Below are 57671 nucleotides of genomic sequence, written 5' to 3' on the forward strand. Positions count from 1 at the left end.
ATGATCTCGCCGTCGGGAATGACCTTCATGTCACGGAACTGCCGAACGTAGAAGTTCATGGTCCCCACTGCCGTCCATCCCACGAACATGTCGGTCGCGCTCTGCAGCATTCGCTGCCCGTTGACCACGCGGGCACCGTGATTGTCGTACCGGCTCGGTTCGAGAAACTGCTCGAACACCGACGGCCCTGCCTGCTTGATCTGCAGGAAGAACGGATCCTTCGTTCGACGTTCTTCGAGCAGCGCCAGATACACCCGCATTCCGACGCTCCCGACGCCGACCACCTGCCGCACGACGTCGAGAACCCGGAACCTGGTCAGCAGACTCCAGATGTGGTCGTCGACCGACTCGCTGTAACCGGCGATCACCGCCTGCACCAGCTCGATCTGGGAATCACCGACGTGAGTGCGAAAAGGTGCGTCCTCGCGAATCCTTCGACGACCGTCCCTCGTCTCGGTGAACTTGCGGGACGCTCCACGGCTGGTACGACGCTCGGCTTTCGTTTCGATGAGCTTCTCTGCATGTCGAGCGATGCCCGACGAGAAGTGACCGAGCAGACCGGCGACGTCGATGCGGTCGTACCAGATGTCGATCTCCGGCGTGCTCGCGTATGTCCTCATCTTTCGGCAGTACGCGGCCGTCATCGCCGACACCGCCCGATCGGAGCGTCGCGTATCGACCCCGTTCTCCCGACCGAGAACCACGAGAGAGGTCGCCAGCCGTTTGAGGTCCCACTCGAACGGGCCGGGCAGCGTTTCGTCGAAGTCGCGGAGGTCGAAGTACAGGTTCCGTTCGGGAGTGGCCCACAATCCGAAATTCAACACGTGGGCATCGCCACACAGCTGGACCTCGACGCCGGTGTGCGGAGTCGACGCGAGGTCGGCTGCCATCACGGCCGCGGCACCGCGGAAGTAGGTCCACGGCGATGCGGACATTCTCGCGTAGCGGATCGGCAGCAGCTCCGGCACCCGAATGATGTTCTGCGCGAGCACCGTGTCGAGCGCATCGTGACCACGCGAGACCGGATCCCATTCGGCCAACCCGCTGCGGGGTACGCGCCGACGGGCGTGTCGACCACGCAGACATTGCTCGGAAAGACGTGCATCCTTCCGAGCAATTCTCACATCGATATCGGATTCGACCTCGTCGTCCGCCTCGGTGTCCATGCCTGATTATGCTCCGCAACGCGCCGCGAGATCGCGGTATCGGCCACAGCTCGACCGACCTGGTCGGCTACAGCATGCAGGACACGCAACCCTCCACCTCGGTGCCCTCGAGGGCCAACTGGCGCAGACGAATGTAGTACAGCGTCTTGATGCCCTTGCGCCATGCGTAGATCTGCGCACGGTTGATGTCGCGAGTGGTGGCGGTGTCCTTGAAGAACAGCGTCAACGACAGACCCTGATCGACGTGTTGCGTTGCGGCAGCGTAGGTGTCGATGATCTTCTCGTATCCGATCTCGTAGGCATCCTGATAGAAATCCAGGTTGTCGTTGTCGAGATACGGAGCCGGGTAGTAGACGCGACCGATCTTGCCTTCCTTGCGAATCTCGATCTTCGACGCCACCGGGTGAATCGACGAGGTGGAGTTGTTGATGTACGAGATCGAGCCGGTCGGCGGGACGGCCTGCAGGTTCTGGTTGTAGATGCCGTGCTCCTGCACGGACGCCTTCAACGTCGTCCAATCCGCCTGGGTGGGAACCGATACGCCCGAGTCGGCGAACAACTTCGCGACCTTGGGCGTGGCCGGCTCCCAGACCTGGTCGGTGTACTTGTCGAAGAATTCACCCGACGCGTACTTGGACTCGGGGAAACCCTTGAAGTACTGACCGCGATCCTTCGCCAGCTGATTCGACGCCTGAAGCGCATGGAACAGCACGGTGTAGAAGTAGATGTTCGTGAAATCGATTCCCTCGGTCGAGCCGTAGTGAATCCGCTCGCGCGCCAGGTAGCCGTGCAGATTCATCTGCCCGAGGCCGATCGCGTGGGAATCGTTGTTGCCCTGCTCGATCGACGGCACGGAGAAGATGTGCGTCTGATCGGACACCGCGGTGAGGCCACGAATGGCCACGGCGATGGTCTTACCGAAGTCGGGCGAGTCCATCGTCTTGGCGATGTTCAGCGAACCCAGGTTGCACGAGATGTCCTTGCCCACATGGCTGTACGAGAGATCGTCGTTGAACGTCGACGGCGTCGAGACCTGCAGGATCTCCGAGCACAGGTTGGAGTGAGTGATCTTGCCCTTGACCGGGTTCGCACGATTGACGGTGTCCTCGTACATGATGTACGGGTAGCCGGACTCGAACTGCAGCTCGGCCAGAGTCTGAAAGAACTCGCGAGACTTGATCTTGGTCTTGCGGATCCGCTTGTCGTCGACCATCTCGTAGTACTTCTCCGACACGTTGATGTCGGCGAAGGGCACACCGTAGATGCGCTCGACGTCGTACGGCGAGAACAGGTACATGTCCTCGTTCTTCTTCGCCAGCTCGAACGTGATGTCCGGGATGACGATTCCGAGCGAGAGCGTCTTGATGCGGATCTTCTCGTCCGCATTCTCACGCTTGGTGTCCAGGAACTTGTAGACGTCGGGATGGTGTGCGTGCAGGTACACCGCGCCTGCGCCCTGACGTGCACCGAGCTGGTTGGCGTACGAGAACGAGTCCTCGAGCAGCTTCATGATCGGAATGACACCCGAGGACTGGTTCTCGATGCGCTTGATGGGCGCGCCGGCCTCGCGAATATTGCTCAGCAGCAACGCAACTCCGCCGCCGCGCTTGGACAGCTGCAGGGCGGAATTGATGGAGCGGCCGATGGACTCCATGTTGTCCTCGATGCGCAGCAGGAAGCAGGACACGGGCTCGCCGCGCTGCTTCTTGCCGGAGTTGAGGAAGGTCGGCGTCGCGGGCTGGAAGCGACCGGCGATGATTTCGTCGACCAGATCGGTGGCCAGAGCCTCGTCGCCGGCGGCCAGCGTCAACGCCACCATGCACACCCGGTCCTCGAAACGCTCGAGGTAACGCTTGCCGTCGAACGTCTTGAGCGTGTACGAGGTGTAGTACTTGAACGCCCCGAGGAACGTGGGGAACCGAAACTTCTTCGAGTACGCGTGGTTGATCAGGAACTTGACGAACTCGCGAGAGTACTGATCCAGAACCTCGGGCTCGTAGTAGTTCTCCTCGACGAGGTAGTCCAGCTTCTCGTCCAGATCGTGGAAGAACACGGTGTTCTGATTGACGTGCTGCAGGAAGTACTGATTGGCAGCCTCGCGATCCTTCTCGAACTGGATCTCACCGTTGGGGCCGTACAGATTGAGCATCGCGTTGAGCGCGTGGTAATCCATGTCGCCGTCGCCGCGGACGGTGGTGGGTACGGGTGCTGCGTCGGTGATGGTCGGTGCCACGGCGATGCTCCTACTGGGTATGTGGGGTGTGGTGCTCTAGTGCGTGTGGGCGGCGCGTCGGACTTCACGTTCCCAGAAGTCCTCCAGCCCCTCGCGGACCCGCACTACGTCCTCGGGGGTGCCCATCAATTCGAATCGGTACAGATACGGAACTGCGCACTTCTGCGAAATGACATCTCCCGCAAAGCAGAACGAGTCACCGAAGTTCGTGTTTCCGGCAGCGATGACAGCTCGGATCAACGAACGGTTGTGCTCGTCGTTGAGAAACTTGATCACTCGCTTGGGGACGTAGTTGGTGTCGCGGCCGGCGTACGTGGTCCCTCCCCCGTACGTCGGCACGATGAGTACGTAGGGAGAGTCGACACGAAAGGTGCCGTTCGGATCACGCAGAGGGATTCGTGTCGCGGGAATGTCCAGCTTCGAGACGAAGCGATGGGTGTTCTCGGACGCGCTGGAGAAGTAGACCAGTGAGTGGGAGGACTGCGGCTGCGAACTCACCGCTCACTCACTCTCTCGTACTGTTCAAGCAGCGTTCGCTGCGAGGGTCTTGATGCGATCCGGACGGAAGCCGGACCAGTGATCGTCGCCCGCTACGACAACCGGAGCCTGCAGGTAACCGAGTGCCATGACGTAGTCACGTGCTTCGGGATCCTGCGAGATGTCGATCACGGAGTACTCGATACCGGCTTTGTCGAGGGCGCGGTAGGTGGCATTGCACTGAACGCAGGCGGGCTTGGTGTAAACGGTGATGCTCATGGTGTCCCTCTTTCCGTTGTCGCCATCGGGTGCACCGACGCGACCGATGTGCTCTGCGTGTGGCACCGAGAACATCTCCCGCTCAGGGCGACTTCGACCTGCTCGAACCCGTTTGTGCACGTTCTTCGAGTTGTGGCCTCTCGGTCGGTCAAACACTACACCTAGTGTCCGACATCTGCCTAGAACACGAGATGTTGCGAACAACATCCGTGGTATTCGCTGGTCACGGCGCTGTCGAGCCATGGAAATCGACCCGCATCGGCGTGTCGCACGTCACACTGGCCACGTGTTGTCCATCACAACGAAACTCGGCTTGAACCGTGACCAGTGCCGACGACCGCCGACACTCCCGGACACGACGAAGGACCCCCGGATGTCTCCGAGGGTCCGTCGCGGTCGATCACGCGATCGTCAACGCTGGCGCGCTTTGAACCGCGGTTCTTTCTTGTTGATCACGAACACCGTGCCACGGCGCCGAACGACCTGTGCACCGGGCTTGTTCTTGAGCGATTTCACCGAGTTTCTCACCTTCATGCAACCAGCCTACATGAAAACGATTATCGAAACCGTGAGATGGTCACGCACTCACGAGATCGTCGGCGGCCTTCACCAGTTCGGCGACGACGTGCCCGATCTCGCCGGAGACCTCGACGTTCTCGCGCGGGTGGGCCGAGCCGAACTTGTCGATGGTTCCACCGATGGAGAGCTGGACGTCCTCGAGGACGGTTCCGCCTGCGATGCGTACGGCCTTGCTGGTGTCCTCGTGCGCCCACTTGGCTCCGTTGCCGCTGGGCGACGCGCTGATCACGACGACCGGCTTGCCCACCATGGCACCCGCACCGTACGGGCGCGAGAGCCAGTCGATGGCGTTCTTCAGCACGGCCGGGATGGTGCCGTTGTATTCGGGCGTGACCAACAACAACGCCGTAGCCTTCTCGGCAGCGGCCCGCAGAGCGAGCGCGGCTGCAGGTGCCGATCCCTCGACATCGATGTCCTCGTTGTAGAACGGGACGTCTCCGAGACCGTCGTACACCACTACTTCGGCACCGGCGGGAGCCACTGTGACAGCGGTCTCGGCGATTCGCTTGTTCACCGACTCGGCGCGCAGGCTTCCGACGAGAACGAGTACATGAGCGTCTGACATGAGGTTATTCCTTCGCAAGTTCGGTTGACGTGATCGTCGGATCAATTCCTACCATGCAAACGGACCGTGGTCCATTTATGTTCCCGGCAAGGTAGGCTTCCACTGTGACCGGCCCGATGCTGCCCATAGCGGGCGAGGAATCCGAACGGTGCGACGCAGCGCGCAACCGTCGCCTGCTCCTCGACGCCGCAACCGATCTGGTGGCGACCGTCGGAGCCGATGCCATCACCATGGACGCCGTGGCGAGCAAGGCCGGAGTGGGCAAGGGCACAGTGTTCCGTCGCTTCGGGAACCGGGCCGGGCTGATGCGCGCGCTGCTCGACCACACCGAGAAGAAACTGCAGCACTCGTTCATGTTCGGCGAACCCCCGCTGGGTCCGGGTGCCGACCCCATCGATCGTCTCGTTGCCTTCGGCCGAGCTCGACTCGAATTCGTCAACGTCCAGGGGGAAGTGCTGCGCGCCGCGGAGAGCGCCGACGACGCGCGGTACTCCGCCCCGGCGCACATGGTCAACTTCACCCACGTCCTGTCGCTGCTCCGCGCAGCCGAGGTGGACGGTGATCTCGAATTGCTCGCGTACTGGCTGCTCACACCGCTCGAAGCCACGCTGGTACTCCACCAGTACCGAGATCTGGGGATGCCGATGGATCGCCTGGCCGACGGCTGGGAAGATCTGGTACGCCGAGCAACTCGCACTCGGTAGATCCTTCGCTCACAGCCCGACGACGGCCGCAGCCGCCGCGTGCAGCGCCGTGCCGTAGGAACGGCCGTGACCGGCAGCATGAACTGCGAGTGGATGCAGCTGATGCACAGCCGTGCGCTCGCGCCACCCGGATCGCAGCGGCCGTACCGTCTCGTAGCCGCCGACGACGGCGTCGAGGTGGGCGCAACCGAACAGCGCCAACATCGCCAGATCGGTCTCGCGGTGCCCACCGTGCGCCGCCGGGTCGATGAGCACCACTCCCGCGTCGGTCCAGAACACGTTGCCGTTCCAGAGATCACCGTGAATACGGCTCGGCGGCTCTGCATCGTCGAAGTCGCCGTCCGCGATACGTCGGCACGCCGACTCGACGATCGCCGCCTCCCCGGGCGTCACAGTGCCCGCGTCCTGCGCGATCGAAAGAAACGGCAACACTCGTTCTGCGGCGTAGAACGCTCCCCATGAGGTGTGCACTGTGCTGGTCATGGGCCGAGCACCGATGAACAGCTGACCCGAGAAGGCGACGCCGTCGGCATCCACCGGTGGCGCACCGAACCCGGCGGCTCCGGCGGAATGCATCGCGGCCAGAGCGCGGCCGAATCGTTCGGCTGCGCCCGGCGTGGGGCGGGCCGCAATCAGCCGCTCGAGTTCGATGTACGTCCGGCCGTGCCCGAGGACCCCGACGACAGGGGCCGCCGCGTCGCCGAGCCACCGAAGCCCGGCGGCCTCGGCCGCGAAGAAATCGGGATGCGCGTGCGGGTTTCGCTTGACGAAGGTGTCGGAGGATCCACTCACGTCCGTCGACACTACGCACGGCGCGAAGCACCACACCGGCACCCGTCATTAGGATGACGTGATGGGACACATCAACTCGGAATTGCGCTCGGGGATCATGCGCGAGCTGGCCGTGCAGTCGACCATCGACCCGATCACGGAGGTCCGCAGGCGCGTGGACTTCCTGAAGGACTACCTGACGTCGACCCCGGCCTCGGGCTTCGTACTCGGCATCAGTGGCGGTCAGGACAGCACGCTCACCGGCAAGCTCGCCCAACAGGCAGCGACGGAGCTCCGAGCCGACGGACACGAGGCCGAGTTCGTCGCCGTTCGACTCCCCTACGGCGTGCAGGCCGACGAGGACGACGCATCGATCGCGCTGAAATTCATCGATCCCGACCGCACGGTGACGGTGAACATCAAAGCCGCTGCCGACGCCGCAGCGGCCGCGACGGCGGAGGCACTCGGTGGTACCGAAATTCGAGATTTCGTCCGCGGCAACATCAAGGCGCGCCAGCGCATGGTCGCGCAGTACGCCCTTGCCGGCGAACTCGGTTACGTCGTCATCGGCACGGACCACGCCGCCGAGGCGATCACCGGGTTCTTCACCAAATTCGGTGACGGCGGGGTCGATCTGACTCCGCTCACCGGGTTGAGCAAACGTCAGGGTGCAGCGCTGCTGCGCGAACTGGGAGCCCCGGAGAGCACCTGGCGCAAGATTCCCACCGCCGATCTCGAAGACGATCGACCCGCGCTACCCGACGAGGAAGCGCTGGGCGTGACGTACGAACAGATCGACGACTACCTCGAGGGCAAGGACGTCACCGAGGAGATCGCCGACAAGCTGGAGACGATGTTCCTCGCAACTCGGCACAAACGCACGGTGCCCGTGACGCCGTTCGACGATTGGTGGAAGAGGAGCAGCTGAATCTTGCGCCGCCACCTGCCGGTGGCGGCGCGGCGAACCGCGTGCGCTCAGCCGCCTGCGAAGGGTGGCAGTACGTCGACCCTGCCGCCGATCACGCGCCCGAGATCGCGGGTGAGATCGTCTCCGACCAGGTAGGCCGACACCCTGAGTATCGGCTCCATCGGCGCGCCGTGCCGGGACAGGATCAGCTCCCGCAGATCTGCGAGAGTGGCTCCGATCGGTACGGTCAGGTACTCGGACTCGCAGTGCGACGCGTCGACCGCTGCAGCGAAGTACCGCACCTCCACCTGGGTCTCACCCACCGATGGCTCCCATGCTGCGGGTGGGAGGTACGAAGCCGTCGGCGTCGATGCCGTGACCCGCCCACTTGTTCCACATCGCCCCACGCCACACGGCTGCCAGTTCGTCGTCGGTGGCACCGCCGCGCAGAGCTGCCCGCAGATCGGTTTCGTCGTCGCTGAACAGACAGGACCGAATCGTTCCCTCTGCAGTCACTCTGGTGCGGTCGCAATCACCGCAGAACGAGCGGGTCACCGACGCGATGATGCCGACGGTGGCGTCGGCACCGTCGACACTCCATTCCTCGGCCGGGGCGGAGGGATCAACGCGCCCCACCTCACGCAGGTCGAACTCGGTGGACAGTTCGTCGAGCAGGGTCTGAGCATCGATCATGTTCGCGCGGGCCCACTCGTGGTCGGCGTCGAGCGGCATCTGCTCGATGAAGCGCAGAGCAACGCCTTCGTCGAGGCACCAGCGCAGCAGATCGACGGCACCCGACAGGGTGTCGCGCATCAGAACGGCGTTGACCTTGACCGGCCCGATCCCGGCACGCTGCGCTGCCCTGATTCCGGCGAGCACCGACGGCAGCCGATCTCGTCGGGTCAAGCGCGCGAAATCCTCGCGGTCGACCGAATCCAACGAGACGTTCACTCGGGTCAACCCGGCGTCCGCCAACGACTGTGCCCGATGTTCGAGACCGACGGCGTTGGTGGTCATCGACAGCGGCACACCGTCCGCGACGTCGGCGCACAGCCGCAGAATCTCGTCGAGATCGCGACGCATCAACGGCTCGCCTCCGGTGAAGCGCACGTCCCGAATACCGAGCAGGCGTACCGACACCGAGACCACTCGGGCAATCTCGGCGGGTGTCAGCAGCGCCGCAGCCGGGATAGCCGGAAGGCCTTCCTCGGGCATGCAGTAGGTGCAGCGCAACGAGCACTTCTCGGTGATCGAGACGCGCAGGTCGCGGGCCACTCGGCCGAAACGATCGATCAGATGCGGCACGTCCGGCCGGTCGGACACGGAGTTCGCACTGCCTGCCGCCGAACCCGTGGTGGTACCGAACCCGGGAATGCCCAGCGAGGTGACACTGTCCACCGTCACCTCGTACCTCGTCTCCGTCGAAAATCACGTCTGTCGTAGATGTGTCTACCCATTATGCCGCAGCCCACACCGAGTCGACGGACCGGCGTGCTTAGGATTGGCACCCATGACGGTTGAGCACACGCACGCGATCACTGGATCCGCACGGTGACCGCTGTATCGGTCCAGGAACACGCCGCCGCGGTCGACACTCTGCTCGCGGCGCTGACCACGAGAACAGCTCAGCGAATTGCTCTCGACAACGCGCTGGGACGCGTCTCGTTCGAGGACGTACGGTCCCCGGTCGATCTGCCCCTGTTCCGCAACTCGCAGATGGACGGCTACGCCGTGGATTCGCGATCCGTGTCCACCACCCCGGTGACGCTTCCGGTCTCGACGATCATCGCCGCAGGCCCGACGGAATCGGCAGTGCTCGCCTCGGGCAGTGCCGCCAAGATCATGACCGGCGCCCCCATTCCGGACGGAGCGGACGCCATCGTCCCCGTCGAAGACACCTCCGTGACGGCGGAAGGTTCGGTGACGATCCACAAGGGCCGCGCAGCAGGTGAATTCGTACGCGAGCAGGGAAGCGACGTGCGGGTCGGAACAGTCCTCGTCGAGTCGGGTCGAGTGCTCGAACCCCGTCACATCTCCGTTCTCGCTGCCGTCGGCTTCGGTGAGCTCGACGTCCGCTCACGTCCTCGTGTGGCCGTCGTGACCACCGGTGCCGAGCTGGTCGACGCCGGCTCGACGCTGACGCCCGGTCAGATCTACGACTCGAACGGGATCACCCTCGCCGCACACCTACGCGCCAGCGGTGCCGAGGTGGTCTCCGTCGCGCGCAGCTCCGACGAGCCGAGCCGCTTCCGCGAGATCCTCGACGCGGCAGCGGAATCGGCGGAGCTGATCATCACGTCCGGCGGAGTGTCGATGGGCGACTTCGAAGTGGTCAAGGACGTACTCCGACCGCTCGGCGGCAATTTCGGATCGGTTCGCATGCAGCCGGGCGGACCACAGGGCATGACGCTGTTCGACGGTGTTCCCGTGCTCAGCTTTCCCGGCAATCCCGTCAGTACCGTCGTCTCGTACATCATGTTCGCGCGCAACATCGTTCGGCGAGCGGCCGGCCTGCCTCCGGTGCTCTCGACCACTGCGGCCCTGCACGAATCGATCGTGTCACCGCCCGGTAGACGACAGTTGCTCCGTGGCCGAATGCGCGAGGACGGTCGGGTGGAGCTCGTCGCCGGCCCCGGCTCGCACCTGGTCGCCGCACTGGCATGGGCCGACGTGTTGATCGACATCGATTCCGAGACAACCGAACTCGCTGCAGGATCCGACGTGGAGGTGTGGCCGCTGTGACCACCGATGCCCAGCTGTCTCATCTCGACGATCAGGGCCGCGCCCGCATGGTCGATGTGGCGCACAAGAAGGAAACCTCGCGCACGGCCGTCGCCGCCGGTGAGTTCGTCACCACTGCCGAGGTCATCGCCCTCGTACGTGCGGACGACATGCCCAAGGCCGACGTCCTCGCCACCGCCCGCATCGCCGGCATCTCGGCAGCGAAGCGGACATCGGACCTGATTCCGCTGTGTCATCAGCTCGCCCTCTCCTCGGTGAAGATCTCGTTCGGGTTCACCGAGTCGTCCATCACGGTCGAGGCCACCGCCCGCACCACCGGACGCACCGGGGTGGAGATGGAAGCACTGACCGCGGTCGCCGTCGCGGGCCTGACCCTGCACGACATGGTCAAGGCCGTCGATCCCGGTGCCACCATGAACGGCGTCCGGTTGCTCACGAAAGACGGCGGCAAACACGGGCATTGGCAACGGGACGGTGCGGAGGGCGCCGACGAGGCTGCGGGTGATCCCGTGTTCGAGTCCGCACGGTCCGCAGTGGTTCTGGTGGCCTCCACCGGCGGCGCGCGAGGAACTCGACCGGACACCACCGGCCCCGCCATCGCCACCTGGTTGACCGATCGAGGCTTCGCCGTGCGAGGCCCACTGGTCTACGCCGATGCCGACATCGCGGCCGGACTGCACGACGCCCTGCGCGGCGAACCGTCGTTGATCGTCAGCACGGGCGGAACCGGGGTGTCCCCCACCGACGCGACCCCGGAGGCGACGGCGGCACTCCTGGACATCGACATGCCGGGGATCGCCGATGCGATCCGCACCCGCGGAACATCCGCGACGCCTCATGCGGTGCTCAGCCGCGGTGTCTCGGGTCTGATCGGACGCACGCTCGTCGTCAACCTGCCGGGCTCACCGGGCGGTGTGAAGGACGGACTCTCCGTCCTCGACCCGCTCCTCGACCATGTACTGGCACAGATCGCCGGAGGAGGCCCCCACGATGAGTGAACTCGTCGCACGAATTTCCAGTGAACCGTTGAGTACCGCCGAAGTCGAAGCAGCGGTACAGGATTCGCGGCACGGAGCGGTCGTGCTGTTCAGCGGAATCGTTCGTGACCACGACGGCGGACATGCCGTGGAGACCCTGGAGTACCGCGCACACCCCGACGCGGAACGCTTCCTGAGCCGATGCTGCTCGGAGGTATCGGCAGAGACCGGATTGGCGGTCGCCGCAGTGCACCGCGTCGGCGATCTCCGGGTCGGCGACCTCGCACTCGTCGCCGCCGTCGGCTCGGCTCATCGCGCCGAGGCATTCGAAGCCTGCGCGCGACTCGTCGAGCGCATCAAGGCCGAGGTCCCGATCTGGAAGCGTCAGGGATTCGAGGGCGGACGCACCGAGTGGGTCGGGCTCTAGCGAGCTAACCGGTCTCGAGGTAGCGATGGACCGGAAGCATGGCAGAGGCGTCGTCGGGGTCGTCCGGTCCTCGCACACACGCGCGCAACCGCTGCTCGACGGCCGAGGCATCGAGATCGCTACCGATCAGCACCAGTGAGGTCTGCACGGGCTCACCCCTCGACCACGACGCGGCCTCGAATCGAATGTGTCGACCCACCGTGTGCACGACGAACTTCTGGGTGTGGCCGGCGATGCCGAAGTGTACGAATCCCTTGATGCGGTAGAGGTTTCCGGAAGGATTCTCCAGGAACTCGATCAGTCGCCGGGGTTCGACGGGATCCGTACTGACGAACTCGGTGTGCGAGTACTGCGCGTGCAGGTGACGATCGTGGTCGTGATCGTGGTTCTCCCGAAGTAGTTCGTCGAACGACAGCTGCACCGCCATTGCCGAATCCACCGACCGATCCTCGCGCCGATCGAACAGCAGCAGCGGGTCGACGCGACCGAAGGCAACGGGTACGACGGGCACATCTGCGACGACGGCCTGCACGGTCGAGCGCACCGCGGAGCGTTCGGACTCGGTCACCGCATCGGACTTGTTCAGCACCACCAGATCGGCCAGTTGCAGGTGCTGGTCGATCTCGGGATGCCGCGCACGCGTCTGCGGGAACTCGACCGCGTCGACGACCCCGACGAGCCCGCCGTAGACGATGAATTCGTTCTCGCTACCGCGGACCATCCTGATGAGGTTTCTGGGTTCGGCCAGACCGCTGGCCTCGACAACGATCACGTCGATGGCGGACCGGCGGTGTGCGAGGACATCGAACATCGCGTCCATATCGCTGATGTCGACGGCGCAACAGATACAGCCGTTGCCGAGGGAAACCATCGAATCGACCTGGCCGGCCACGAGCATCGAATCGATGTTGATCGCCCCGAAGTCGTTGACCACAACACCTATTCGGATGCCGGAATCGTTGCGCAGCAGGTGGTTCAGGAGGGTGGTCTTACCTGCGCCGAGAAAGCCGGCCACTATCACCACCGGAATTCGTCGACGCGCCACGGCGTCCGAGACTACCGATCGGCGAGAATCTGCTTCAGCAGGCCTTGCGCGAACGTGGACACACTGCTCACGTTGCCCGGGGTCGCCAGTCCTTCCAGGCCGTCGACGCCGAACGAGTCGACGTACGGGGACACACTCTCGAGCAACCGGGACAACGCGCTGCGTCCCTCGGCCGTGGGGCCAACGCCGCCAGGTGCCGTTGCGGCGGTGCCGGTCGTCGCAGTCGGGTCAGGGGTAGCGGGCGTCGTGGTGGCGGTAGCCGCCGGCGTGGTGGCGGCAGTTGCTGACGGGGACGGGGTTTCGGCCCCGAGAAGGTAGTCGATGATTCCCGTCGAGATGGCGATCGCATGCTTCAGCTGACCGTCCGAGCTCTCGAGAAGAGCTGCGTCGTCGGGGTTCGATCCGTTGCCCATCTCGACGAACACGAGGGGCACCGTGGTCAGTGCAGGCCCGGCGACATCGGATCGCTCCTGTATCCCGTTCTCGACTCCCGCATAGTTGGCAGGCTCGAATCCGGCCCGCACATAGGAGTCCCGCATCAGCGTCGATGCCGAGCGTCCGCCCTCGGACTGGGCAGCGTCGGCAGCCGCGTTCGGAATCGGCAGCGTGGGCACGATCAGATGGAAACCGTGCTTGTCGGCATCGGTCGTCGTACTCGTGGAGTCCGCGTGGATACTCACGGCCACGTCGGCCCCGGACTCGCCGGCCGCCCGCGCCCTGTCGTCGACGCATCCGCCCCATCCGGTGTCGTCTGCTCGACTCGTCTTCACCGTCGCACCCAGACTCTCCAGGCTCGATCGAACGAGTTCGCTCACTTTCCAGTTGATGGTGTGCTCTGGCACACCGTCCAGGGTGGTCATGCCGGTGGTCTGACAATCCTTGGTGCCGCCGCGCCCGTCGTTCACCTGCCGCTGCAGATTCTCCGAATGTGCGGTGCCCTGGTGGCCCGGATCGAGGAACACCGTCTTTCCGGACAGTTCCGTACTCGCGGCAGGTGCCGTGTCTGCCGGCGTCGCACTGGCCGGTACGGACGCGAGTACCCCGGCACCGAGAATTCCGGCGCACATCAGCGCCGTCAGTGCCGACCTGGTCATCGGTGCAGATTTCATATGGTCTGGCGCAACGGTGGTACTCGCTGCGCAACTCCCCTTTCGGCCCCTCGGACACCGCTGATCCGAACGGGTCACCGCATCACGGGACTCCACACGTCACAACAGACACTTGCGTATCAAGTGAAGCAGATATCGCGATCGACGAGTATCGAGTGATCTTTCGTTAGTAAAACGATTGCGTTTCGTGACCGATTCGTAGCCCGAGGCCATCGAGCCAGAGTGGTACCGGCAGATCGTCGCTCGATCGCACTCGAACCGACCCAATGGATGGCACTACCAATTCGAACCGGACGGTTCGTCTTTCTCTCGGATAACGACGAACACCGATCGCGGAGAGAATGCCACGGACAATCACCTCGTCGGTTTCGGAGAAGAGGCGAGCCGATATCTGTGGGAATTCTGCGAAACGCGTAACAATCCCACGACCCGCATGGATGAACACAATGTTCAGCCGTATAGTCGCATCAGTTCGATCTGGACATCCCCGCATCATCCCCTGCATCATTGGAGAGCTTCAGCATGGCCAGAAAAGTCTATGTGCAACTTGTCGATGACATCGACGAAAAACCGATCGAATCCGGTGGCGAACACATAACCTATTCGGTCAACGGAGTCAGCTACGAAATCGACCTGAGCGACAAGAACGCGAAGGAATTTCACCGCAAACTCGACTATTACATCGAGCACTCCACCAAGGTCGGTGGAAAGCGAACGAAGAAGTCGAGCGCCCCCGCAACCGGTGCCAAGCGCGACGCCAATCAGACCAAGGCCATCAGAGAATGGGCCAAGGCGAACGGCCACAACATCTCGGCCCGCGGCAGAATCCCCGCCGAGGTCGAGCAAGCATTCGACGCCGCGCACTGAGCTGACGACAGCCGAGTCGGCATCCCGGCACGACGCCCGGATGCCGACTCGGCGATCGGTGTCACCGAAACACAAAAAAGCGCCGCCCGAGGGCGACGCTTTTTCGTTGACTTACGCGGTCGAGCTTGTCTCTCGGTGGAGCTAAGGGGACTCGAACCCCTGACCCCCACACTGCCAGTGTGGTGCGCTACCAGCTGCGCCATAGCCCCGAGTTACTGCGTGCTCCCGCTCATGCGGTTGCTCGAACGAAGTTACACCATCGGTCGCAGCAGCAACAAATCACCTGGTGCAGCCGGTACCGAATCCTCGACGACCGGCCGCACGAACGCCCCGAGATCAGTTGATCGACGCCAGCCATTCCGAGTCACCGAGCGCATCGACAACCTGACCGTCGACGAGGACTCCTGGTGTTCCGCGGGCACCCGACGCCGCCAGCGCATCCCGTCCTGTGTTCGCATCCGCCACTGCCGTCTCGCGCTGCGCACCGGCGGAGATGCAGTCCGTCGCCAGATCGCTCGCTCCTGCGGATCGAGCGAGTTCTGCGAGTTCGGCATCGGTCCGGTCGGAGTCGCTGCCTTCTTCGGGGCGAAATTCCGGGTCGAACAGCCCGGCATGAAATGCGGAGTAGACCCGCGCGTTCTCCGTCGCTGCCACGCAGTGCGACGCCGCAACGGCACGCGTCGAATAGTCACCGGACGCCGATTGTGGATCCAGGAAATTGACCAGGTGGTAATTCACCGAGACGACGCCGTCGTCGATTTTCTGAGCCAACTCCTGGCCGTGTTTCACTTCGAGGTCGCCGCAGAACGGGCACATCGGATCCTCGAAGACATCGATGACTCGCTGCGCTTCCGGACGCGACAGCTGAACCACCCCGTCACCCGGCAACGACAATTCGACCGCCGGATTCTTGACCGTTCCGTAGCCGTCGTTGCGTGGAGCGTCGCTTCCGCTCTGCCACATGATCGCCACCCCGATGACGACCACCACTACGACGAATGCGATGCCGCCCAATACGTAGGTCATCGTGTTCGAGGTTGCCTCGGGTGTGTGTTTCGTACTGGATGTCTTCTTCTGGCTCACACAGCGAATACTACGGTTGCGTCGGTCGGGTGCGCTCGCGCCCGAGCGTGTCCGGAACTCGCGACCACCACAGTCCTGCCAGGAGAAGCAGCGCGCCCGTCACGGCGAATGCCGGACCGAACGAGACCTGTTCGACGATCATCCCGGCGACGATCGGGCCGATGACCGCGCCGACATCGGATGCCATCTGAAATGCAGCCAGCACGGGCCCACCGCGCGCCTTCGAGCCGATCACGTCCGCAACCGAGGCCTGCTGGGCGGGGCTCATCAGACCCGATCCGATTCCGGCGATCAGCGACACCACGAGAAACAGCACGGGATCGTGGACGTACCCCATCACGACGGTTCCCAGCCCGCACACCGCCAGCCCACCCACCATGAACGGCTTGCGTCCGCGCACGTCGGACAGGCGGCCTGCACTGGTGAGCACCAGGGCATTTCCCACTGCGAACACGGTCAGCGCGATACCGACGAACACCTCGGATCGCTGCATCGCCTCGACGACGAACAACGGCACCAAGGCCACTCGAACACCGAACACTGCCCACCCGTTGGCGAAATTCGACGCCAACGCAGCCCGATACGACGGGATCCGCAGCGCGGCGAGCAACGACATCGTGGGTGGTGCCGAGCCCTTCTCCGGCTTGACGAGGTCGGAGTTGCCCAGGGTGAAGTACACGACGGCCGCCGCGATCACGAGCGCTACGGCATAGATCACGAACGGCACCCGCAGCCCGAATCCGACGAGAGCGCCGCCGACGAGCGGACCGCCGATGGTTCCCAGCAGGAACGCGGTCGCATAGAGGCCGGAGATGCGGCCCCGACTGGTCGCAGGGCTGATCCTGATCAGCAATCCCAGTGCCGACACCGAGAACATCGTCGAGCCGATGCCGCCGAGTCCTCGAAACACCAACAGCTGCCAGTACGTCTGAGCCAGCGCGCAGGCGCCGGTGGACACCGCAACGATGAGCAGTCCGATCAGGTACACGGGCCGCTCGCCGAGCCGCTGCACCAGAGCACCACTGGCGGGCGCGAACAGCAGCCGCATGAGAGCGAACGCACTGATGACCGCCGACGCCGCCGTGTATCCGACGCCGAATTCCCGGGCGAACTGCGGCAGAGCGGGCGCGACGATACCGAATCCGAGCGCGATGACGAACGCCGCCGATACCAGTACCCAGATCTCCGGTGGGAGCTTGCCTCCGGGTCTGAATGCGGGCTCGGGAGCCGAACTGTCGTGGTCGGATGGAGGTGAGTCGGTCACGAGCTCTCGAGTGCGGAGGACACCAGCTCACGTGCGGCGGCTTGAACCCGGGCCAGATGGTCCTCGCCCTGGAACGACTCCGCGTAGATCTTGTACACGTCCTCGGTTCCGGACGGGCGCGCAGCGAACCAGGCGCTCTCCGTCGTCACTTTCAGGCCACCGAGGGCCGCTCCGTTGCCGGGAGCCTCGGTCAGCGTTGCCGTGATCGGTTCGCCCGCCAGCTCGGTGGCGGTGATCTGATCGGGCGACAGCTCGGCGAGAACGGCCTTCTGCACGCGGGTGGCAGGTGCATCGACGCGGGCATACGTCGGATCGCCGAACTTCGCGGTGAACTCGGCGTAGCGCTGCGACGGCGTGGATCCGGTGACAGCGGTGATCTCGGATGCCAGCAAAGCCAGCACGATTCCGTCCTTGTCGGTGGTCCAGACGCGGCCGTTGTGTCGGAGGAACGACGCTCCGGCGCTCTCCTCACCGCCGAATCCGAGCTCGCCTGCGAGCAGACCGGGGACGAACCATTTGAAACCGACCGGCACCTCGAGCAGACGACGGCCGAGACCCGAGACGACCCGGTCGATCATCGACGAGCTCACCAACGTCTTGCCCACTGCCGCCGTGGGCGACCAATCGGGTCGGTGGGTGAACAGGTAGTCGATGGCGACGGCGAGAAAGTGATTGGGGTTGAGCAGGCCACCGTCGGGAGTGACGATGCCGTGTCGATCGGAGTCGGCATCGTTGCCCGTCGAGATGTCGAACCGATCGCGGGCAGCGATGAGCGAGGCCATCGCGTTCGGCGACGAGCAGTCCATCCTGATCTTGCCGTCGGTATCGAGAGTCATGAAGCGGAATGTGCCGTCCACCAACGGGTTCACCACGGTCAGGTCGAGATTGTGCCGCTCGGCGATGGCATCCCAGTAATCGACACTCGCTCCACCCAACGGATCTGCTCCGATACGCACTCCGGCCGCGCGGATCGCGTCGAGATCGAGCACGTTCGGTAGGTCGTCCACGTAGGTGCCGAGGAAGTCGTAGCGAGAGACGCTCCCCGCGAACGCCTGGGCAAGGGTCACCCGCTTGATGCCCGAAATGCCATCGCGCAGAAGCTCGTTGGCGCGAGCGGCAATGACCGATGTGGCATCGCTGTCGGCCGGACCACCGTGCGGAGGGTTGTACTTGAATCCGCCGTCCCGCGGCGGATTGTGCGAGGGAGTCACCACGATGCCGTCGGCCTTCGCCGACGGTCCGGACTCGTTGTGGCGAAGAATTGCGTGGCTGACGGCGGGGGTGGGCGTGTACCGATCGCCCGAATCGACCAGTACGTCGACACCGTTGGCAGCCAACACTTCCAACGCCGTCGTCCAGGCGGGTTCGGACAGAGCGTGAGTGTCCCGACCGATGAACAGCGGGCCGGTGATGCCCTGTGCGGACCGGTACTCCACGATCGCCTGCGTCGTCGCCACGATGTGCGCCTCGTTGAACGCCGAGTCCAGACTGGACCCTCGATGTCCGGAGGTGCCGAACACCACCTGCTGACTCGGTTCCGACACATCGGGAACCCGCGAGTAGTACGCGGTCACGAGCTGCGAAAGATCCACCAGATCCTCCGGCAGTGCAGTGGTTCCAGCTCTCTCGTGCGCCACGATGCGCCTCCTCGTTGATCGACGAAACCGAACTTCTCGACCAACCCTAGCGCCGCCCCCGCACCCGTGAGCTACTTGCTGTGCTGCTTCGGTGGCCGCGGGAGGAAATAGCTCGTTCGCTGCTGGTATTCGCGATACCCCGGTCGCTTCTCCATGCTGCGCTCGAGCAACCGTGCACCGGTGGCGAACACCAGGAAGTACGTCATCGCGATGGGCGAGAGAAGCGTGAACACCCCGGGCCACGCCGACGCCGAGACGAGGAACAGTCCCCACCAGACCGCCGAGTCGCCGAAGTAGTTGGGGTGCCGCGTCCAGGCCCACAGACACCGGTCCATGATCCGGCCCTTGTTCGAGGAGTCGGCCTTGAAGGCTTTCAACTGCGCATCGCCCACTGCCTCGAACGTCCATCCGAGAATCCAGACCAGTACTCCGAGCACGACGACCGGCAGAACGGATCCGTGTGCGACAGCGGATACCTGCAGCGGCAGGGACACGAACCACAATGCAACCGCCTGCGTCAGGTAGATCTTCCGCAGGGCGTACAGGGTTTCGTTACCGGGGGCCTTGGCGAGCATCTCGGTGTAGCGCGGATCTTCGCCGTGCCCGCGCGAGCGTCGAAAGACGTGCACGGCAAGGCGAAGCCCCCACACACCGACCAGGACGAGCAGTAGTAAGCGACGCCACAGTTCACCTGTTCCGGTCGCGGCCGAGATCAGGGCGATCAGAACGAATCCGCCGCCCCACGTCACGTCCACGACGTTGTGGCGTCCGATACGCGCGCCGATGAGGGCGGTGACGATCATCAGGACAGCGGTACCGCCGAGGCTCGCCAGCGATACGGTCAGGAAGTCGGACCAGTTCACCGCGGGCACACCCACACCGGTCGAACCGGTTCCATCTCGGACGGTCCGCTCCCGGACCGGACCGCCAGAATCTGATCGACGCCCATCCTGTTGTCCCGGAACGCCATTCCACCGCCGATCAGGTACAGCCGCCACACGCGAGCGACCTCCTCCCCGACCATCGCCACCACGTCGTCGAAGCGTGCCTCGAAGCGCTCGGTCCAGACGTCGACGGTCCGCACGTAATGCTCCCGGAGGGCGTGGACGTCGCGAACCTCGAGTCCGGCCTCCTCGATCATCGCGACGGTCCGCCCGACCGGGCGCATGTACATGTCCGGCGCGATGAACGATTCGATGAATGCTCCGCCGCCGGGGTTGTCGCCTTCCCTCCGCGACATCTGTTGGATCAGCACGCGGCCGCCGGGCTTGACGTTGGTATGCAGGGCGGCGGTGTAGGTCGGGTAATTGGCCTCCCCCACATGCTCGCCCATCTCGATCGACGCCACCGCGTCGAAGGGCCCGTCCGGAATCTCTCGATAATCCTGGATTCGGATCTCGACGCGGTCCTGCAGTCCTCGGTCGGCGATGCGCTTGTCGATGAAGGCCTTCTGCTCCCGGGAGATCGTCACTCCGACGACCTTTGCCCCGTACTCCTGTGCCGCGTGCAGGCTCAGGGATCCCCAGCCGCAACCGACGTCGAGAAAGCGTTGCCCTACGCGCTTGTCGAGGCCGATCTTTCGACATACGAGGTCGAGTTTGTCGCGCTGAGCGTCGTCGAGGGTGTAATCCGGCGAATCCGAGGTCCAGTACGCCGACGAGTACGCCATGTGCGAATCGAGGACCAACTCGTAGAAGTCGTTCGACAGGTCGTAGTGGTGACTGATCGCAGCGCGGTCGCGGAGCACCGAGTGCAGCCGCCCCTTCACCGAGGCCTGCGACACGGGCGGCGGCAGCGGACGGCCGAACACCCCGAGATCCTTGGCCAGTTTCGCCAACCGTAGTAGCGAGGCCGGCCCCGGACGGATCGCCGAGAGTCGACGCTCACGCACCACACCCCAGACGTGATCGAGAGCCGCGGCGAGGTCGCCGTCGACGTCCAACTCACCGGTGACGTATGCCTGCGCAGCACCGAGTTCACCGGGGCTCCACAGCAATCGCCGAAGAGCGCTCGGACTGCGCAACAGCACCCTCGGTGCCGAGGCATCGCCTGCAACGGATCCGTCCCACGCCTGCAGCCGAACGGGAAGCGGACCACCCACCAGGGGTTCCACCAACTCGGCAATTCGATGCGCGACGCCGACTCGTCGATCGGTCCGGTCCACGGAGAGTGTCGAGGTGGTCATCGGTTGTCCCTTCGGTCGAGCACGATCTGTTGAACATCGAGGTACCCGGATCTAAATCCGGCCTCCGAGTAGCACAGGTAGAAGTGCCACATCCGTGCGAACACCTCGTCGAAACCGAGCTGCTCTGCCTCGCTGCGGTATTCGCGGAAGCGCCTGTCCCACAGCGCCAGGGTTCGCGCATAGTGATCACCCATGGACAGTCGCTCCCGTACCCGAAGCGAGGTGCTCTGCTCGGTGACCTCTTCGATGGCTCGCACCGACGGCAGGAACCCGCCGGGAAAGATGTACTTGTGTACCCAGGTGTACGTGTTTCGAGTAGCCAGCATTCGGTCGTGCGGCATCGTGATGGCCTGCAGGGCAACTCGCCCACCCGGCGCGAGCAACGAGTCGATCGTCTCGAAATACGTTGCCCAGTACTGATGCCCGACGGCCTCGATCATCTCGACCGACACGATCGCGTCGTACTCGCCGTCGACCAAGCGGTAGTCGAGAAGATCGATCCGGATTCTGTCCGCGTAACCGGCAGCGGCACAGCGCTTACGCGCCAGCTCCTGCTGTTCGGTCGACAGTGTCACCGACCGTACCGTCGCACCACGAGCGGCCGCACGAATGGCCAGCTCGCCCCATCCGGTGCCGATCTCGAGCACTCTGGTTCCCTCTCCGACGCCCGCGCGGTCGAGTAGCCGATCGATCTTGCGGCGCTGAGCGTCGGCCAGCTCCGCACTGTCGTCTCCGCTCCCCGATTCGGCGAACAACGCACTCGAGTAGGTCATCGTCTCGTCGAGGAAGAGCTCGAAGAGATCGTTCGACAAGTCGTAGTGGCGCGAGATGTTCGATCGCGTGTTCTTGGTCGTATTACGCTCGCTCCGTGGGGGTTTCGGGATGTACAGCCCTCGGAGTCGCTGCAGCGACTTGGGAATCAGCGACGCCATTCGCCGGGCGAAGACCTCGAGCACAGCAGTGAGGTCCTCGGCATCCCAGTCACCGGCCATGTATGCCTCACCGAATCCGATGAGCCCGCTGTCCCCGACCCGTGCGGCGAAGTCGTGTGGCCGATGGACGGTCATCAACGGTGCCTCGGCCGAACCGGCACCGATCACCTCGCCGTCGGGCATCGCGACCCGAACCTGCAGGCGTGCCACCGCACGGCGAAAGAGAAAGTCGGCCACGGGTGCGGCCACCGCAACCTTTGCACCACCGGGAACATGGGCGATCTGGGGCCAGACCTGCGGATCGACCAGCGGGCTCGGACCACCGACCGGGTTCGACACCGAATTGGATTTCGACACAGTAGTCATCTGTTGGCCCCTTGCTTCTGGGATTTTCGTGCCCCGGGAGGGGCAGGTTTCTGCACGATCTTCAGCCCCCGCGCCCAGAGCCGAATCCCTTGCCATCGGATCTGTACCACCACTCGTAGCGGCGCAATCGGGATCTCGACTGCAGTGCGAAGAATCGACTGCGTCGTCACTTCTCGTCGACGGCCGTCGACGGTCGCCACGAACGGGGGCTGACCGGCACGTTCGAGGACGATCGAGAGCCGAAGCGCGGCGTCCGGCTCGGGTAGCAGCATGGAGTATTCGCCGTCGACGTCGTTGAACGGAGAGACGTAGAACTCCTTGGTCGTACGGGCCGCGCCGCGATGATCGGTGTGCACCAGGTACCGGTATCGCTCACCGTAGGTGTTGTGCACCTCCGCGACGACGCAGCGGAGCTCTCCGTCGTTGTCGTGACACCAGTACACACTCAGTGGGTTGAAGGTGTGACCGAACACCCGTGCGCTCGCCAACATCGTGATCCGTCCGCCGCCGAGATCGATACCGTTCTCCGCCAGGAACGCATCGACGTTCTGGCGAAGACTGGCGTCGGGGTCTCCGAGGTGGTCACGGGAGTCGAACGAGGCCAGTGGTCGCAGTATCCGGGGCAACTCGGGAAGCGCGTCGAGGTCGACGAACCAGCTGTAGCTCCGGTACGAGAACGTGTTTCGAATCGGCGCGCGCCGAACGTGGTCGATTCGAGTGCGATACAGAGCCGCCCCGTGCGCGCGGGTGGCCGGCAGAAGAGACGTCAGAGCCACGTGGCACCCACCCGTTGCGCGGCCCGCGCACCCGAGAGCGCACCGTCCTCGTGAAATCCCCAGCCGTGGTAGGCACCGGCAAATGCCACGGTGTCGGTGTCCAATTCGGGAAGTCGACGCTGCGCTGCAACCGATTCCGGGGTGTACTGCGGGTGTTCGTAGGTCATCTCGTCCAGCACCCGACCCGGGTCGATACGATCCGCTCCACCGAGGGTGACCAGCATTCTGCGATCGGTCTCCCCCAGGCGTTGCAACCTGGTCAGGTCGTAGCTGACCAGCACCCGGTCGGGTTTGGCCGCGCACGACGGGAGGTGATAGTTCCACGACGCTCGCGCCCTCGTGTTCTTCGGCAGTACCGACGAATCTGTGTGCAGTTGCGTGTGATTGGTCGAGTACGGCATCGCTCCCAGGATGCTGTGCTCGAGCGCAGTCGGTTCTGCGAGCATCTTCAGCGCGGCACCGGGGTGTACCGCGATCACGGCAGCGTCGAACGTACGCAGGTCGTCGCGGGCGTCTCGGATCTGCACGCAGTCCTCGGACCTGTAGACCGCGTGCACGGGGGTATCGAGCAACACCTCGTCGATGTGCCGAGCAACCCGGCGAACGTATTCGATGGATCCACCGGTGACGGTGCGCCAGGTGGGAGAGCCGGTGACGGTGAGCATCCCGTGGTGCCGAAGAAAGGTGAACAGGTAGCGAGCCGGGTACGCGAGAGCAGTGTCCGGATTGCACGACCACACCGCGGACACCAGCGGCGTCATGAAGTGGGATTCGAAGTACGCCGAGAACGAGTGCTCTGCGAGAAACTGCGCGAGAGTCGTCTCGGACTCCACCGGTTCGGAACTGTCCAGCAGTTCGTTGGCCAGGCGATGAAAACGCTTGACGTCGAGCAGCATCGAGACGAATCGCGGCTTGAACACCGCTGTGCGTTGCGCGAGGATTCCGCGCATGCCCTGGCCGCCCGAGTATTCGAGGCCGCACCCGTCGCACCGCACGGACATGCTCATGTCCGAATCCTGAGTAGGCACCTCGAGCTCGTCGAACAGTCGAAGCAGCGTCGGATATGTCCGGTCGTTGTGCACGATGAACCCGGTGTCGACGCCGACGCGGCCATCGGGTCCGTCCACGTAGTGGGTGTCCGCATGGCCGCCGAGGCGGGAGTCCGCCTCGTACAACGTCACCGACGACGTCGACGAGAGCGCGTACGCCGCCGTCAGACCGGCAACACCGCTCCCCACCACCGCGACCCGGCGCCGCGTCACGATTGCCTGCCCATGCAGTCGGCCGGCGCATCGGCAGCGATACCGAGAACGAAGTCCCGCGTTGCCCTGGACCAGACCCGCGGATTGCGCAGCATGAAATGCCCACCCGGCACCGAGAGGTAGCGAGCGTCCACCCCGCGCGCCGCCGCACGTTCGGTCGCCCGGCGGGACGTTAGAGGATCGGTCCACCTGTCGGCAGTTCCGTGCATCACGAGCAGCTTCCTACCCGGTTCGAACGCATCGACCTCCGTGCCCTCCGGCCACCACGGAGCCAGGGCCACGACACCCACGATCTTCTGGGTCGTTCCTGCCGGCTCCACTCCTGGGATGGAAGGATCGTCGACCAGTGCAGCGGCGGTGCGGCCACCCATCGAATGGCCGACGACCACCACGTGAACGTCCGGGTACTCGTCGTGAATTCGGTTCAGGGCCCATCGGGCGTCCTCGACCGGAGACCGTTCGGGCGCGTTCCAGCCCCGGAACCGGTACTGCAGCTGCTGCACCGATACGCCGCGTGTACGGCCGACGCGCCGAAGCATCCAGGTGAACGTCCACATGCGCAGACCGGCCAGGTGCCACGGCCGACTGCGGGCCCGGCTCACGTCTTTCCCGCCGCCGAGGACCAGCACGACCAGTGACGGCGCGCGCACCGGTCTGCCGGTATGCAGAACTGGAGTGGGCTCGTTGCTCATGACCACTATTCGACACCGCGGTCGCTTCGGGTTGGATGAGTTCGACCGAGTCGATTGTGACCTGGCCGACAAAGAAGAAGACCGGACCGAGAGTGTCTCTCGGCCCGGTCTTCGTCGGTGGAGCTGCCGGGAATCGAACCCGGGTCCTCTGCTGCATTGCCAGGGCTTCTCCGTGTGCAGTCCGCTATGCCTCTACTTGGATCTCCCGATCTCGCGAACAAGTCAGGATGACGATCCCAGCCACTGTTTGATGTTCCTCATCATCCCGCGGCCGGATGAATCGGTGAGCCCTCTAGCTGATGCCAGTACCCGGGCCGAGGGCAAGCCCGGACTGACAGACACGCAGTCGCTACTTAGGCAGCGAGTGCGTAGTCGCGCTGATTGGAATCGGCGCTTATAAGGTTGCGATGACGCTTACGGTGGTCTCTCGCCTGCACCGACACGCTTCCCCTGACTCAACATACAAAGTCGAAACCGTTCAGCCCCGTATGTTCCCGAACACCGTGCCCGGGCTATTCAGTGTAACGCCTCCCCCGGACACATTCATTCCATTAACGGCCGACTCGGCGATCCGCAGAATTCGAGGCAGCGTCGGCGTCGACTCGTTGCACCACCGTGCGCAGCATCCGACGGGCCATCACCAGGCGTACGGGCAGCGAGGCGTACCAGACCGCCCGGCCGGCCAGTCCACGAGGGAAGAACACCAACCGCTGCTCGATCGTCGGCTGCTTCGCAGTTCCCCCGACCGTCAGGTCCAGCCAGGCCTCGCCGGGAAGTCGTGTGGAGGACTTGAGCCGCGTGGTGTGCTCGGTGCCCGACGCGGATGCGTCGGGTCCGGTGACGTCGCGATGCCAGCCGGTGAGAACGTCGGCATCGGCCAATCGTTCGAGTGCAGGCCTGATCGCGGTCGACTGCGCTGCACTGCGGGCGACCCGGGTGTCGGTGTAGACGACCTCGCCTGCCCAGGTCGGATCCGAAGGCAACGGATCCGACGGTGCCGCGGTACCGGTGGCATCTGTCCACCGAGTCTCCACCTCGCCGTCGTCGATCTTGCGCAGCGCCAATCTCACGGAATCGCGGTAGCCGGTCAGGCCGTCCTCCGGGCGCGGGACGACGGCATCGATGTCCATCTCGTGACCGATGGCGTCGTATTGCAGTGATTCGATGAGCGGCATCGCCAGCCCGCGCGGAATGGGAGTCACCAGCCCGATCCAGTGGCCGGCCAGCCGCGGAGTCAACACCGGGAGCACGATGATCCGACGCTGCCGCAGACCCGCGACGTCGGCATAGATGTTCATCATCTCGCCGTACTGCATGACATCGGGACCGCCGATGTCGAACGTCCTGGATTCGGTGATGGGCGCACTCGCGGCCCCGATCAGGTAGTGCAACACGTCCCGCACAGCGATGGGCTGGATGCGATTGTGTACCCACCGCGGTGTGGTCATCACCGGAAGCCGATTGGTGAGGTGCCGGATCATCTCGAACGACGCCGAGCCGGATCCGATCACGACACCGGCCTGCAGAACGATCGTCGGGACTCCCGAGTCGATCAGAATGCGTCCCACCTCGGCACGCGACTTCAGGTGCGGCGAGAGTTCACCGGTCGGCGGATGCAACCCGCCGAGGTAGACGATGCGCCCCACACCGCATTCCGCCGCCACGGCCGCGACGTTCTCGGCGCTGTCGCGTTCGGTGTCGGCGAAATCCGAGTGCCCTGCGGTGCCCATCGAGTGCACCAGGTAGTACATGACGTCGACTCCGCTGAGCGCTTCCTTCAACGATTCCCGATCGCTCAGATCGCCCTGCACGATCTCGACATCGGTCGCCCACGGCACGGAGTCGAGCTTGGCGGGCGTGCGTGCCAGCACGCAGACCGTGTACCCCTCGTCGAGCAGTCGCGGGGCCAGCCGACCGCCCAGATATCCCGTGGCACCGGTGACGAGGACGCGCGGCGACTTCTCGGGCGCGGCGGTGTCGGAGGCAGAGTCGAAAGCTGTCATAACCGGAGTCATTACCCCCGGGCGGTGCGGTTCAACCAGAGAGCGCGATCATCGCGATCGCACCGAGCGCCAACGCCATTCCGATCTTCTGCAGCATTCCCACTCGCTCGCCGAGCATCACCATCGCCAGCAGTACCGTCGCCGCCGGATACAGCGACGCGATGACACTGACCAAGGAGAGCAGACCACCCTGATAGGCGTAGATCATCGCCGCGTTGGCGACCACGTCGAGCACGCTGACGAAGGCCGCCAGTTTGAGCACGCTGCCGTGCGGCGGTGCGAAGTGGCCGGAAGCGAGGGCCACGATCCAGACCACCGCGGTCGCAGACGCGCGCGATGCCGCCAGCGGCCACAGCCCGCTGCCGTCGCCGATCCGGTGCAGAAAGATGAATGCGAACGCGAACGTCACCCCCGAACCGACCGTCAACCAGGCGACCGTTCGGGTGAACTTCATCTCGCGTCCGCCGGCCACCTCGCCGGTCACCTCGTCCGGAGATTCTCTGCTCACCAGCACCACGGCCACCAGTGCTACGGCGATACCGACGAACGCGATGATTCCGGGACGCTCCCCCATGGACAGCCCCACCAGGACCGGGATCCCGGCGACCAGCACGGCGGTGACCGGTGAGACCACGGCCATCGGCCCGGCAGCGAGGGCCAGGTAGAACCACCACACCGCAACGCCACCGGCGACACCCGATGCCAGCCCCCAGAGCATCGCCGGGAGCTCGATCGTGCCGCCGACGAACGGTGCGACGAGCAGCACGATCACCAGCGACAGGGGGTACGACACGATGACCACCCGGAGGGCGGCGACTCGGCGGGATGCGACTCCGCCGACGAAATCGCTCACTCCGTAGCCGACGGCGGCTACCAGGGCGAGCAGTACAGCGGTCAGCGCATTCCCTTCACGCGACGACCGAGCTCGCGAGTGACCTCGCGTTCGGCGGTGCGCTTGGCCAGCGACTGTCTCTTGTCGTAGTCCTGCTTGCCCTTGGCCAGTGCCAGCTCGACCTTGACCTTGCCGTCGGAGAAATACATCGACAACGGCACCAGCGTCAGGTTTCCCTCTTTGACCTTGCTTGCCAGGCGATCGATCTCGCGGCGATGAAGGAGCAGTTTGCGGTTTCGCCGCGGCGCGTGGTTGGTCCAGCTCCCGAGCGTGTATTCGGCGATGTGCAGCCCGCGCAGCCAGATTTCACCGTCGTCGACGGTCGCGAAGGCGTCGACCAGTGAGGCCTTACCGTCGCGCAGACTCTTGACCTCGGTACCGACGAGGGCGACTCCGGCCTCGAGGACGTCGAGTATGGAGTAGTTGTGCCGCGCCTTGCGATTGGTCGCGATGGCCTTGCGGCCCTTCTCTCTCACTGCAGGGCCCTTTCTCGAGCATGCGCCGCGTGGATCGGTTCCACGGGCAACCGCTCCAGCATAGAACCGAACGGCAACCGAATTTATTCGCGCACGTACAACCGCAGCGTGATGTACGCCGTCACCGCAGCCATTCCCACTCCCACCAGTGCGAGGAACGGCGAGACGAGCAGAACGTCACTGTTCGATATTCGGGCCAGAATGTTGGCCTGATACACATCCGACAGAACGTCGTCGATGAACATGTTCTTCGCGGTGAACAGGCCGGCGATCGCGAGCGCCGAGCCGATCAACGCCGCCACCACCGCCTCCAGGAGGAAGGGCAACTGCGTGTACCACCGAGTGGCACCGACCAACCGCATGATGCCCACCTCGGTTCGCCTGGTGAACGCAGCGATCTGAACCATGTTGGCGATCAACAGGATTGCCGCGATCGCCTGCACCGTGGCGATGGCGAAAGCCGCGTTGCGCACGCCGTTGAGCACACTGAACAGACGCTCGACGAGATCGCGCTGATTGAGAACGCTCTGTACGCCCGGTCGATTCTCGAAGTTGTCGTTGATGACCCCGAACCGTTCGGGATCGCTCAGACGCACCTTGAACGACGCGGGAAAGCTGTCGGCACTGACCAGTTCGGCCAACTCCGGCTGATCCTTGAACACGCGTTCGGTGGCGTCCTTCACCGCATCCTCACGATTGAGGTACTGCACCGAGACCACCGACGGAGTGTTCTCGAGATCCGATCGCAGGGTGGCACAGGTCTCCTGCGCACAATCGGCGTCGCTCGCCGAGATGTCGTCGGTGAGGAAGATCTGCACCTCCACCCGATCGAGGAAGATCTGCTGAGTCTTCCCCGCCATCTGGACCACGAGCAGGCCACCGCCGAACAGGCCGAGAGAAATTGCGGTTGTCAAGATCATGGCGATCGTCATGGTGATGTTGCGGCGAAGTCCGGTGAGGACCTCGCTGAAGATGAAACTTGCGCGCATCGCGGAATCCGAGCCCTTCGATTCGTTCGGTCGTGACGTCTGTGCGGTCCTGAGTCGGCGGCGGCGTCAGCGACCGACGCCGTAGACCCCGCGAGCCTCGTCACGAACGACTCGTCCGTTGTCGAGTTCGACGACGCGTCGGCGCATCGAGTCGACGATGTGGTTGTCGTGGGTGGCCATCAGCACCGTGGTTCCGGTGCGGTTGATGCGCTCGAGCAGCAGCATGATGTCCTGGCTGGTGTCCGGATCGAGGTTTCCGGTCGGCTCGTCCGCGAGCAGCACGAGTGGACGATTGACGAACGCGCGAGCGATCGCCACCCGCTGCTGTTCTCCACCGGACAACTCGTTGGGCAGACGATCCGACTTACCGCCGAGTCCCACCAGGTCGAGAACTTCGGGAACGGTGCGCTTGATCATCGAGCGCGGCTTGCCGATCACTTCGAGAGCGAACGCCACGTTCTCCACCACCGTCTTCTGCTGCAACAGGCGGAAGTCCTGGAACACGCAGCCCATGCTCTGCCGCAGCCGGGGGACGCGTCGGGCCGCCAGTCGGTTGACGTGGAAATCGGCGACGTGGATGTCGCCGGAGGTGGGCGTCTCCTCCTTGAGGAGCAGCCGCATGAACGTCGATTTGCCCGAACCGGACGGACCGATCAGGAACACGAACTCACCCTTGTCGATGGAGACCGTCACCTTGTCCAGGGCAGGCCTGGTGGAGGTCTTGTAAGACTTGGAGACATTCGAGGTGCTGATCACGGGTCGCCAGTGTAGTCCTTACCGTCCGGTAACCGCCGGAACCGAGGGAGCACCGCGGCGAGTCCCGAGAGACGGTAAAGGATGCCTCAGCGAGACGACGTCGGCGCAGGCTGGCTGGGTATCAGCGACTGAATCACCGGTGGCAGCGGGACACCGAACGGCGCGGTGGTCGTCGACGGCAGGGTCGTCGTGGTCGCCGGCTGCCCTGATTCGTCGACGCTTCCCGATCCGTCCGGATCGGTGGTGGCGGTCGGAGTGGGTGTGACGGTGGTACTCGAATAGGTCGGTTCCACGGTTTGCGGCTGGATGTAGGGGGTGAGTTCGCCCGGGTCCACGGCAACCGGGCCCTGGATACGTTCACTGTCCCTCTCGGCGATCTCTGCACTGACCTGGCCGTACCACAGACCGGTGAGCACGAAGCAGATCCCGAACGCGACTGTGGACGTGCGGACGCGGCCGTTGATCTTGGCCGGAATGCGCCACTGTCGCCAGTTCCGCTGCGGCCGTTCGGTTCCGGTATCGGGCGTATTCATCGATCCTCCGTCCGATCTCGTCCCGACGCTTCCGGCGCGACCCCGGCCGTACTGACGTCGGGAGCAACGCTGATGCCCTCGGGTCGCAGCGCGGCGGCCACTCGGACTCGAAGTTCTCGTCCTACCTGGAACTGCTTACCCGGCAATGTTCGCGCAACGAGGCGAACGTTGACCTGTCCCACCTCGATGCTCTCCACACCCATCACGGTCGGTTCGTCGAGCAACAGCGGACGCAACCGAGCGTCCGCGAACGCGTCGCGGCCGACCGATCGGAGCAGCGCGTTCACCTGGGTGAGATCGGCGGTGCTCGGCACGGGAACGTCGACGACGGCGCGCGCCCAATCCTTCGACAGGTTGATCGCCTTGACGATCTGCCCGTTCGGCACGGTGATGACCTCACCGTCGACGCTGCGGACCCGGGTGACGCGCAGTGTCACGTCCTCGACCGTGCCCTCGGCGTCCTCGGCAGAACCGTTGACGGCGATCTGCACGACGTCACCGAATCCGTACTGACGTTCGGTGATGATGAAGAACCCGGCCAGAATGTCCTGGACCACGCGCTGAGCACCGAAGCCGAGCGCTGCGCCGATGACCGTCGCGGGTGCCACGAGCCCGCCGACGCCGAATCCGAAGCGACGCAGCACTTCGATGGTGACGAGGATGTAGATGAGGGTGACCACGACCCAGGTGATGACCTGGGCCAGCGCGTGCCGATGCTTGGCGGCCTCGGACCGCACGAGCGCATCGCTGTGCTGGTAGTTCTGATCGATTCGGGCAGTGATGCGGGACCCGGTCCAGGTGACGAACCGCGCAGCCAGCATTCCGCCCAGGATGTACAGCACGATCCCGAGGGCGTTCAGCTTCAGGTCGAGCGTCGGGTTCAGCCAGCTGGTCATCGGAACGACGGAGCGGATCCTGCGCAATGACCGGTCATCTACTGCTCCCCTCGCATTCGCCAACGAATTCCCGATTCCAGGAATCCGTCTATGTCCCCGTCGAGAACTGTAGACGGATTGTTGACTTCGTACTCGGTACGCAGATCCTTGACCATCTGGTACGGGTGCAGAACGTACGAGCGCATCTGGTTACCCCAGGAGCTACCGCCGTCACCCTTGAGCGCATCCATCTCGGCACGCTCTTCCTTGCGCTTGACCTCGAGCAGCTTGGCCTGCAGCACCCGCATGGCCGAGACCTTGTTCTGCAGCTGGGACTTCTCGTTCTGGCAGGTCACCACGATCCCCGTCGGGATGTGCGTCAACCGAACGGCGGAGTCGGTGGTGTTGACCGACTGCCCACCCGGACCGGACGAGCGGTACACGTCCACGCGAATGTCGTTCTCCGGGATCTCGATGTGGTCTGTGGTCTCGACGACCGGAAGCACCTCCACCTCCGCGAACGAGGTCTGGCGACGACCCTGGTTGTCGAACGGGCTGATCCGCACCAGCCGATGCGTCCCCTGTTCCACCGACAACGTGCCGTACGTGTACGGAGCCTTGACCGCGAACGTCGCGCTCTTGATACCGGCCTCTTCGGCGTAGGACGTGTCGTAGACCTCGACGCCGTAGCCGTGCTTCTCGGCCCAGCGGATGTACATACGCATGAGCATCTCGGCCCAGTCGGCCGCGTCGATTCCGCCTGCACCGGAACGGATGTTGACCAGTGCGTCGCGTGCGTCGTACTCACCGGAGAGCAGGGTCCGCACTTCCATGGCTGCGATGTCCTCCCGGAGCGCGGCGCGTTCGGCGTCGGCATCGGCGGTGGCGGATTCGGCTGCCTCGCCTTCTTCACCCTCGGCGAGCTCGTACAGAACCGGCATGTCCTCGAGGCGCTGCCTGAGTTCTTCGACGCGGCGAAGCTCGGCCTGCGCATGGGACAGCTGGCTGGTCACCTGCTGCGCGTGTTCCTGGTCGTTCCACAGGTCCGGCGACGCCGCCTGATGCTCGAGTTCGTCGATGCGTCGCCGCAGTTCCTCGACGTCGAGCACCGACTCGACGGTGGACAGAGTGGTGTCGAGCTCGGCCAGGTCTGCAGAAACGTCGGGATGCACGAGAGTCAAGGTTACCGGCACCCGAACCCGAACCCGACCGCCCCCGATTCCCCCGGCCCCCACGAGCCGAACTGACACCCACGTCGAGGGTTCGAACCGCGCAGATTTCAACTCTCGTCAGGCCATCGGTGGACTGCTAGCTTTCGGCTCATCGACATATTCGCATCTCGACATGCCTGCCACCGCCCGGTGCCGGCCACACCCGCAGTACACAGGAGCGTCGCATGACCGTCACCGACCAGTACCTCGAGAACAACAAGGCGTACGCCGCGACGTTCGACGGTCCCCTGCCGTTGCCGCCGTCGAAGCACGTGGCAGTGGTGGCGTGCATGGACGCCCGACTCGACGTCTACCGCATCCTCGGTCTCCACGACGGCGAAGCACACGTGATCCGCAATGCGGGCGGTGTCATCACCGACGACGAGATTCGCTCACTGGCCATCAGTCAGCGTCTACTCGGCACGAAAGAGATCATCCTGATCCATCACACCGAGTGCGGCATGCTCACCTTCACCGACGACGAGTTCAAGAAAGACCTACAGGACGAGACGGGCATCAAGCCACACTGGGCTGCCGAGTCGTTCACCGACTTGGACCGCGATGTTCGCCAGTCGCTCGCCCGCATCGAGCAGAGCCCGTTCGTCACGAAGCACGAATCCGTTCGAGGCTTCGTCTTCGACGTCGCAACCGGAAAGCTGAACGAAGTCACCGAATAGGCCCGACCACCCATGTCGCCGCGTACGAGCAGCCCGTGCGCGGCGATAGTCTTCTCCGGTGACCGATTACTCCTCCGATCTTGTTCTCGCCCTCACTCTCGCCGACGAGGCGGACGCCATCACACGCCGACGATTTCTCGCCATGGACCTGTCGGTCGATTCCAAGCCGGATCTCACCCCGGTGTCCGACGCGGATCTGGCCGTCGAGACGGCGATCCGCAACTCGCTGGGTGCGCAGCGCCCCACCGACGCGTTGCTGGGCGAGGAGTTCGGCGGTACTGCGACATTCAGCGGCCGCCAGTGGGTGGTGGATCCCATCGACGGCACCAAGAACTTCGTCCGCGGCGTGCCCGTCTGGGCGACCCTCATCGCCCTGCTCGACGACGGCGTACCGCGGGTAGGAGTCGTCAGCGCACCTGCCTTGAACCGACGCTGGTGGGCCGCACTCGATCAGGGGGCCTGGACGGCATCGGACGGCGGTACCCCGCGCCGGATCGAGGTCTCGAAGGTCGATTCGTTGGCGTCGTCGAGTCTGAGCTTCTCCAGCCTGTCCGGCTGGGCCGACCTCGGCACCCGAGATCGGTTCCTCGATCTGACCGACGCCGTGTGGCGGGTACGCGGCTACGGCGACTTCTTCTCGTACTGCCTCGTGGCCGAGGGGGCAGTCGACATCGCCGCCGAACCCGAGGTCTCGCTGTGGGACCTGGCGGCCCTCGATGTCCTGGTGCGCGAGGCAGGCGGCGAGTTCACCGCGCTCGACGGCACCGCGGGCCCACACGGTGGCAGTGCCGTGGCCACCAACGGCCTACTGCAGCACGCGGTCCTCGAGCACCTGTCCCCTCGGGCCTGACATTCGCCTAGAGAACTGCAGCCACAACCAGCGCGATCAGCGGTGTGATGCCCTGAACGAACGCCGCTCGAAAGTACTTCGCGCCACCGGTCGCGAGCACGAGTGCCGCGCCGACGATGCTCGCGCAGGCGAAGTACACGATGGCGTCGCCCGCTGAGCCGCCCACGACGAGGCCGACCACGATGCCGATGGCCAGGAACAGGTTGTAGAAGCCCTGGTTGAAGGCCATCGGTTTGACGACGTCGGCGTCGTGCTGACTGGCGACGCCGAATCGCGACCATACTGCGGGCCTGGACCAGGCCACGCTCTCCATGACGAAGATGACGACGTGGAGGGCCGCGGCGAGGCCGGCGAAAACCTGGGCGATCGGATGCACCGGATCAGCGTGCCACATCCAGCCCGGCCTGGCGTGATGCACTCGGCAACCACTCGGCTCGGTGCGTGAACTTACTCGATAGTAGACAGCTATCTTACTCGGGAGTAAGATCTGTGGAGTCCGTGACCGACGCCGAGGAACTGGTGATCATGAGCAAGCAAGACAGTGTGGTCGACGCGAAGGCCCCCAAGGTGCCCCGCGATACTTCTGCGGTTGGCCTCAACCCGTTCAAGAGGGATGCGATCGGAACCGCGATGCGCGTTCTGACCGCCATCACCGGATCCGAACTGGCGGAGAAGTACAACCTTCGTCAGACGATCGACCGGGTGACGTACGAGAGCACCAAGACCGGGTTCAAGACGCTCGGCGCGGCAAATCGCACGTTCGCCAAGGTCACCGGTGGCGGTAAGCCCAAGCGTCTCGACGACGGTGCCGCCAAGAACCTGAGCTACTTCGACCTGACGCCCGACGACGAGCAGCGCATGATCGTCGAGACGGTCAAGGAGTTCGCCGAGGAAATCCTCCGGCCTGCCGCATTCGATGCGGACCACAACGCGTCCTCGCCCGAGGACCTCGTGCGTCGCTCCGCCGAACTCGGCATCACCCTCATCAACGTTCCCGAGGAGCTCGACGGCGCTGCCACCGAGCGCGGGGCCGTCACCAACTCGCTCGTCGCCGAGGCGCTGGCGCACGGCGACATGGGCCTGGCCCTGCCCATCCTTGCCCCCTCCGGCGTCGCCGTCGCGCTGACCCAATGGGGAACGGACGCACAGCAGAAGACCTATCTGCCCGCGTTCGTGGGCGAGAAGGTTCCGAACGCTGCGGTGGTCGTCAACGAGCCCCGCGCGCTCTTCGATCCGTATGCGTTGCAGACCAAGGCCGTTCGCTCCCCCAGCGGTTACAAGCTCAACGGCGTCAAGAGCCTGGTGCCTGCTGCAGGCAGCTCCGAGCTGTTCGTCATCGCCGCAGAACTCGAAGGCCGCCCGGCATTCTTCATCGTCGAGTCCGACTCGAAGGGTCTCGTCGTCGAGGCCGATCCGAGCATGGGACTGCGTGCTGCCGGTCTCGGTCGCCTGATCCTGACCGACGTCGCAGTTCCCGAGTCGGCATTGCTCGGTGACGGTGACGCGGACCAGCGGGCCGCCGAGTACAGCGCTGCCATCGGTCTCGCACGACTGGGCTGGGCGTCGCTGGCCGTCGGTACGAGCCAGGCCGTGCTGGACTACGTAGTCCCCTACGTGAACGAGCGTGTGGCCTTCGGCGAGCCGATCAGCAACCGCCAGGCCGTGGCCTTCATGGTCGCCAACATCGCCATCGAGCTCGACGGCATGCGGTTGGTGACGCTGCGCGGCGCTTCGCGGGCCGAGCAGGGACTGTCGTTCGCCCGCGAATCGGCGCTCGCGCGTCGACTCGCCTCCGAGAAAGGCATGCAGATCGGTTCCGATGGCGTTCAGTTGCTCGGCGGTCACGGCTTTACCAAGGAGCACCCGGTGGAGCGTTGGTACCGCGATCTGCGATCCGTCGGCGTCGCCGAAGGCATCGTTCTCATCTAGCCGTCCGCCCCCGAATTCCATGGCACTCACCCAAGGACACACACCATGATCAATCTTGAACTTCCCAAGAAGCTTCGGGCGCAGGCGAATCAGGCTCACCAGGTCGCTGCCGAGATCTTCCGCCCGATTTCCCGCAAGTACGACCTCGCCGAGCACGAGTACCCGGTCGAGCTCGACACCATGGCGTCGATGGTCGAAGGCATGTCCGACGCCGGTGGCGAAATCGGCGGAGCCGCCGGTGGCCGCGAGAAGGACAGCGAGTCGGCCAAGCCCAGCAAGACCGCGAACGCCAACGGCGGCAACATGTCTGCCCTGGTGAACGTGATCGAGACCTGCTGGGGCGACGTCGGCCTGACGCTGTCGATCCCCTACCAGGGCCTGGGTAACTCGGCCATCGCAGCGGTGTCCACGGACGAGCAGCTCGAGCGCTTCGGCAAGGTGTGGGCCTCGATGGCCATCACCGAGCCCAGCTTCGGCTCGGACTCCGCAGCGGTGACCACCACCGCCGTCCTCGACGGTGACGAGTGGGTACTCAACGGCGAGAAGATCTACGTCACCGCCGGTGAGCGTTCCACCCACATCGTCGTATGGGCGACGGTCGACAAGTCGCTCGGCCGCGCGGCCATCAAGTCGTTCGTCGTTCCGCGTGACGCACCGGGCCTGTCGGTTGCACGTCTCGAGCACAAGTTGGGCATCAAGGCGTCCGACACCGCTGCGCTGCTGCTCGAGGATTGCCGCATCCCGAAGGACAATTTGCTCGGCACCGCCGAGGTGAACGTCGAAAAGGGCTTCGCAGGCGTCATGCAGACCTTCGACAACACCCGCCCCCTGGTGGCCGGTATGGCCATCGGTGTGGCGCGGGCGGCGCTCGAAGAGCTGCGATCGATCCTGGCCGATGCCGGAGTCGACATCTCATATGAGACACCCGCCTACAACCAGCACGCGGCGGCCGCAGAGTTCCTCCGCCTCGAAGCGGACTGGGAAGCAGCACATCTGCTCGCACTGCGGGCAGCGTGGATGGCCGACAACAAGGAGCCCAACTCGCTGCAGGCGTCGATGTCGAAGGCCAAGGCGGGCCGCTCGGCAGTCGACATCACCCTCAAGGCAGTGGAACTCGCCGGTACCTACGGCTACTCCGAGCGCCCGCTGCTCGAGAAGTGGAGCCGTGATTCCAAGATTCTCGACATCTTCGAGGGAACTCAGCAGATCCAGCAGCTGATCGTTGCTCGTCGAGTACTCGGGAAGTCGTCCGCAGAACTGAAGTGATACCTGGCTCGTCGTCGAGCCGAGATGTCGCCGCGAAACGGCATCGGACCCCGCGTCCGATGCCGTTTTTCGTGCGTCGGAAAGAAAAATTCCGGGACGGTGTCGATATCGTGGTCTGCCGGACGTCGTCATCGTGAACGGCGACTCGCGCCGCGACAACGAGGTACCGAACCCAGGAGCGCACCATGAAGTACATCCTCTTGATCAACGCCGACACCACGCCTGGAGCAGCACCGGGCTGCAGCAGTGTCGAGGACTGGATGACCTACGAGAAAGAGATGAAGGAAGCCGGCGTCTTCGTCTCCGGGTACGCCATGGCCGATCTGACGACCGCCACCGCGGTGCGCGTCGACCCGCGCACCGAGGAACGGACCGTCACCGACGGCCCGTACGCCGAGTCGCACGAGGTTCTCGGCGGCTACGACGTGATCGACGTCCCCGACCTGGACGCGGCACTCGAGTGGGCGGCCCGATGCCCAGGCTCCAAGGACGGCGGCGCGGTGATCGTGCGGCCCCTTGCAGAATTCTGACCGGCGCAGTCCCGCCATGCAGGATTCCTCGGTGAACGAGTCGGGGGTTCATCGAGCGCTCGAATCGGTCTTCCGAACCGAGCGCTCGATTCTGCTCGCCTCGTTGGTACAGCGGTACCGCGACCTCGACCTCGCCGAGGAAGTGACCTCGGACGCCATCGAGTCGGCCCTCAAACACTGGCCGGTCGATGGCGTCCCGTCACGGCCGGGGGCGTGGCTACTCACCACTGCCCGCCGGAAGGCGGTCGATCGGCTGCGCCGCGATCAGAGCCTGGCCGCCAAGGTCGGAGTGCTGCAGGCGGATACGGATCGCAGCGAACCGAGCAGCCCGAATTCGCTCGACGATGCTCTGCCCGACGACCGGCTGCAGTTGTTCTTCACGTGTGCACACCCGGCGCTTGCGGCCGGTGACCGACTCGCGTTGACGCTTCGATGCCTGGCCGGTCTCGGTACCGGCGAGGTGGCCCGTGCGCTGCTCATCCCTCCGGCCACGGCGGCGCAGCGAATTGTGCGGGCCAAGAACAAGATTCGGGCCGCACGGATTCCGTTTCGCCTCCCGGGCCCGGACGAGCTGGCAGGCAGGGTGCCGATGGTGCTCGAGGTGGTCTATTCGATCTTCACCGAGGGCTATTCGGCGACCTCGGGTGAGAGTGTCGGGCGAGTCGATCTCGTCTCCGAAGCCATCGGTATGGGACGACTTCTCCACACCGCACTGCCGACCGAGCCCGAGGTGGCAGGCCTGCTGGCGTTGATGCTGCTCATCGACGCCAGACGCGACGCTCGCACCGACTCGGATGGTGACATCGTGCTGTTGGCAGATCAGGACCGTGGACTCTGGAACGCCGAGATCATCGCCGAAGGGACGGAACTCGTGGTCGAGGCCCTCAGCGGCGGCCGGGGCGGTCCGTACGCCGTGCAGGCGGCCATCGCTGCGCTGCATGCAGAATCACCCGACACCGACAACACGGACTGGCCCCAGATCGTTGCGCTGTACGACGTGCTCATGACACGGACACCGAATGCGATTGTCGCGATGAACAGGGCTGTCGCACTGGCGATGCGCGACGGTCCCGAGCCCGGTCTGCGAGAGCTCGACCGGCTTGCCGAAGAGGCGTCGTTGCGCCGATATCATCCGTATCCCATGGCGAGAGCCGATCTGCTGCAACGACTCGACAGGTTCGACGAGGCGGCGGTGGAGTATCGCCGTGCGTTGGATTTCGCCCGAACCGCACCGGAGAAACGCCTGCTCCGACGTCGGCTCACGGAAGTGAGCACCTGCCGCGGTCAGGCCGACAGAACCGCGCCCACCTGATCTGCCGTCAACGCACGGTCCGCGTACACCACGCGAATTGCGTCGACATCCGGATTGCCGACGTCGGGTCCGCGGGTGATCAACTCCAGGCCTGCGCGTTCGGCCACCCGCGCCGACGCGACATTGTGTTCGAGCAGGTATGCCACGATCGGCAGTTCGGGCTCGGTTCGGTGCGCGCACTCGACTGCGATCTCACACATCTCCGCGGCATACCCGTTGCCCTGCGCGTCGGAATGGAGGCGATAGCCGAGATTCCAGAAGGCGTTGCGGCGCTTCGAACATCCGCCGTAGCCACTGAGCGTGTGGCTGCCGCGCTCACGAATCATCCAGGTGGACAATCCATCCCGCCGCCACTGCTCCGACCAGCCCTGCACCATTCGTTCGGTCACGCCGGGATCAGTGTGCCGCAGGCTCGGAAAGTGGGTCCACGACTGCGGGTCGCTGCAGATCGCGTACAACTCATCGAGATCGGCGACGGCCGGCTCGTCGAGGTCGAGACGCGAGGTTCGTATTCGCACACGCCGGATCCTACGGGGAGGAAATCTGGTAGACCGGTGGTACGGAATCGAGTGAAGGGTGTGACCGTCATGGCCGAGTGGGTCAAGAAGATCGAAGAGAACGCGAAGGGTCTCATCGCCGAGGCCGAACAGGAGTTGACTGCACTCGAGGGCGTGGACACGGTCGACCTCACCGCCGACGCCTCCGAGGACGGCGAGGATTCCGACACGGCCACCAGTGACGATGCCCGCGAGCAGGTTTCGGACTGAACCGACGGTACCCAGTCGTCACGGCCGGACCACGACGACACACGATCGGTCGGTGGACGTCGATCGGAATCATCTGTCGCGCACCAGGTCTCGACTCGACGACGGCCGTGCCCGACGCAGGATGTCCACCGTCGCGGCACTGTCCGAAATGCTCGAACACACCGACCGGTAGCCGGGATCAGTCGAACACGGACCAACAGATGCTGTTTCTTCTCTTCTGGTCTTCCAACACCAGCCGGCGCACGCTGTTCGGAATCCGGTCACGCTGCCACTCGAGCTCTTTCCTGCCTGCACTCGTCTCTCGGCCTGCAGGTGCAGCCGCCCGCGCTGCCTTGATGGCGTAGGCGGCTGCTCCGAGGTCGTGTTCGGGTACGTGAGCCACGCAGGCTGCCTGGCCCGCGGCGTACGCGGCGAAGCGAGAGCAACCGACGAGCGGCCGTGCTGCTCCCATGGCGTGGCCACCGAGGGCGCGGGTGGCCATCATCGCGAGTTCGCCGCGCACCCACGCACGGGTGGCCTCGATCGCCTCGCGTGGTCGCGGGTCGACGGGTCGGACCGTCTCGAACAAGTGGAGGACGTGTTCCGCACACTCGGCCGCCCAGAGCGCGAGGCTCCGATGGTCGTCTTCGGACAGAAGTCCGCCGCGCTGCACGGTGATGAGGCGAGGGTCTCGGACGGCGGGAAGAATCACACGAGTCGTCCTTTCGACGGTATCGCGTTCGCCCTCGGGCCGAACGGGCCGTTTCTGCACATACGAGAATACGAAAAAAACCCAGGACATAAGTCCTGGGTCTTCGTCAGTGGTAGCGGGGACAGGATTTGAACCTGCGACCTCTGGGTTATGAGCCCAGCGAGCTACCGAGCTGCTCCACCCCGCGTTGCAACTACGAAGTTACTACCGTGCGTACGGCCAATGCAAATCACGTGACTTCCGAGCGCTGTCACCCGCTCGACGAAGTGCACCGCGGCAGGTTGTGGCTCGCGCTTATCACGGTTCAGGCGGCTCGAAATAGTGCTCCGCGTCTCTTTTCATGCGTGTTTCGAGTCACATAACGGTCGGGTTACGAAGTAGAAACAATAGCGCCACGACCAGGCCTGAGCTGCCGAAATACCCCCTCGAGTCCCAGTATGTGGACAACCACTGTCCCATTCCGGCTCAGTGACGGTGAGCAGATCCTCGACTACCTTCACGGGCGGCCCTAAACCGCTGGGCCTGCACCACCCCGCCGCTTCCTTCGCTCTGCCCCGCGGGTGTGGTCCCCAATACGTACGGGGGCAGAGCCGCGACGATACGAAGTGCCTGGTCACGAACGCCGTACATCCCGGCGAGGTGATTGCAGGCCAGTCGCGCCAGTCGAGCGCGGAGAGGATTCACCCCGCATGACCACACAGAACAATTTCGGCAAGCGCGCTCTCGGATTGGTCGCCATCGCAGGCGCCGCCGTAGCAATCCCCCTCGGCGTTTCAGCCGGAACCGCCAACGCAGCCTCGAACAACTGGGACGCAGTCGCACAGTGCGAGAGCGGTGGCAACTGGAGCATCAACACCGGAAACGGCTACTACGGTGGCCTGCAGTTCTCGCAGAGCACCTGGACGGCCAACGGCGGAACCGGATCGCCGGCCAACGCATCCAAGGCCGAGCAGATCCGCGTCGCGGAGAACACCCTGCAGAGTCAGGGACCGGGCGCATGGCCCGTGTGCGGTCAGCAGCTGACCAAGGGTGCCTCCACTCCCGAGCCCGAGGCAGCTCCCGCACCGGCACCGCAGCCGGCTCCGGCACCGGCACCGGCACCGGTCGTGGCCCCCGAGGCCGCAGCAGCCACGCAGGCTGCACAGGGCGTGTTCGACGCGGCGTCCAAGCTCGCCGACCAGTACGGCCTGAGCACTCAGTTCCAGCACCTCGTTGCAGCGAACGCCCCGGTGCTCGCGCCCATCGGACGCTGATCACCCGGCAGTTCGTCGAACTGCCTCTCACGTTGCCTCGTATCTCACGCGCGAGCAGGTGACGAACGACGGAAGGGCCGCCTCACCATTCGGTGAGGCGGCCCTTTCGCTCGTATCGACCGGTTCGGGTCAGCAGACCTGACCCGACCCGATCAGTTGCCGGCCCGGTTGTACGTGTCGACCGCGGTCTGCAGGTTCTCGAGCGCAGTGCCGAGTTCCGCCAGATTTCCGCTCTGCTGCGCAGAGCGCACAGCGGAGAGTGCAGCGTTCAAACCGGAAACGGCAGCATCCCTCGTTGCCGAACCGCCGGTGGCGGGGGCAGGAGTTGCCGCAGGCGTGCCACCGTCGGACGGCGCGGTTTCGGGAACAGCGCCGGGCTGCGTATTTCCGTCGGTCTCACCGGGTGCGGTGACCGTGCGTCCGGCACCCGCTCCGAACACCTGCTCGATGGCCTCGGGCAGTGTCGCGGCATACCCGACGCGGCCCTCGTACGAGACGAGTACTCGAATCAACTGCGGATAAGCGGACGCCTCGTTGGTTCGAGAGGCGTACACCGGCTCCACGTAGATCAATCCACCGTTGCCGACCGGAAGTGTCAGCAGGTTGCCGAACTCCACGGTGTTCTCACGGCGCACGATGCCGAGACTCTCGGATACGTCCGTCGTGGTCGTCATCTGGTTCTGCACCTGATTGGGACCCTGAGTCGACGTATCGGTCGGCAATCGCAACACGGTGATCTTGCCGTAGTTCTCCGGGTCCGAATCCGCACTGACGTACGCGCCCAGCACCTCTCGGCGATATCCGACCAGCGCACTGGTCAACTGGAACGACGCCTGATTCTCCTCGTTGGAGATGTCGGATGCGACGACGTAGTACGGAGGCTGCTTGGCCGCGGTGTTCTCTGCGGTCGGATCGGTCGGAACTTCCCAGAACGCGTTGTTGGTGAAGAACTCTCGCGGATCGTTGACGTGGTACTTGGTCAGCAGTTCACGCTGAACCTTGAACAGATCTTCCGGGTAACGGAAGTGATCACGAAGCTCGTCGGACACCTGGTCCTTGGGGATGACGGTTCCCGGGAACACGCCTTCCCATGCCTTGAGCACGGGATCGTTCTCGTCCTGCTCGTAGAGCTTGACGGTGCCGTCGTAGGCGTCGACGGTGGCCTTCACCGAGTTTCGGATGTACGACACCTCTCGGCTCGGCAGCGCTCGTGTCGTCGTCGACTCGATGCTGTCGGCCGTGGCGTCCTCGAGCGACATCCGCTGGGCGTACGGGAAGTTGTCCAGCGTGGTGTACCCGTCGATGATCCAGACGAGCTTGCCCTCGACGATCGCCGGGTAGGTCGATCCGTCGGTGGTCAACCACGGTGCGACCTTCTGAACGCGGTCGCGGGGGTCACGGTTGAACAGGATCTTCGACTCGTCGCCGATCACGCTGGAGAACAGGATGTTTCGCTCGGCGTACTTGCTGGCGAAGACGAGCCGGTTGAAGAAGTTTCCGACGTCGACACCTGCTGCACCGGTGTAGGTGTAGCTCTTGCTGTCGGTGTCGTACTCGCGAGGCTCGCCGGTGGAACCGACGATCGAGTAGTCCGCGTCGGAGTTCGCGATGACCGGGCCGAAGTAGATGCGCGGCTGGTCCAGGTCGCCGGGCCCGTCCTTTCGGATGGTGCCCTCGGAGTCGTTCTCGATCCAGTTGACCTGGTAGTTCGGGTAACCGCCGCGCCCGCCGCTGGATTCGTCGGCGACGGCCTCGTCGACGGAGTTGGCCGGCGCTGCGACGAAACCGTTGCCGTGCGTGAACACGGTGTGGCGGTTGATCCAGTCTCGCTGGTTCGCGTCGAGGGTCTGCGGTGAGATCTCACGGGCAGCAACGACGTAGTCGCGCAGGTTGCCGTCGGCATCGGGGTACCGGTCGACGGCCAGAGTGTCGGGGAATCCGTAGAAGTTACGGATCTGACGCTGCTGGGTGAACGTGGGCGCGAGGATGTTCGGGTCGAGCAGACGGATGTTGGACATCGTGGCCGACTCCGACGCCACCTCGCCGGGGCTCAACGCCGCCTCACCGGAGTAGTTCCGATAGGTGACCACGTCGTCTGTCAGTCCGTACGCGGCTCTGGTGGCCGCGATGTTCCGCTCGATGTACGTGCTCTCCTTGTCCGCCGCGTTCGGGCGCACCGAGAACTGCTCCATCACCATCGGCCAGACGGCACCGATCAGGATCGACGAGAGCACCAGCAGCGCAGTGGCCAACGCCGGAATTCGAAGATCACGCAGGAAGATCGCTGCGAAGAACGCGATGGCACAGATCACGGCGATCGCGAGCAGGATCAGTTTGGCCGGCAACACCGCATTGATGTCGGTGAAGCTGGCACCGGTGAACGTCGGTTCTTTCCGACTGCTCGACAGCAGGGTGTAGCGGTCGAACCAGTACGCCACGGCCTTGAGCAGAACGAAGCTGCCCGCCAGGACGGCGAGCTGGATCCGCGCTGCGCGAGTGAGGGCTCCCTCACGTCCGGCGAGCCGGATTCCGCCGAATACGTACTGCGTCACCAAGTTCGCGAAGAACGCGACCAGGACGGCGACGAAGAGCCAGTTCAGGATGAATCGGTAGAACGGCAGATCGAACGAGTAGAACCCGACGTCGAGATTGAACTGTGGATCGGTCATCCCGAAGTCCCCGCCGTGCAGGAACAGCTGGACCGTCACCCAGTTGGTCTGGGCGATCATGCCGGAGAGGAAACCGAACACCACCGGAATTCCGATGCCGAACAGGCGCAGACGGCTCATCACCGTGGTGCGGTACCGCGCGATCGGATCGTTGGGACCGGCGACCGGAACGAACACCGGCCGATTGCGGTACGCCAACAGCAGTGCCGCGAAGACGATGAGTCCGACGACCAGGGAAACGACGAGGAAGATCACCAACCGCGTCAGCAGAGTGGTGGTGTACACGCCACGGAAGTCGACTTCGCCGAACCACAGCCAATTGGTGTACACGTCGATCAGACGGGGACCGATCAGTAGCAAACCTGCTGCCACCAAGGCCAATACGAGCAAGATCCGGCTTCGCCGCGACAAGGACGGCATACCGGTGGGGGGCCTCATGCCCACGTGCCACACTCCAACTTCGGGCGGCGCCGATCGGCACCGCAGATGACTTCGGCGATGCACTCAGTGTGCACCGCATGTCCGTTTCGCCCTACTGTACGTACGTTGATCCTACGGCTGCGACAACCGTACTGCGGCCACTGCCGACCGCAGGTCAGGAGCGTCGCGTCGAACAGAACCATCGGAATGCGAGGATAGTGCGGTGAGCAACGACAGCAACGGACTGCCCGGCAGAGACGATTTCGGAAGCGAGTTCGACCCGGAGTCGGGTGGGCAGGACGTGGCGGAGGCTCTGGCTCGATGTGCCCGCGAGGTGGCGGATTTCGTCGACGCGGGCGGATGGCACCAGGCCCCGCAGATGTTCGCGTTGGTGCCGACCGCAGCGCTCGCCGCGGCCGAGCCCGGCCTGCTCGACGATCTCGCCGACGGTGCCGCACTGACGCCGATCCAGCAGCACTCGCTGCCCGAGGACATCACCGGCGGCTCCCCCGCCCTGGACGAGTTCCTCGCCACCTCCACGTGGCCCGAGGGTGTGGTCGGATGCGCCCTGGTTCAGGAGATAGTCGTGCTTCCACCGACTGCCGAATCGACCCTCGACGATGCCTTGATGCCGTTGCTCGCAGATCCCGATGCAGCCGACGAAGCCGCACGCTCGGCCGCCGAGAACCATCCCGAGAAACGGGATGCTCGGTTGATCGTCGCGGTGCTCAAGGACGGCCCGTCCCTGACGTTGCTGCAGTTGCACCCGGACGAGGACGCCGATCCCTTCGCGCCCATCGACCTTCGCATCGCCGAGGATCTGGCCCCCAACGTCGTGCACGGCCTCTACGCAACGTTCGACGTCGTCGACGACGACTAGCGGCAGGGCCCGGTCAGCTGCAGGACGGCGCGTCGCCGCCGGAGCCGATCGCCTGCAGAGCGTCGACAGCACTGTCCAACGATTCGACGCGCACCAGACGCAGTCCGTCGGGAACGTTCTGTTCGGCTTCGCCACAGTTGGCGTCCGGCACCAGGAACGTGGTGGCACCCGCTTCGCGAGCCGCGATCAGCTTGTAGGGAATGCCGCCGATCGGCCCGACGGTACCGTCGGCGTCGATCGTTCCGGTGCCCGCGACGAACTCACCGTTGCTCAGCTCACCGGGACTGAGCTTGTCGACCACGGCGAGGCTGAACATCAGTCCGGCCGACGGACCGCCGACGTCGGCGAGGTTGAACTTCACGTCGAACGGCACGTCCGGCTGCTCCTCGGGCGTGACTCCGAGGTATCCGAGGGATGCATCGTCGGGCCGAGCACCGAGCACCACTGCGCTGGTCTGCGTCGACCCGTCTCGCACGTACTCGATGTCGAGAGAATCGCCCGGCGCTCTGGAACTGACGGCCTCACGAACGGCCGATGCAGTCGCGACGGGCGTGCCGCCGACCGACACCAGCGTGTCCCCCACATTCAGCACGCCTGCAGCGGGGCCGTCCTCGGCGACACTGGCCACCGCCAGTGACACGGGGAGATCGAGATGGTGCAGAGCAGCCAGTTCGGCGCTGGATTCGGACTGCTCGAAATCCGCCTGATTGCCCTCCTGCACTTCTTCTTTCGTCATGTCCGGCGGATAGACCTCTTCACGCGGGACCAGGCCTTGGCGTCCGCTCGCCCAGAAGCCGAGAGCCTCGAACAGATTGAGCTGATCACGCACGGCCACGGTCGTCATGTTCAAGTGACCCGTGGTCGGGTCGACCTCGGTTCCGTCGATCTGCACCACGGGCACCCCGTCGACGTCGCCGAGAGTGTTGTACGTCGGTCCGGGGCCGAGTGCGGCGAAGGGAACGGTGACGACCGAGCCGGTGACGCCCAGCACCACCACGGGCACCAGCGCAGCGACGAGAGTGGCGATCCTTCGGTTCACTCCGTAGACACTAGATCCGAACGAAGTCCACGGTGCAGACCGCCCCTACCGAGTGCGTCGGTGCCGGCTTCACACGGGTCCGACTGTTCGCCGTCAGCGTGACGATCCACCACTCTCTCCGTTCTCCGGGCTTGTACCGTTGAGTCATGAGCAATTTTGGTTTCGGTGCCCCCGACGACGACCCGGACAAGAAGAAGGATCCGGACGGCTCCGGCAACCCTGCCGGCTTCGGGTTCGGTGCGGAGGGCTTCGACCCCGCACAGCTGGGCCAGATGCTCACCCAGTTCGGCCAGATGCTCAGCGGAATGGGAGCTGCGGGCGGAACCGGTTCGGGGCCGGTGAACTACGACCTGGCCAAGCAGCTGGCACGCCAGCAGATGGGCGATTTCAGCCCGGTGTCGGCGGGCGAACGGGAGGCCGTCACCGACGCCGCGCACCTCGCCGAGCTGTGGCTGGACGGGGCGACGACGCTGCCTGCCGGTGCCACGAAGACCGTTGCCTGGACACCGGTCGACTGGCTCGACAACACGATCGACACCTGGAAGCGCCTGTGCGACCCCGTCGCCGAGCAGATTTCGGGGATGTGGACATCCGGACTGCCCGCCGAGGCCCAGCAGATGGCCGGGCCGATGATGGGCATGCTGACGCAGATGGGCGGGATGGCGTTCGGCTCGCAGCTCGGCCAAGCTCTCGGCCAGCTGTCCAAGGAGGTGCTGACGTCCACCGACATCGGCCTGCCCCTCGGACCGTCGGGGACGGCGGCGTTGTTGCCGTCGGCCATCGCGTCGTTCAGTGAGGGGCTCGAGCAGCCCGACCGTGAGGTGTTGGTGTTCCTCGCCGCTCGTGAAGCCGCCCATCAGCGGCTCTACAGCCACGTCCCGTGGTTGCGGCAGCGGGTTCTGGCCACCGTCGAGGAGTACGCCCGCGGCATCAGGATGGACTTCTCGGCCATCGAGGAGGCCGCCGCAGGACTCGACCCGTCCGCGCTGACCGATCCGTCGAAGATCGAGGCGATCCTGCAGCAGGGTGCCTTCGAGCCCCAGACGACGCCGGAGCAGAAGCACGCACTCGAGCGTCTGGAGACACTGCTCGCCCTGGTCGAAGGATGGGTCGAAACGGTGGTGGCGGCCGCTCTCGGCGACCGTCTGCCCGGTGCCGTCGCGCTCGGCGAAACCATCCGTCGCCGCCGGGCGTCGGGGGGCCCGGCCGAACAGACCTTCGCGACGCTGGTCGGCCTCGAACTGCGCCCCCGCAAGGTCCGCGAGGCAGCCGATCTGTGGCGTCAGCTCCTCGCCGCCGCCGACATCGAGGGGCGTGACGGCGTGTGGGCACACCCCGATCTGCTGCCCGACTCGTCGGATCTCGACAATCCCGCGGCGTTCATCGACCGAGTGGTCGGTGGTGGAACATCGAACTTCGACGACCCGATCGCGCAGCTCGAAGCGATGGAGGCCAAGGAGGCCGAAGAGCGCGCCGAGCGCGCTGCGGAGAACGACGACAAGGGCACCGACGACGGTCCCGACAGAGGTTCATCCCCAACCTGACCCGGGCGGTATCGCACCGCTTCGATCCAGCTCGTCGAACGCCTGCTCGGAGGCCCTTCCACCCTGTGGATAACGCGCTCCGAGTGGGCGTTCTTCGCGGTCTGGGCTGCCAGAGTGTGTTTCATGATCACACCGACAGTTCGACTCGATCCTGCGGTGGCAATTCTGCCGCGGCGAGACGGCACAGTTCAGTTGGGTTGGAATCCCGAGACCAGCGTCGTCGTCACTCCACCTCCCGGCACCGAGCCGGGCTCGATACTCGACATTCTCCGACTCCTCGCCGCAGGCCACTCCAGACCGCACATCGTCTGTCACGCAATGACATTGGGAATGTCCGCCAATCGGACATCGGCGATGCTCGGCGAACTGGAGGATTCCGGGTTGCTGCTGCACGGCACGAGCGAACCGGTGGTGTCCGACGCCTCACCGGGTACCTCGCAGGCCGGATCGGGGACGGTGAAGACCGTCCACCTGGTGGGGCGAGGCCCGATCTCCGACGCGTTGGCCTCCGGTCTGAGTCGTACCGGAGTGACGGTGAGTCGGACGAGTCTGACTCCGACGCGCTACCCGCACTCGGTGGTGAAGTCCTGGAACTACGACGTCGTGGTGTTGGCCGACGATCTGGTTGCCGAACCTCGATTGGTGACCGATCTGGTGCGCCTGCGCACCCCACATCTGCAGGTGCGGCTACGAGACGGCAAGGGGATAGTCGGTCCTTTCGTGGTGCCCGGTCGGACCAGTTGCCTGCGGTGTGCCGATCTGACGCGCTGCGACTTCGAGCCCGAGTGGCCACATCTGTCCGCTCAACTGCTCGGCACGGTCGGCCAAGCCAGCAGCGCGACGGTGTTGGCCACGGCAGCGTTCGCGTTCGCTCAGTTGGAGAACCTCATCGGCCGTTCCGACGCCGCGCTCCCCGAGACCGCCGACTGCACCATGGAGCTGGACTTCGCGGCAGCCGGAACCACCGTGCACAAACGGCTGTGGTCCAAGCATCCGCACTGCGATTGCTGGCACTGACGAAACGCACCGAACGCGAGTTCACCTCGACCGACAGCGGTCGGTGCGGGGCGGTCCGAGCAATTGTCGGAAGGTTCAGCCATGATGGAGCTGTGTCTGACATACCGCGCCGTGGATCGACTCGTACTGCAAAACTGGCCAGCATTCCCCTCGGAATGGCCGGTCGTGCTGCTGTCGGGTTCGGCAAGAAGCTCGCCGGCGGCAATCGCGACGAAATCGACGCGGACATGGCCGCCAAAGCAGCAGAACAGCTCTTCTCCGTCCTCGGGGAACTCAAGGGCGGTGCCATGAAGCTCGGGCAGATGCTCTCGGTGATGGAAGCGGCCGTTCCGGAGGAGTTCTCGGAGCCGTACCGCGAGGCGCTGACCAAGCTGCAGGCGCAGGGACCGCCCATGCCCGCGAAGACCGTGCATCGGGTGTTGGACCAACAACTCGGAACTGCGTGGCGGTCACGTTTTCTCGATTTCGACGACACTGCGATCGCCTCGGCCAGCATCGGACAGGTGCACCGAGCTACGTGGTCGGATGGACGCGATGTCGCGGTGAAGATCCAGTACCCCGGCGCGGACGACGCATTGCGCTCCGACCTCAAGACGCTGAACAGGTTCGCAAACCTGTTCAGCACGGTGCTCGCGGGCACGGACGTCAAGCCGGTGCTCGAGGAATTGACCGCTCGCACCGAGGACGAGCTCGACTACCGCATCGAGGCGGCGAATCAACGTGCCTTCAGCAAGGAATTTGCGGGCGATCCACAGTTCGCCATTCCCAAGATCGTCGCCAGTGCACCCAAAGTGGTTGTCAGCGAATGGATGACGGGTCGGCCGCTGGCCGATGTGATCGCGAACGGAACGGCCGAGGAACGCAATCGGGCGGGCGAACTGCTCGCACTGTTCGCATTCGTCTCTCCGGCGCGGGCGAAGTTGTTGCACGCCGATCCCCATCCGGGCAATTTCATGATGCTCGAGGACGGACGCATGGGCGTCATCGATTTCGGTGCCTGCGCTCCGATGCCCGACGGCCTCCCTCCGGTTCTCGGCAGAATGGTCTCGCTCGCGCGTGACGAGAAGTTCGACGAACTCGTGGTGTTGTTCACCGAGAGCGGCTTCGTGGTGCCGGGCCGAACGGTGACGCAGAAGGAGATCGAGGACTATCTACGTCCGTTCACCGATCCGATTCACACCGAATCGTTCCACTTCACCAGGGCCTGGTTGCAGAAGGCTGCGGGCACCGCCGCGGATTTCAACAGTGCGCAGTTCCGCACCGTTCGCGCGTTGAACATGCCTGCCGAGTACGTGATGATCTTCCGAGTGCTCGGTGGGCTGGTCGGTATCTGCGCGCAACTGGACGCCTACGCGCCGTACATGGCCATTCTCACCGAGTGGCTGCCCGGCTTCGCCGACTGATTCGTTCGGCGAAACCGGGCACCGGTCTCGGACATCATGCTGCGTTCTTCCGCGGCCGTCCTCGGGGACGCTTGCGGGCGATGACGACACCCTGCTCGAGTATCTCACCTCCCCATACGCCCCACGGCTCGGCTCGGTCGAGGGCCGCGCTCAGGCAGGTACGCCGGATGGGGCACTCGGCGCACAGCGCCTTCGCCTGCTCGAGTTCGGCAGGGGTGTCGGCGAACCACATGTCGGGGTTCGCCGCTCGGCAGGGCACCGACAGTGCCAGCTCGACCGATTCGGTCGAATACTGTGCAGCGTAGGCACTCTCGGACTCTGGTCGGCATGTCGTCCGGATCGTGGCGGTTGACACGTCGGTCTCCTCTACTTTTCGTGCGGCGTCGTTATCGGTTCGAGGGGTGATGCGAACCTGTCGGCCTCACGCTCGGATAGAGGAACTACCTGAACGAGAAAGGCCACGGTCCGCGAGTGCGGGTCCGTGGCCTGGTGGGGCTTGTCGAAGCGTCTACCGACAGTGAAGTCGGTGTCTGCTGTCGAGCACGGACGCACGTGGTGCGCGGTGACGTCGGGCTGCCTGAGCAACGGCTTTCGCTCCTGGTGCCAGGACGACCTGGGCGGAATTCGAACCCGAGGCCGCGTATGCGGACTCGTCGATGGGGCCGAAAGCGGAGGAACGAATCCACGTCTGCGCAACAGAGCCTGCGGCGGCGGCATGAGTGCCGAGGGGGGCAACTCCGAAGGGTGCCGTGCCGAGGACAGGGCTGAACGCGACGGTTGCGTGGGCAACGGCGGCGTGCAATGTGTTGATCATTTTCTTCAGCTCCTGTTCTGGTCTCGTCGGCGGATGGGACAGTGCGCGATCTCCCGCGGCACGTGAAACAGACTAAGCCCCCCGCCGATATCTGCACAAGTTATTTTCTACCTGCGGTTTCGCGGAAATTCTCACCCTCTGCGTCACGCGTCCGAGGCCCGCACGACGGTGAGGACCTCTTCGCCGAACCGCTCCAGTTTCTTGGCCCCGATTCCTGGAATCGCCACCAGCCCACGCTCGTCCTGGGGTTGCTGCTCCGCGATGGCCGTCAGCGTGTTGTCGCTGAAGACCACGTACGCGGGCACCTTCAGTTCGCGGGACTTGTCCAATCGCCACGACTTCAGCGCATCGAGCAGGGCGATGTCGACGTTCGACGGACAACTGTCGCACCGACCGAGCATGGTCGCGGACGTGCCGATCAACGGCTTGCCGCACAACCGGCACTTGGGACCGGACTTCTTGGCAGCAGGCGCGGCGATACGCGACGCGGGTGAGTCCTCGGGAATCAGACCGTTGAGAAACCTCGACCGCCGCCGTGATTTGCGTCCGCCCTCGTTGCGGGCGAGTGCCCAGGACAGATGCAAGTGGACACGGGCGCGCGTGACACCGACGTAGAGCAGCCTGCGCTCCTCCTCGACGGCTGCCTCGTTGTTGGCGCTGGGGTCGTTGCCGATCGCGTGCGAGATCGGCAGAGTGCCGTCGGCGAGACCGACGATGAACACCGCGTCCCACTCGAGTCCCTTCGCCGCGTGCAGCGAGGCGAGCGTGACGCCCTGCACCGTCGGTGGATGCCGAGCCTCGGCGCGTGCTGCGAGCTCGCCCAGCAGTTTGTCGAGAGTCAGGTCGGGCTCGTGCACCAGCAGCTCCTCGGTGAGCTGCACCAGACCACCCAACGATGCCCACTTCTCGCGGGCCTGCGCACCCGTCGGCTCGGTGGCAGTCAGGCCGAGCGGAGCCAACACCGCTCGCACCAGAGCCGGTAGCCCCTCGCCCGCCTGCGCGCCGTCGGGCAGATCGTCGCGACCGCCTGCCTGCCGCAACGCGTTGACACCCTGCCGCACCTCGGGTCGGGTGAAGAACCCTTCACCGCCGCGCACCTGGTAGGGGATCTTGAGCTCGGTCAACGCCTGCTCGTGTGCCTCGGACTGAGCGTTGATGCGGTAGAGGATCGCGATCTCGGCCGGTTCCACGCCCTTCGAAATCAACCTCTTGATCGCTCGCGCCACGCCGTCCGCTTCCGCCGGCTCGTCGTCGTACTCGAAGAACTCCGGTTCCGGACCCGGCTCGCGCTGACCGATCAACTGCAGTCGGGTGCCGGCGATGCGACCGCGGGCGGCTCCGATGACGCGGTTCGCCAGCGACACCACCTCGGGCGTCGAACGGTAGTCGCGCTCGAGCCGAACCACGGTGGCCTCGGGGTACTTCCGTGAGAAGTCGAGGAGATACCGCGGAGATGCGCCGGTGAAGGAATAGATGGTCTGGTTCGCGTCACCGACGACGGTGAGATCGTCACGCTCGCCCACCCAGGCATCGAGCACCCGTTGCTGCAACGGCGTCACGTCCTGGTACTCGTCGACCACGAAGCAGCGGTAGCGCTCGCGGAACTCGTCGGCCACCGACGAATGTTCTTCGAGCGCGGCGGCCGTGTGTAGCAGAAGGTCGTCGAAGTCGAGCAACATCCCGTCGCCGCCGCGTGACTTGAGTTCCTCGTAGCCGGCGTACACGGCGGCGACCTTGGTCGCGTCCATCGGAACGTCACGGCGATTGCTCGCCGCGATGCGCGGATAGTCCTCGGGTGCGATCAACGATCCCTTGGCCCATTCGATCTCTCCCGCGAGATCCCGGATGGCGTCGGTCGACGTGGACACCCCGGCGCGGTTGGCCGCCTGCGAGACGACGGTGAACTTGCGATCCAGAAGCTGCCATCCGGTGTCGCCGACCACCTGCGGCCAGAAATACTTGAGCTGACGCATGGCCGCGGCGTGGAACGTCCGAGCCTGCACCGGAGGGCCGTCTCCCCCGACACCGAGCTCGCGCAAGCGGCCGCGCATCTCGCCGGCCGCGCGCGCAGTGAACGTCACTGCGAGCACCTGCCCCGAGGACACGTGCCCCGCCGAGACGAGGTGCGCGATGCGTCGGGTGATCGTGCGAGTCTTTCCCGTGCCCGCACCCGCCAGGACGCAGACCGGGCCGCGAGGAGCCAACACTGCCGCGGATTGCTCCGGATCGAGTCCGGCGGTCATCGCGTCGTCAGCCATGAGGTCCATTGTGTCAGTGCCTACCGACAGCTCCACCCGGGGCCGATCCGGGTGTCCGACGGCCGATGCGGGTGTCGGCCGGAACAATCGCGTCGGCGCTCCTGTTGACTGTTGGCGTGACCACTACCGAGAACACCCCACAGACCCCGGCCGCGCTGACCGTCTACTCCACCACGTGGTGCGGTTACTGCCGCAGGCTCAAGACCCAGCTCGACCAGGCCGGAATCGAGTACGCCGAGATCGACATCGAGCAGAACCCGGAGTCGGCCGACTTCGTCGGCAGCGTGAACAACGGCAACCATGTGGTGCCGACCGTGCTGTTCGCCGATGGGTCGACGGCCACGAACCCCACTCTGGCCGAGGTCAAGCGCGCGCTGTCGCTCTGACCGACCGTCAGGCCGACGCCGCCCATGCCTCGAGCATTCCGCGCGCGATGGAGATCGAACCTGGGAGCAGCAACCGTGACGTCGAATCCGATCCCCAGTCACCCAGTTCGAGCGCCGCGACCACCTCTGCTCGGTCGAACCAGTGGGCCTCGGCGATCTCGCCGTCCTGAAAGTGCAACGGTTGCTGCGGGTCGGCGACGGCGGAGAATCCGATCATCACCGAGCGCGGAAACGGCCAGGGCTGACTGCCCAGATATTCGATGTCGGAGACGTCGAGGCCCACTTCTTCCCTGATCTCCCGAGTCACACAGGTTTCCAGCGACTCACCGGCCTCGACGAAACCCGCCAGCACCGAGAATCGACGCTCGGGCCACGCAGGTGCTCGGGCCAGCAGCACTCGATCGCCACCGTCGTGAACCAGACAGATCACCGCCGGATCGGTGCGAGGGAACTCCTCGTGACCGGTGGACGTGCTCGTCCTCGACCACCCCGCGCTCGACGGGACGGACGGCGCACCGTCGAGTGAACTGAACTGTGCGCTCGCATGCCAGTTGAGGATCGCCAGGGCTCCGGTCACCATCGACAACGCGTCGCTGTCGAGGCGATCACCGTCGGTGCGCAGGTCGCCGAGGGTGCCTGCAACCACCTCGACCCGCCTGGCCCACAGGTGTCGATCGCCGTGAATTCCGAGAAAGACCGCATCGGCCGTCGGCTCGGCGGCGACGTCCGCGGCGGAGCCGAGCACCAGGCCGTGCTCGTCCACCGGGAATCGGCCTCTGCCGTCCACGTTCAGGATTCGAGCTGTCGGCCAACCCGCTGTCAATGTTGCGGTGTCTCGGCGCAGTTCCTCTGCCCTGTTCAGTGGCGATCGGGACAGTCGAGGTGGGTGAGCGAGGTGGAATTTCGGCACGCGCACGACCCTACTTGGCCGGGACTAGTCGCCCACGCGACGGATGTACAGCAATCGATCGGATGCCTCGACCGCATCGACTTCCGGGGTGCCGACTCGGAACAGTTTGCCGCCCCGCACCACTCCGAGGACGATGTCGGTGAGGTGCCGCGGAGAACCGCCCACCTCGTCACGCTCGACTTCGCGTTCGGCGATGGCGAAGCCCGCCTCCGGGGTCAACAGATCTTCGATCATCTCCACCACGGACGGGGTCGACGTGGCGATGCCGAGCAGACGTCCCGCGGTCTCCGACGACACGACGACCGAATCGGCACCGGACTGACGCAGCAGGTGCGTGTTCTCCGCTTCCCTGATGGCCGCGACGATCTTTGCTTTCGGAGCGATCTCGCGTGCGGTCAGAGTCACCAGCACCGCGGTGTCGTCCCGGTTGGTCGCCACGATGATGGCCGCCGCATGCTGGGCTCCGGTGAGCCGGAGCACGTCGGACTTGGTCGCCGACCCGTGCACGGTGACCAAGCCCAGGGCCGATGCGGCGTCGAGTACCGTCTGATCGGTGTCGACGACGACGATGTCGGACGCCGACACACCGTCTCCGAGCATCGCGTCGACTGCGGTACGGCCCTTGGTGCCGAAACCGATGACCACGGTGTGATTGCGCACGCTGCGTCTCCATCGCTGAATTTTGAATGCCTGCCGGGACCGCTCGGTGAGAACCGACAGCGTTGTACCGACCAACAGAATGAGGAACAGGACCCGAAGGGGTGTGATGACCAGGATGTTGACCAGGCGCGCCGACGGACTCATCGGTGCGATGTCACCGTATCCCGTCGTCGACAACGACACCGTCGCATAGTAGAACGCGTCGAGAAACGACAGTTCGCCGTTCTGGTTGTCGCTGTAGCCGTCTCGATCGAGATAGACGACGAACGCCGCGAGGAACAGGATTCCGAGCGCCATCAGCACCCGCTTGTAGATAGCGCGCCACGGACTCGACTCCAGTTCCGGAACCCGCAGCACTCCGACGAGCGCGAAGTCGGGCTTGTCGGTCAGCGCGCCACTGTCACTCAGCCGCGCTCGCAACCTACCTGCCACGTCGTCCGCCGAGGTACTCACCGAAGTCGAGATCATTCACGGCACGCAGCGTAACCCCATGCCAGGCTTCTGTGCCGACGACGCCGGGTGTGGCACGGTATGGGCATGACACAGAGATCGAGTCAGGCGGCCGCACTGCGCCTCGCCGGACTGCTCGCCGGAGCCGGAGTTCTGCACTTCGCCACCCCGAAGTTCTTCGATGCCCAGGTACCGACGGCCCTGCCCGGCTCGGCGCGGACCTACACGCAGGTCTCCGGCGTTGCCGAACTCGCCGTGGCCGCAACGCTTGCCGCACCGCGGACCCGTCGACTGGGCGGTGCACTCGCGGCCGCGCTGTTCGTCGTGGTCTTCCCCGCCAACATCAACCTGGCGTGGAAGTACGTGCAGAGCCCGAAGACCTCGCCGGCTCTCAAAGCAGCGATGATCGCCCGACTGCCGATGCAGATTCCACTGGTCACCGAGGCTCTGAAGGCTCGTCGGAACGCACCGTGACCCCCGGTTGCTCGGGCCCGGCCGGGCCTTCCAGGAGTTGGGCCAATTCTGTTGCGTCCGGAAGGTTTTCGGGCGAAATGGTGTGACCACTGCGCACGTAGTGGAACGCCGCGCGCACTCGATCGAGCGGTACCGGTTCGCTGCGCCCGATCGACATCAGCTCGGCCCACGCCAGCCGGTAGGCCGCGAGCTGCATCGCCACCGCCCGCTGCTCCGACGCCGTCGGCTCGGCACCGGTTTTCCAGTCGACGACGGTCCACCCGCCGTCGGGGTCTGCGAACACGGCGTCGATACGTCCTCGCAGCACCGTTCCCGCCACGGACGTCTCGAACGGCACCTCCACTTCGACGGGACTGCGGAGCGACCACTCCGAGTCGAGAAACGCCTGCTGGAGGGTTTCCAGGTCCACGTCGGCCGAGGCTCCGGTGTCGGCCGACCCCGGTAGTTCGTCCAGGTCGAGCAGTCGGGTCGCACCGAAGCGCCGCTCGATCCAGGCGTGGAACGCGGTTCCTCTGCGGGCCAACGGGTTCGGCGGGAACGGCAGCGGCCTGCGTAGGCGCGACGCCAACGCGTCGGGGTCGGCCGCGAGGTCCACCAGCTGTGTCACCGACAGGTTGCCGGGCAGAGCCACGTCGACTCCTGCGACCGATCTCGCGGCCCGCTCGGCCAGCAGAGTGTCGACGTCCGCGGCC

59 protein-coding genes, 2 tRNA genes and 1 other RNA gene (2 of these 62 cut by a window edge) are annotated in these 57671 nt (G+C 64.9%); 20 read left to right on the forward strand and 42 right to left on the reverse strand.

What is annotated here, in order from left to right; all coding sequences use genetic code 11:
• The 6 genes from CH296_RS24870 to CH296_RS24895 all read right to left on the reverse strand — a co-directional run.
• Window positions 1–1166: the 5' portion of a DUF2252 domain-containing protein gene (locus CH296_RS24870; RefSeq protein WP_094685892.1), read on the reverse strand. The gene continues 229 nt to the left of window position 1, outside the view; the window shows 1166 of its 1395 coding nt (coding positions 1–1166); the start codon lies at window positions 1164–1166; the stop codon falls past the left edge of the window.
• Window positions 1167–1233: 67 nt separating this feature from the next.
• Window positions 1234–3399: a class 1b ribonucleoside-diphosphate reductase subunit alpha gene (nrdE, locus tag CH296_RS24875; RefSeq protein WP_045195681.1), complete on the reverse strand. Its 2166-nt coding sequence runs from the start codon at window positions 3397–3399 to the stop codon at window positions 1234–1236.
• A 36-nt stretch (window positions 3400–3435) separates the two neighbouring features.
• Window positions 3436–3897, reverse strand: coding sequence for a class Ib ribonucleoside-diphosphate reductase assembly flavoprotein NrdI (gene nrdI, locus CH296_RS24880; RefSeq protein WP_032397722.1), 462 nt, complete (start codon window positions 3895–3897; stop codon window positions 3436–3438).
• 24 nt (window positions 3898–3921) lie between these two features.
• Window positions 3922–4155, reverse strand: coding sequence for a redoxin NrdH (locus tag CH296_RS24885; protein WP_032398330.1), 234 nt, complete (start codon window positions 4153–4155; stop codon window positions 3922–3924).
• 411 nt (window positions 4156–4566) lie between these two features.
• A complete protein-coding gene (gene ykgO, locus CH296_RS24890; protein WP_032397721.1) occupies window positions 4567–4689 on the reverse strand; it encodes a type B 50S ribosomal protein L36 in 123 nt (40 codons plus the stop codon).
• A 43-nt stretch (window positions 4690–4732) separates the two neighbouring features.
• The gene (locus CH296_RS24895) at window positions 4733–5299 is read right to left on the reverse strand and encodes an NAD(P)H-dependent oxidoreductase (protein ID WP_045195685.1); all 567 of its coding nucleotides are present in this window, start codon (window positions 5297–5299) and stop codon (window positions 4733–4735) included.
• Between the two features lie 104 nt (window positions 5300–5403).
• Here CH296_RS24895 and CH296_RS24900 point away from each other — a divergent pair, with 104 nt between their 5' ends.
• The gene (locus CH296_RS24900; protein ID WP_032397719.1) at window positions 5404–6003 is read left to right on the forward strand and encodes a TetR/AcrR family transcriptional regulator; all 600 of its coding nucleotides are present in this window, start codon (window positions 5404–5406) and stop codon (window positions 6001–6003) included.
• A 9-nt stretch (window positions 6004–6012) separates the two neighbouring features.
• Here the strand turns inward: CH296_RS24900 and CH296_RS24905 are convergent, their stop codons facing one another.
• Window positions 6013–6795, reverse strand: a complete 783-nt coding sequence (locus CH296_RS24905; protein ID WP_032397718.1) for a fructosamine kinase family protein — start codon at window positions 6793–6795, stop codon at window positions 6013–6015.
• A gap of 61 nt (window positions 6796–6856) precedes the next feature.
• Here CH296_RS24905 and nadE point away from each other — a divergent pair, with 61 nt between their 5' ends.
• Window positions 6857–7702, forward strand: a complete 846-nt coding sequence (nadE, locus tag CH296_RS24910; protein WP_094685893.1) for an ammonia-dependent NAD(+) synthetase — start codon at window positions 6857–6859, stop codon at window positions 7700–7702.
• A gap of 47 nt (window positions 7703–7749) precedes the next feature.
• On the opposite strand, the gene CH296_RS24915 is transcribed toward nadE, so the two are convergent.
• Both CH296_RS24915 and moaA read right to left on the reverse strand, forming a co-directional pair.
• Window positions 7750–8004, reverse strand: a complete 255-nt coding sequence (locus CH296_RS24915; RefSeq protein WP_094648124.1) for a MoaD/ThiS family protein — start codon at window positions 8002–8004, stop codon at window positions 7750–7752.
• On the reverse strand, window positions 7997–9055 hold the full coding sequence (gene moaA / locus CH296_RS24920) for a GTP 3',8-cyclase MoaA (protein WP_094685977.1): 1059 nt from the start codon (window positions 9053–9055) through the stop codon (window positions 7997–7999). Before moaA ends, CH296_RS24915 begins: the two co-directional genes overlap by 8 nt.
• A 177-nt stretch (window positions 9056–9232) precedes the next feature.
• Here moaA and glp point away from each other — a divergent pair, with 177 nt between their 5' ends.
• From glp to CH296_RS24935, 3 genes are read left to right on the forward strand one after another with little or no spacing between them, the layout of a single operon-like run.
• Window positions 9233–10423, forward strand: a complete 1191-nt coding sequence (gene glp, locus CH296_RS24925; protein ID WP_094685894.1) for a gephyrin-like molybdotransferase Glp — start codon at window positions 9233–9235, stop codon at window positions 10421–10423.
• A complete protein-coding gene (moaCB, locus tag CH296_RS24930) occupies window positions 10420–11421 on the forward strand; it encodes a bifunctional molybdenum cofactor biosynthesis protein MoaC/MoaB (protein WP_094682955.1) in 1002 nt (333 codons plus the stop codon). Before glp ends, moaCB begins: the two co-directional genes overlap by 4 nt.
• Window positions 11414–11827: a molybdenum cofactor biosynthesis protein MoaE gene (locus CH296_RS24935; RefSeq protein ID WP_032397713.1), complete on the forward strand. Its 414-nt coding sequence runs from the start codon at window positions 11414–11416 to the stop codon at window positions 11825–11827. Before moaCB ends, CH296_RS24935 begins: the two co-directional genes overlap by 8 nt.
• 4 nt (window positions 11828–11831) lie before the next feature.
• Here CH296_RS24935 and CH296_RS24940 read toward each other — a convergent pair whose 3' ends face one another.
• Together CH296_RS24940 and CH296_RS24945 are read right to left on the reverse strand one after the other, a co-directional pair.
• On the reverse strand, window positions 11832–12872 hold the full coding sequence (locus CH296_RS24940; protein WP_032397712.1) for a GTP-binding protein: 1041 nt from the start codon (window positions 12870–12872) through the stop codon (window positions 11832–11834).
• An 11-nt stretch (window positions 12873–12883) separates the two neighbouring features.
• The gene (locus CH296_RS24945) at window positions 12884–13966 is read right to left on the reverse strand and encodes an N-acetylmuramoyl-L-alanine amidase (protein WP_094685978.1); all 1083 of its coding nucleotides are present in this window, start codon (window positions 13964–13966) and stop codon (window positions 12884–12886) included.
• Window positions 13967–14503: 537 nt separating this feature from the next.
• Here CH296_RS24945 and CH296_RS24955 point away from each other — a divergent pair.
• Entirely contained in the window at window positions 14504–14848 is a 345-nt protein-coding gene (locus CH296_RS24955) for an Lsr2 family protein (RefSeq protein ID WP_032398327.1), read from the forward strand.
• 136 nt (window positions 14849–14984) lie between these two features.
• Here the strand turns inward: CH296_RS24955 and CH296_RS24960 are convergent.
• The 19 genes from CH296_RS24960 to prfB all read right to left on the reverse strand — a co-directional run bounded on the left by CH296_RS24960 (window position 14985) and on the right by prfB (window position 32741).
• Window positions 14985–15057: transfer RNA gene (locus CH296_RS24960), tRNA-Ala, on the reverse strand.
• 127 nt (window positions 15058–15184) lie between these two features.
• Window positions 15185–15931, reverse strand: a complete 747-nt coding sequence (locus CH296_RS24965; RefSeq protein WP_254924069.1) for a DsbA family protein — start codon at window positions 15929–15931, stop codon at window positions 15185–15187.
• Between the two features lie 10 nt (window positions 15932–15941).
• Window positions 15942–17195: an MFS transporter gene (locus CH296_RS24970; protein WP_371828391.1), complete on the reverse strand. Its 1254-nt coding sequence runs from the start codon at window positions 17193–17195 to the stop codon at window positions 15942–15944.
• Window positions 17192–18832, reverse strand: a complete 1641-nt coding sequence (gene pgm / locus CH296_RS24975; RefSeq protein ID WP_094685896.1) for a phosphoglucomutase (alpha-D-glucose-1,6-bisphosphate-dependent) — start codon at window positions 18830–18832, stop codon at window positions 17192–17194. The genes CH296_RS24970 and pgm overlap by 4 nt, the downstream gene beginning before the upstream one ends.
• Before the next feature lie 71 nt (window positions 18833–18903).
• Window positions 18904–19704 (reverse strand): DUF1295 domain-containing protein, encoded by an 801-nt coding sequence (locus CH296_RS24980; RefSeq protein ID WP_094685979.1) that lies wholly within the window; start codon window positions 19702–19704, stop codon window positions 18904–18906.
• Window positions 19692–21017, reverse strand: coding sequence for a cyclopropane-fatty-acyl-phospholipid synthase family protein (locus CH296_RS24985; RefSeq protein ID WP_045195697.1), 1326 nt, complete (start codon window positions 21015–21017; stop codon window positions 19692–19694). The genes CH296_RS24980 and CH296_RS24985 overlap by 13 nt, the downstream gene beginning before the upstream one ends.
• Window positions 21014–22315: a cyclopropane-fatty-acyl-phospholipid synthase family protein gene (locus CH296_RS24990; RefSeq protein ID WP_176459087.1), complete on the reverse strand. Its 1302-nt coding sequence runs from the start codon at window positions 22313–22315 to the stop codon at window positions 21014–21016. Before CH296_RS24990 ends, CH296_RS24985 begins: the two co-directional genes overlap by 4 nt.
• Window positions 22312–23091, reverse strand: coding sequence for a DUF1365 domain-containing protein (locus CH296_RS24995; protein ID WP_094682887.1), 780 nt, complete (start codon window positions 23089–23091; stop codon window positions 22312–22314). The genes CH296_RS24990 and CH296_RS24995 overlap by 4 nt, the downstream gene beginning before the upstream one ends.
• On the reverse strand, window positions 23082–24371 hold the full coding sequence (locus tag CH296_RS25000) for an NAD(P)/FAD-dependent oxidoreductase (protein WP_373557308.1): 1290 nt from the start codon (window positions 24369–24371) through the stop codon (window positions 23082–23084). The genes CH296_RS24995 and CH296_RS25000 overlap by 10 nt, the downstream gene beginning before the upstream one ends.
• The gene (locus CH296_RS25005) at window positions 24350–25045 is read right to left on the reverse strand and encodes a S9 family peptidase (RefSeq protein WP_256980563.1); all 696 of its coding nucleotides are present in this window, start codon (window positions 25043–25045) and stop codon (window positions 24350–24352) included. The genes CH296_RS25000 and CH296_RS25005 overlap by 22 nt, the downstream gene beginning before the upstream one ends.
• Window positions 25046–25160: 115 nt before the next feature.
• Window positions 25161–25531: a transfer-messenger RNA gene (gene ssrA / locus CH296_RS25010) on the reverse strand.
• Window positions 25532–25596: 65 nt separating this feature from the next.
• Entirely contained in the window at window positions 25597–27048 is a 1452-nt protein-coding gene (locus tag CH296_RS25015; protein ID WP_256980564.1) for an SDR family NAD(P)-dependent oxidoreductase, read from the reverse strand.
• Window positions 27049–27079: 31 nt separating this feature from the next.
• Complete coding sequence (locus CH296_RS25020; RefSeq protein WP_032397705.1) at window positions 27080–27934, reverse strand: DMT family transporter; 855 nt, start codon at window positions 27932–27934, stop codon at window positions 27080–27082.
• 8 nt (window positions 27935–27942) lie between these two features.
• Window positions 27943–28416, reverse strand: coding sequence for an SsrA-binding protein SmpB (gene smpB, locus CH296_RS25025; protein ID WP_032397704.1), 474 nt, complete (start codon window positions 28414–28416; stop codon window positions 27943–27945).
• A gap of 83 nt (window positions 28417–28499) precedes the next feature.
• Window positions 28500–29405, reverse strand: a complete 906-nt coding sequence (gene ftsX / locus CH296_RS25030) for a permease-like cell division protein FtsX (RefSeq protein ID WP_094629868.1) — start codon at window positions 29403–29405, stop codon at window positions 28500–28502.
• A 66-nt stretch (window positions 29406–29471) separates the two neighbouring features.
• Window positions 29472–30161 carry a cell division ATP-binding protein FtsE gene (ftsE, locus tag CH296_RS25035; protein ID WP_027496574.1) on the reverse strand — a complete coding sequence of 230 codons (690 nt, stop codon included), beginning with the start codon at window positions 30159–30161 and terminating at the stop codon, window positions 29472–29474.
• A gap of 86 nt (window positions 30162–30247) precedes the next feature.
• Window positions 30248–30694 (reverse strand): hypothetical protein, encoded by a 447-nt coding sequence (locus tag CH296_RS25040; RefSeq protein ID WP_094629869.1) that lies wholly within the window; start codon window positions 30692–30694, stop codon window positions 30248–30250.
• Window positions 30691–31590 (reverse strand): mechanosensitive ion channel family protein, encoded by a 900-nt coding sequence (locus CH296_RS25045; protein ID WP_032397701.1) that lies wholly within the window; start codon window positions 31588–31590, stop codon window positions 30691–30693. The genes CH296_RS25040 and CH296_RS25045 overlap by 4 nt, the downstream gene beginning before the upstream one ends.
• A 38-nt stretch (window positions 31591–31628) precedes the next feature.
• On the reverse strand, window positions 31629–32741 hold the full coding sequence (gene prfB, locus CH296_RS25050) for a peptide chain release factor 2 (protein ID WP_032398321.1): 1113 nt from the start codon (window positions 32739–32741) through the stop codon (window positions 31629–31631).
• Window positions 32742–32965: 224 nt separating this feature from the next.
• Between prfB and CH296_RS25055 the strand changes: the two genes are divergently transcribed.
• Entirely contained in the window at window positions 32966–33457 is a 492-nt protein-coding gene (locus CH296_RS25055; RefSeq protein ID WP_094685900.1) for a carbonic anhydrase, read from the forward strand.
• A gap of 58 nt (window positions 33458–33515) precedes the next feature.
• Window positions 33516–34307, forward strand: a complete 792-nt coding sequence (gene hisN / locus CH296_RS25060) for a histidinol-phosphatase (protein ID WP_094685901.1) — start codon at window positions 33516–33518, stop codon at window positions 34305–34307.
• 7 nt (window positions 34308–34314) lie between these two features.
• Here hisN and CH296_RS25065 read toward each other — a convergent pair whose 3' ends face one another.
• Window positions 34315–34683, reverse strand: coding sequence for a DUF1304 domain-containing protein (locus CH296_RS25065; RefSeq protein WP_032398320.1), 369 nt, complete (start codon window positions 34681–34683; stop codon window positions 34315–34317).
• A 143-nt stretch (window positions 34684–34826) separates the two neighbouring features.
• Between CH296_RS25065 and CH296_RS25070 the strand changes: the two genes are divergently transcribed.
• The 4 genes from CH296_RS25070 to CH296_RS25085 all read left to right on the forward strand — a co-directional run bounded on the left by CH296_RS25070 (window position 34827) and on the right by CH296_RS25085 (window position 39344).
• A complete protein-coding gene (locus CH296_RS25070) occupies window positions 34827–36236 on the forward strand; it encodes an acyl-CoA dehydrogenase family protein (RefSeq protein WP_094629880.1) in 1410 nt (469 codons plus the stop codon).
• A 45-nt stretch (window positions 36237–36281) separates the two neighbouring features.
• Window positions 36282–37502 carry an acyl-CoA dehydrogenase family protein gene (locus tag CH296_RS25075; protein WP_094685902.1) on the forward strand — a complete coding sequence of 407 codons (1221 nt, stop codon included), beginning with the start codon at window positions 36282–36284 and terminating at the stop codon, window positions 37500–37502.
• Window positions 37503–37687: 185 nt separating this feature from the next.
• The gene (locus CH296_RS25080) at window positions 37688–38032 is read left to right on the forward strand and encodes a YciI family protein (RefSeq protein WP_045195714.1); all 345 of its coding nucleotides are present in this window, start codon (window positions 37688–37690) and stop codon (window positions 38030–38032) included.
• A gap of 16 nt (window positions 38033–38048) precedes the next feature.
• Window positions 38049–39344 carry an RNA polymerase sigma factor gene (locus CH296_RS25085; protein WP_094685903.1) on the forward strand — a complete coding sequence of 432 codons (1296 nt, stop codon included), beginning with the start codon at window positions 38049–38051 and terminating at the stop codon, window positions 39342–39344.
• Here CH296_RS25085 and CH296_RS25090 read toward each other — a convergent pair.
• Window positions 39317–39862 carry a GNAT family N-acetyltransferase gene (locus tag CH296_RS25090; protein WP_094685904.1) on the reverse strand — a complete coding sequence of 182 codons (546 nt, stop codon included), beginning with the start codon at window positions 39860–39862 and terminating at the stop codon, window positions 39317–39319. The genes CH296_RS25085 and CH296_RS25090 overlap by 28 nt on opposite strands.
• 51 nt (window positions 39863–39913) lie before the next feature.
• Between CH296_RS25090 and CH296_RS25095 the strand changes: the two genes are divergently transcribed.
• Window positions 39914–40111 (forward strand): hypothetical protein, encoded by a 198-nt coding sequence (locus CH296_RS25095; protein ID WP_256980565.1) that lies wholly within the window; start codon window positions 39914–39916, stop codon window positions 40109–40111.
• Window positions 40112–40289: 178 nt separating this feature from the next.
• Here the strand turns inward: CH296_RS25095 and CH296_RS25100 are convergent, their stop codons facing one another.
• Together CH296_RS25100 and CH296_RS25105 are read right to left on the reverse strand one after the other, a co-directional pair.
• Window positions 40290–40802, reverse strand: coding sequence for a putative immunity protein (locus tag CH296_RS25100; RefSeq protein ID WP_094685906.1), 513 nt, complete (start codon window positions 40800–40802; stop codon window positions 40290–40292).
• Window positions 40803–40912: 110 nt separating this feature from the next.
• Window positions 40913–40989: transfer RNA gene (locus CH296_RS25105), tRNA-Met, on the reverse strand.
• A gap of 502 nt (window positions 40990–41491) precedes the next feature.
• On the opposite strand from CH296_RS25105, the gene CH296_RS25110 reads away from it, so the two are divergent.
• Window positions 41492–42055: a transglycosylase family protein gene (locus tag CH296_RS25110; protein WP_032397693.1), complete on the forward strand. Its 564-nt coding sequence runs from the start codon at window positions 41492–41494 to the stop codon at window positions 42053–42055.
• A 152-nt stretch (window positions 42056–42207) separates the two neighbouring features.
• Here CH296_RS25110 and CH296_RS25115 read toward each other — a convergent pair whose 3' ends face one another.
• Complete coding sequence (locus CH296_RS25115; RefSeq protein WP_176459168.1) at window positions 42208–45168, reverse strand: UPF0182 family protein; 2961 nt, start codon at window positions 45166–45168, stop codon at window positions 42208–42210.
• A gap of 277 nt (window positions 45169–45445) precedes the next feature.
• Between CH296_RS25115 and CH296_RS25120 the strand changes: the two genes are divergently transcribed.
• Complete coding sequence (locus tag CH296_RS25120) at window positions 45446–46024, forward strand: PPA1309 family protein (protein ID WP_094648193.1); 579 nt, start codon at window positions 45446–45448, stop codon at window positions 46022–46024.
• A 13-nt stretch (window positions 46025–46037) separates the two neighbouring features.
• Here CH296_RS25120 and CH296_RS25125 read toward each other — a convergent pair whose 3' ends face one another.
• Window positions 46038–47063, reverse strand: coding sequence for a PDZ domain-containing protein (locus tag CH296_RS25125; protein WP_094685907.1), 1026 nt, complete (start codon window positions 47061–47063; stop codon window positions 46038–46040).
• A 146-nt stretch (window positions 47064–47209) separates the two neighbouring features.
• Here CH296_RS25125 and CH296_RS25130 point away from each other — a divergent pair, with 146 nt between their 5' ends.
• The 3 genes from CH296_RS25130 (at window position 47210) to CH296_RS25140 (ending at window position 51027) form a co-directional block, all read left to right on the forward strand.
• Window positions 47210–48607 carry a zinc-dependent metalloprotease gene (locus CH296_RS25130; RefSeq protein WP_094685908.1) on the forward strand — a complete coding sequence of 466 codons (1398 nt, stop codon included), beginning with the start codon at window positions 47210–47212 and terminating at the stop codon, window positions 48605–48607.
• A gap of 123 nt (window positions 48608–48730) precedes the next feature.
• Window positions 48731–49624, forward strand: a complete 894-nt coding sequence (locus tag CH296_RS25135) for a hypothetical protein (protein ID WP_094685980.1) — start codon at window positions 48731–48733, stop codon at window positions 49622–49624.
• A 92-nt stretch (window positions 49625–49716) separates the two neighbouring features.
• The gene (locus CH296_RS25140) at window positions 49717–51027 is read left to right on the forward strand and encodes an AarF/ABC1/UbiB kinase family protein (protein WP_032398314.1); all 1311 of its coding nucleotides are present in this window, start codon (window positions 49717–49719) and stop codon (window positions 51025–51027) included.
• A 34-nt stretch (window positions 51028–51061) separates the two neighbouring features.
• On the opposite strand, the gene CH296_RS25145 is transcribed toward CH296_RS25140, so the two are convergent.
• The 3 genes from CH296_RS25145 to CH296_RS25155 all read right to left on the reverse strand — a co-directional run bounded on the left by CH296_RS25145 (window position 51062) and on the right by CH296_RS25155 (window position 54099).
• Entirely contained in the window at window positions 51062–51382 is a 321-nt protein-coding gene (locus CH296_RS25145; protein WP_037189857.1) for a WhiB family transcriptional regulator, read from the reverse strand.
• Between the two features lie 153 nt (window positions 51383–51535).
• A complete protein-coding gene (locus CH296_RS25150) occupies window positions 51536–51841 on the reverse strand; it encodes a hypothetical protein (RefSeq protein ID WP_094685909.1) in 306 nt (101 codons plus the stop codon).
• A 143-nt stretch (window positions 51842–51984) separates the two neighbouring features.
• Entirely contained in the window at window positions 51985–54099 is a 2115-nt protein-coding gene (locus CH296_RS25155; protein WP_371828390.1) for an ATP-dependent DNA helicase UvrD2, read from the reverse strand.
• 116 nt (window positions 54100–54215) lie between these two features.
• Here CH296_RS25155 and CH296_RS25160 point away from each other — a divergent pair, with 116 nt between their 5' ends.
• Entirely contained in the window at window positions 54216–54485 is a 270-nt protein-coding gene (locus tag CH296_RS25160; protein WP_032398313.1) for a mycoredoxin, read from the forward strand.
• A gap of 7 nt (window positions 54486–54492) precedes the next feature.
• Here the strand turns inward: CH296_RS25160 and nudC are convergent, their stop codons facing one another.
• Both nudC and CH296_RS25170 read right to left on the reverse strand, forming a co-directional pair.
• A complete protein-coding gene (nudC, locus tag CH296_RS25165; RefSeq protein WP_032398312.1) occupies window positions 54493–55395 on the reverse strand; it encodes an NAD(+) diphosphatase in 903 nt (300 codons plus the stop codon).
• A 24-nt stretch (window positions 55396–55419) separates the two neighbouring features.
• Entirely contained in the window at window positions 55420–56487 is a 1068-nt protein-coding gene (locus tag CH296_RS25170) for a TrkA family potassium uptake protein (RefSeq protein ID WP_032398311.1), read from the reverse strand.
• Between the two features lie 105 nt (window positions 56488–56592).
• Here CH296_RS25170 and CH296_RS25175 point away from each other — a divergent pair, with 105 nt between their 5' ends.
• Window positions 56593–56979 (forward strand): membrane protein, encoded by a 387-nt coding sequence (locus tag CH296_RS25175; RefSeq protein ID WP_032398310.1) that lies wholly within the window; start codon window positions 56593–56595, stop codon window positions 56977–56979.
• On the opposite strand, the gene CH296_RS25180 is transcribed toward CH296_RS25175, so the two are convergent.
• Window positions 56942–57671, reverse strand: partial view of an ATP-dependent helicase gene (locus tag CH296_RS25180; RefSeq protein WP_094685910.1) — the end only. 2684 nt of this gene lie beyond the right edge of the window; only the last 730 of its 3414 coding nucleotides appear in the window; the start codon falls outside the window, past its right edge — the gene reads right to left on this strand; the stop codon is at window positions 56942–56944. The two genes, CH296_RS25175 and CH296_RS25180, sit on opposite strands and share 38 nt — an antisense overlap.

Source organism: Rhodococcus sp. 14-2496-1d, assembly GCF_002259365.1.
Taxonomy (GTDB): domain Bacteria; phylum Actinomycetota; class Actinomycetes; order Mycobacteriales; family Mycobacteriaceae; genus Rhodococcoides.

Bases quoted from the DNA above. Each gene is read 5' to 3' on its own strand.
- CH296_RS25085 (WP_094685903.1), top strand. From the start codon at position 38,049: ATGCAGGATTCCTCGGTGAACGAGTCGGGGGTTCATCGAGCGCTCGAA.
- nadE (WP_094685893.1), top strand. From the start codon at position 6,857: ATGGGACACATCAACTCGGAATTGCGCTCGGGGATCATGCGCGAGCTG.
- ykgO (WP_032397721.1), bottom strand. From the start codon at position 4,689: ATGAAGGTGAGAAACTCGGTGAAATCGCTCAAGAACAAGCCCGGTGCA.
- CH296_RS25005 (WP_256980563.1), bottom strand. From the start codon at position 25,045: ATGAGCAACGAGCCCACTCCAGTTCTGCATACCGGCAGACCGGTGCGC.
- CH296_RS25150 (WP_094685909.1), bottom strand. From the start codon at position 51,841: ATGATCAACACATTGCACGCCGCCGTTGCCCACGCAACCGTCGCGTTC.
- CH296_RS25175 (WP_032398310.1), top strand. From the start codon at position 56,593: ATGACACAGAGATCGAGTCAGGCGGCCGCACTGCGCCTCGCCGGACTG.
- CH296_RS24885 (WP_032398330.1), bottom strand. From the start codon at position 4,155: ATGAGCATCACCGTTTACACCAAGCCCGCCTGCGTTCAGTGCAATGCC.
- CH296_RS25075 (WP_094685902.1), top strand. From the start codon at position 36,282: ATGATCAATCTTGAACTTCCCAAGAAGCTTCGGGCGCAGGCGAATCAG.
- CH296_RS25155 (WP_371828390.1), bottom strand. From the start codon at position 54,099: ATGGCTGACGACGCGATGACCGCCGGACTCGATCCGGAGCAATCCGCG.
- CH296_RS24895 (WP_045195685.1), bottom strand. From the start codon at position 5,299: ATGTCAGACGCTCATGTACTCGTTCTCGTCGGAAGCCTGCGCGCCGAG.
- CH296_RS25130 (WP_094685908.1), top strand. From the start codon at position 47,210: ATGAGCAATTTTGGTTTCGGTGCCCCCGACGACGACCCGGACAAGAAG.
- ftsX (WP_094629868.1), bottom strand. From the start codon at position 29,405: ATGCGCGCAAGTTTCATCTTCAGCGAGGTCCTCACCGGACTTCGCCGC.
- CH296_RS25040 (WP_094629869.1), bottom strand. From the start codon at position 30,694: ATGAATACGCCCGATACCGGAACCGAACGGCCGCAGCGGAACTGGCGA.
- CH296_RS25055 (WP_094685900.1), top strand. From the start codon at position 32,966: ATGACCGTCACCGACCAGTACCTCGAGAACAACAAGGCGTACGCCGCG.
- CH296_RS24990 (WP_176459087.1), bottom strand. From the start codon at position 22,315: ATGACTACTGTGTCGAAATCCAATTCGGTGTCGAACCCGGTCGGTGGT.
- CH296_RS24985 (WP_045195697.1), bottom strand. From the start codon at position 21,017: ATGACCACCTCGACACTCTCCGTGGACCGGACCGATCGACGAGTCGGC.
- CH296_RS24945 (WP_094685978.1), bottom strand. From the start codon at position 13,966: ATGACCAGGTCGGCACTGACGGCGCTGATGTGCGCCGGAATTCTCGGT.
- CH296_RS25015 (WP_256980564.1), bottom strand. From the start codon at position 27,048: ATGACAGCTTTCGACTCTGCCTCCGACACCGCCGCGCCCGAGAAGTCG.
- CH296_RS25110 (WP_032397693.1), top strand. From the start codon at position 41,492: ATGACCACACAGAACAATTTCGGCAAGCGCGCTCTCGGATTGGTCGCC.
- CH296_RS24955 (WP_032398327.1), top strand. From the start codon at position 14,504: ATGGCCAGAAAAGTCTATGTGCAACTTGTCGATGACATCGACGAAAAA.
- CH296_RS24935 (WP_032397713.1), top strand. From the start codon at position 11,414: ATGAGTGAACTCGTCGCACGAATTTCCAGTGAACCGTTGAGTACCGCC.
- CH296_RS25135 (WP_094685980.1), top strand. From the start codon at position 48,731: ATGATCACACCGACAGTTCGACTCGATCCTGCGGTGGCAATTCTGCCG.
- CH296_RS25045 (WP_032397701.1), bottom strand. From the start codon at position 31,590: ATGACCAGCTGGCTGAACCCGACGCTCGACCTGAAGCTGAACGCCCTC.
- CH296_RS25080 (WP_045195714.1), top strand. From the start codon at position 37,688: ATGAAGTACATCCTCTTGATCAACGCCGACACCACGCCTGGAGCAGCA.